This is a genomic window from Legionella rubrilucens (genome assembly GCF_001468125.1).
GTDB lineage: Bacteria > Pseudomonadota > Gammaproteobacteria > Legionellales > Legionellaceae > Legionella_C > Legionella_C rubrilucens.
On the sequence record NZ_LNYT01000020.1, the window covers coordinates 1 to 57,671 of the forward strand.

The following is a 57,671-nucleotide window of genomic DNA, read 5'->3' on the forward strand; positions in this document are numbered from 1 at the left end:
AGCTATGAATCGCTTCATGATCGAATTCGGCGATAGAGTTACCCGATAACAGGACGGCTAGTTACACAGAATTCCGGACAGACTCATTCACTGAATACTTCCGCTGGAATATTGCCTTTATGCGTTAAAATAAGCTTTTCCAAAATGGTTCTGACCGTTCTTTTGTCAACAACAAATTCTGAAACGATTGGATGAAACAACGCAAGATCAACTTCCATCATTCGTTTAGCAATCCCTTTCATTTGAAAAATCTCATCTTTTGAAGGAGCTGGGATTGCCTTTATCATTTCTGAAAGTTTTTGCCATCTGTCTTTACCATTTGCATCTTGCTTAAGCCATGCACTACCATAACTAGCAAGTAGATTCCAGTAACTGGCAAGTACACTCCGGAATCGATGAGGTACTCCAAATTCACGATATAAGCCTAGTAAATTCCCTGGGTTTGCAGCCTTTAGCGCTTCTTTTGCATTCACTCCATCTACAGCTGTATCATTTCCTTTGTAGTAGTCAATATTTATAATTCTCGCACCAAATTTTCCGGCAATCATTTGTAAAGCAAGAAATTTTGTAAAGTTCTGAAAATCGGTAGAACCCGCATTTATTATTAAGTCTGCCTTACCATTCACTAAACCTGCCACAACGTCGGGTAACTCATCATATCTTGCATTGTAGGCTTTAGCCCGTTTAGAAAGTAATCGTTTATCTATAGTTGCTGCAGCTTTTTCAGCCAAAGGCGGATAAATTTCTACAAGTACCGCACTTGTTTGGCTTCTGTTACTTACTATTTCAAGTGTAATCTGACCTTCTCCACTACCCATTTCATAGATTAAAACGGGTTCATTTTTTCCCCTGGTTGCAATTATTTCTTCAACTATTGTATTAATAACTCTACCAAATAGTGCTTTATTTGGACTTGTCTCACCTCCCCAATCATAAGCTAATGCCATCGTTTCAATTTGTTCAGGACTCATTTTTGGAGATGGAATGTAGTTTAGGATTTCCGTGATGAGTTGCTGCATTAATTTAACACAATCAGCCTGCTGATCTAATTTATCAGCATCATTTAACTGTTGAATAAGTTGTTGTAATTTTTGTTTATTTTCTAACAAATGATCAGCTAATTCGGCGCTCTGGCCATCTGGCGGTTGTTGTACATTCATACACTTGAATAGTTAATATAACCTTTCAAAAGTGTGGGTCTTTGGAGAGTTATTGTCAAATTTGGGGGCACAGCTTAAGTGGCATTCTTTTTTGAGCTGCCTGCTCCCATACCTTACTTTTTTTTCATTTCCTCCTAAGACAGCCGGACCAAACGAATCATCAATTACAATCAGCGAATGGTGCCGTTTTAATGGAAATCCCATCATTTTATGGTCTTGTTTTTTTAGGGGGGAGAGGTGACTATTTAGTCAGCCCAAGAATAGAATCGAAATCATCAATGAGCTCTTGCATCGCCACAAAGGCTGTTGCCATATTTTGTGAAGAGAGGCTCTGGGTTCTGTAATCCATCTCATGTGATACGGATTGTTTCGGCGCAATCAGATCTTCGATAATACGTTTTAATGCCCCTCGCTTCATATGAATAGGGGAATAGGGAGTGTAGAAAAATTTCATGTTGATGCCAGTTGAAAACAAGGTTGGCATGGAGAGATAGGCCTTGCAGGACCCTTTGGCATTGGTCGATAAGGTAAAATGGGGAGGTGGTAATTCAAAACCATAGATAGCTCGAATAAAATAGCGATACAAGGTGTTGTTCAATTTATTAAAATCAGTCTCCACTTCAGAGCGTAATTGGTTATCGAGGTGTTCGCGGTCTGATGCCGACATAGCTTGGAAACTATGCCAAAGGGAATATAAAGGAATAGGGGAGATTTCAAAAATCAATTTTCGATTACCAGCGTTGTAAGGCCAGGTTTCCATAAAATCAATTAAACGTTGCCCATATTGATGTAGTACTGAAGTCGAATTGCTATCCATTATGGCCTCCAGGCCAACAAAATAAGGATCAATTTGCATTTTTCTATAAGCGTCTTGCATGGGTTGGCTAATGTAGGTCAAATAATATTGGGTCATCTTCTGGATGTATTCTGGACTTCTAGTTAAAGCAAGGCCAAGGGGGGGAGCGGCATCGATGATGTTTTGGCCCCCGAGTTCAAAAAAATTGAGAAGCAATTGACAATACGAGATAAACGTTTTTTCAGCATAATCTGCAAAATCGATTTTACCTGGGTTTTTGTTGTGCCTATTATACGCCAGTATGTAGGCTGAACGGGTTCCTCCTGGGCTGATTACTCCCGTTAATCCTTCAGGAAAATGAGACCTCACGCGGTTTGCAAAGTCAGTCTCATCTGTTTTGTTACTCATTACTCAGCTCCTCGGGACTACTGGCTCAATATTACAACTATAATAATGATAAACCATCTGTGCAATTTGTGGAGAATTATGAATGATATGAGAGTGGTAATGGCCTCAACAAAGGGATTTCTATGATACATGTGGTCATGGGTTTTGTTATTAACCAAAAAGGCCACATACTGATTGAGCAGCGAGGTGAGTATCAGTATGAAAGTGTTGCCTGGGAACTACCAGGAGGTAAAGTAGAACCTGGGGAAACGGCTCTGGTTGCTTTACGGCGCGAATTTGAAGAAGAGCTTAGTATTGAAATCGTTCAGGCAAAACCCTTGCTCCAAATTCCTTATGATTCTCAAGACAGAAAAATGTTACTTGATATTTGGCTGATTGAGCAATTTAGCGGCCAAATCACCGGTCTGGAAGGCCAATCGTTGCGTTGGGTAAATAAGGATGAGTTTATTGCTTTTTTTGGCCTGGCAAAAACTGATAATGAAACAGACAAGATACTGGATGACCTTTTAAAAAACCGGACGCGGTGTATACAGGATAAAAATTTTTAATCAATATTTCCACGCTAAATAACAGAATGAATAACGTATATGGTTGATGCGGATGAAAGCGAGACAGTTAAATTATTCATCGATTCCGATGTGGGCGTCGATGATGCGCTCGCTATTATTTGGTTGGCCATGCAGAAAAACATCCGAATTCTTGGTATTACCACTGTATCAGGCAATAACACAGTGGAAGATGCAACCCACAATGCGTTGACTGTCCTTGATGTTATTAACAGACCCGACATCACTGTGACGATGGGGGCCAGTAGACCATTATTCTTTGCGCCGATTCGCTTTGGCCAATTAATTATGGGACCAGATGGACTCTGGGGTTTCCAAAAAAAACATAATTTGGATAATTTATCCACCGATGCCCCAGCTGCTATTGCTGAGGCAGCTAGAATATATCCCGGCATGATGGTGATAGGGCTTGGCCCGGCGACCAATATAGCTCAGGCTGTACAACGTTTCCCTGAAGAAATGGCTAATGTCAAAATCATAATGATGGTAAATCTCCCTACCCAAAAAATGCGTGGTGCTATTCAAGGGGCTGGATTTAATGCTTATGTTGACCCCCATGCGATAGATGTATTACTTAATCACGGATGTGATTTCACGATTCTTGGTCCTGGAGTTATTGATGAAATCAATGTAGATCCTTTTGACTATATTAAAAACATTGCAAAAAAAACCGATCCGGTTAACCAGTTTATTCTATCCTTCCTAAAACCTTATTTTGATGCTGAAACCCTGGGACAAAGGCAACCGGTTATAATTTATGATTTAGTTTTGGCAATTATTGCAGCAAAAAAAGAAACTATAAAAAAAACGGTTTCTGGATTTGGAAAAATCTCGTTAAATGATGATTTTACGGCCGGAGAAATCAGTGTAAAAATTGATCCGCAAGGGAAGATTTTTCTAAGCTATTCGAAACAATATTTATCGGAATTGGCCGATTTGACATTGACTAAACAAGATTTTAATTTAATACAAACCATGCAAAAATTATTGGATAAGATACCTGATAATATTCGAGTAATATTAGAAGTTGATGTTGCACAAATCAAAAAGGTAATTGAAGAGGGATTTGGTCATTGAAAGACTGATTCTTTCCTGAAAATAGATTCACTGAAACGGTAATGGGTGTTGTAGGTGTTATGATTAAATCCGCTAATTCTGCAAGTCTAATAAGGCATATCGTGCAGCAACAATAGCAGCTTCTACAGTTAATGTAATCTTGTAAAGGACTTTACCTATCCATAAAAAATTATCAGGTTTGTTATCAAATGGACATGACTCATCAAAAAAAGAAAATGCACAACCGGTTCCTTCTGCATTAATCAATGACATCAGTGACTTGCTAAAAAAATACATCAAGTCACGGGCTTATGAAAAAGGACAGGATTATGAACTGACTTTTGTCAGTAAGCATTTCCGGGACGAAGCCCTTACCTGGCAAAAAGTGGATATTGCCCATCAATTGACCCAACAATTACCCTCGATACGCCACTATGATGAGCTTAAGCAAGCTTTGGTAACGGCGTTTAACACGAATACAGACGCAGAAAAGAAGGCAAAAAAAAGTTATGTAATCACCGGAAGCAGCTTAAGCCGTGTGCTGACGGACATTCAAACCCTGATTCAGGACGCTGAGCATTCCCCCAGTCCAGCCATAAAAAAAGAGGGATAGATTGCTGTAAACCTCAGTATAGGCCGCTGCCGCGGCCTGGGATAGTCAGGAATTGGGTGTAGGATGCTTGGTACTCTGCATTTCCATTGGAGAAAGAGGCGGGTTTACGGGGCCAGATAAATGCTTGAACAAGGACAGGCTAACCAGGTTAGAGTGAGTCACGTCCTCTGTTTTTTCATTCTTTGTTTCGGGATCGCAGGGAGTACGGGCTTCTTTCTGAAAGCCGCGTCTACACTTTAATTATCCTTCTATTAATAACCACACTATTGAAAATCTAAAAACTTTTTTTGGGGGATTCAGCAGTGCAACCTTAGTTGAAACTTATTTTTATGTAGGTTAATTGTTAAATAGTTATACACCCGTGAGCCGCATAAACCTGATCATGACTAAGTATTTGATTCCAGGGTAAGAGCGATCAAAATGACTCATCATTCTTGATGAGCATATTATTTAAAGATCCTGATTTTCTAGGACTGCAAATATCCTCCTTTTATTTCCTGCAGAATCATACAGTATTTTGTATTTATTATCATTTGCAATTTTATGGACCTGCACCAAAGTAGGTTCTGAGGTCATCGTTTCTCCAGATGAGGATAAAACAAAGTTCATAACCTATGTGTATAAGAATGAAGTATGCGGATTGATTTAAATCGAGGATGAGGTATGGCTCGGAACAGTCTCCAAGCCATACCAAATGAAAAATTACTTCATACTGAGTTCCAAGTCGGGTTTATCCCTCAATGCATCTTTTAACCACTGTAACGTGTTTTGAGTTTCAGTGGATACACCCGGCCGTTTGGATTTGAAAAAGATATTACGATGAACCCCTATGAGTTCAGCTTTATTTTTGATGTTCTTTTCCTTTGTACTTTGTGAAGCTGGAGCCTCCTCCGCTTCCCAGGTTTGGATGATGGCTAAAATATCCTGGGCGCTGCTGTCTGCAGCAGCAGTTAACATGCGATTTTTTAATTCGTTTAAACTGGTTATCTTTTCAGACGCATCATATAAATACCAATGGGTCTTTGATAAACGCTCAATTTCCGATTGCAGTCTTTGTGCCACCTGATTTTTCAATACCGTTTCTGTAATGGTTTTTTGTACTGCCTGGTGCAGGAGCGCTACTTTTTCCAGTGGAGCAAAAACGCAGGAGAAAGGTTGGCTGCCATCTTTAGAATCGGTTGGGTCGACATTTCGAAACTGAAATCCAGCTTCTTTTTTAAGCTCGCTCTGGATCAGTTTAAACGCCTCTGAGTTCTTCGGAAAGCGGATGGCAACGGCTTTATTGTTGAAACTGTCACTGGCCATACGGACAATCAGATTATTATTACCTAACTCCCGTTTAAGTGTATCCTCGTAGGTAAAAAGGGTTTTGCCATCAATAACGGCTGTTTCCTGGTAATAATTGTCCAGACACATCACCATCCTGAATTCAGGCCATACGTCGGCATCCGCCTCGCTGCGTTCATCCCTGACAATATCGGCTGTATCAAAATCCAGCGTTTCGGTGGACAATTGATGGATAATTCCCTTTTGGTCCCGATAAAAACCACCGTCAGGATGATCCGTGATTTGGGTGTCAAAAGGAAGCTCATTGGCTTTTGCTATAACCGGTGGAACAATACCGGTAGTCAGATTTCGTTTGGTGTGGTCATCAGGAGGAGCAAGCCTTGAGTTGGTGTCACCCATAATGACGGACAGGTTGCTTTTAGTTTGGGTTAATACAGAACAGTATTGCTTTTCCATATGGTGTGGAAAAGGGCTGTAGAGTCCCCAGATATTATGTACATCGATAGAAAGATTCGAGTGGGTATCCGTAAACGCCATGGTGCGTATTCTGGATTCCTTATTTACCGCCGTATGTTGTAAGGTTAAGCGCGCTTTGTTGTAACAACTGATGATGCCACAATCATCAACAATGATTTCCCACTCTTTTCCTAAATTTTTTTCCAAAAAAGCGACAATCGATTTATCCGCCTCTTGCAATAAGATAACGTCAACGTGATGTTTCTTGATGCTGTTAGCCAATCCTGAAGCAATGTGTTGATAGCGATCCAGCATATGCCCCTCTGGAATCTCCATTCCAAGTGGGTGAACACCTGAGCAACCCTCATTACCCAGAATATTCAGGGAGACAAGGGTTAACGGCTTCTCTTTTTCCCCAAGGGGTACTTTTGTCAGAACAGGTAGATGGTCGGAACGGGCTAAATCAGATTTATGCTCAACTTCTTGAAAGGTTGGGAAGAGAGGGTGTTTTCTGGTCATACAAACATTCCATAATCATTAATGAGGAACCCAGTATATCCAAAACACCGCGAAAATGTCTATAAAATAAACTACTTGTCTGCGTGTGTGCCATTTTAAGAGGCTGTATTAACTGACAAGACCAATAACCAATCACCCGATAAACCGTGCAGTCGGTACGATTTCTTTCATTAGGTCGTTTCCGGTTACCCGCAGAACACGAGATATCGCCAGAGGCCGCTGCCGCGGCCTGGGATACTCAGGAATTGGGCGTAGGTTGCTTGGCACCCTGCATTTCCATGGGAGAAAGAGGCGGGTTTACAGGGCCAGTTAAATGCTTGAATAAGGACAGGCTAACCAGGTTGGAGTGAGTCACGTCTTCTGTTTTTTCATTTTTTGTTTCGGGATCGCGGAGAGTACGTTTTAAGAAAAAAGTGATCTGATCGCTTTGTTGAATAATCTCCCAGGCTTTGGAGTCCTGTCGCAAATCATGTCCAAATTCGGGGTAGTCGGTTAAAAAGCGATCCATGAATGAGTGGATCAGCATTTTGTCGTTAGGCGAACGCAATTCTTGCTGAATCAAATACGTCGCGATGGCGACAGGCAGCTTTGCATCGGTTTTAATTGAAATGTGCAGCCGTTTAATGGCGTAAAGGAAGGCAATGAATCCTGCAGTATCAAGTAAATAACTTATCTCCTTAAGGACGGTTGCAAGGAGTTCAAAGTGTTTCCGAGGATCAGTAAGCGAGGCATGCGCCATCGAATCCATCAATTTATCCAAATCATGCCCCGTAATTGCATTGGCGGCGTGATAACGTAGGATAAGAGCGACCAGATTGGCTGGATACACGTGTTGCCATACATCGGCTTTCACTAAAACAGAAAGAATTACTTCCTTGTTTTCCAGGGCAAACGAAGGGCTAACAAGCAATTGATTGAATTCAATGATAGCCTGCTCCACATTGGCTGCGACTGCCTGCAGTACGACATTCAAATCCGATTTTATTTTTTTGGTAACCACGTGATAGCGGTTGAGATACCAGGCTGTAATCACCGGATTTTCCTTTTTGGCCAGCTCAAATAACTCAAGCGATAATTGACTGAAATGGTGTTGTTCCCACTCAACCATTGCTGCAAAAGCCACAGCAGGTAGCTGGGTGCTTAACTCCTTCAGTAGGGCCTTCCCGGCTGGCTGATTGCTTTGTCTTGCCAGATGAATCAGGGTGCTGATAGCCTGGCTTTGTTCTCTCCCTGTTTTTTCCAATATATCCAGTTTGATTTTGATAAGGGTTAGCTCATTCACGGTTTGCTCGACACTGGACTCATCGCTGTGTTTTGAATTTTCGTTTTGGTATTCGGCCAGCTGCAAATAGAATCGTGCTTTTTGCCGTTGCGTGGTGTTAGAAAAATAAGAGGCCAACGCTTTCGCCAAGGCTGTTGAACAAGGTATTTCACTGTGGGTCGAGAGGAGTGAATCGATTTCCTGGGCCGCCACCGAGTGGCTTGAACGCATGGCCTGGTCTAAGTATTTTATTCCCAGTTCAAGGTAATATTTTATTTCAAGCGCGTGGCCCGGTGGGGAGTCCTCACTCACGACGCGTTGTTTTGCGAGACCATAATACACGGCCCATTTTCCCGCTTCAGTCAATAAAACAGGATGGGATTTTTTTAAAAGTTCTTCCATTTTGTGTTGAAATGTCCCTTCGCTTAAAAAGAAACGTTGGTAGAACTCAATAAAATGTTGAGGATGCTGCCGGCTAAAATTGACTAAACTGAACGTGTTTGGCGTCAGGTCCAATTTTTCCACCGGAATGTTGCTTTGCTTTAACAAATGAAGGTAGATGAGCCCAGATTGAGAAGTGGAAAGCCTTAAGCCGCTTAATAACAAGAAAAGAAAGAGCACATCAAGCGAGGAGGATTCGGAGAGTTCTTGTTTGCTGTTATTGTTCGATTCGTTTTTACTTCCCTCAAAGAAATAATGACCGTGATTATATAAAAATTGGGTGATCTGTGCGGCCCCATCCCGGTATTCCATGGAGTCATAGGGCGGTTGAGCCGTTGGATAATCAAAAAAGACATCAATAAGGGCCGAGAGTAATCGATGAAAGTGCAGAAACTGATTGGCTTTTTTTGAGTGAGCCGCCTGGGCTGAAATGGATTGCAATCTTTTGGCGGTTTGTTCCATCTCCTGATGGCTTTGTTTAAGCAGCGATTGATTTGTGGTTAACAAACCAAAAAGTTGAGGCGTCTTTTCCTTGTCAAGGTGTTTCATTTGCTGATTAAGCAAATGAAGCTGCGTTTGAACGCGGCGCTGTAAGGCATTAAACTCTTCTGCAACCGTATCCAGCGTTGCAGTGTTTAGGTATTCCGTGACGGCCCCCGAGCTTAGCCCTTCTTCTTCAGCAAGTATCCCCATATCCGAAGCCGTTAATTTATCGAAGTCCCTGAAAAGGGAGCGAAGTTGCTGGGTCATGTGACCAGAAGACCGGTTTAAAGCTTCCCGAAGAGTATAGTCAAGAGCAGTCGGTGAATAATCATCGATATGAGTTAATAGCCATAACAGCTGCAATGCTAATGGGATTAATTCTTTAACTTTCTCCGGATAGTTTTTATCATTACTTTTACTGAATTCCGGGTAATTAAAAAGATTATCCACTACATTACCCCAGTACGTTGGTCCGGAATCGCTGTCAAGCCATATCCATAAATAATCATTGTGAACGCCGATGACAGTTCCAAGTCCTTTTGGGGTATTGATGCGCTCTAAAAAATGGGTGCCAAACTGTTTGGTTGCCTCAGGAGAGGTATTGATGGTTATTTCTTTTTCTAACTTGGTTTTTAAACAAATGCTGGAAAGAGTCTGCTCCGATTTTAACTGCACGATAGTACCTCAAGGTTGATTGAATCATCTGGGTTAACGTCAGGCAGGATTGTATTTACTTTTCAATTGCATGTATATATTTAATCATTTTGTGTCTGATGGACTCTTTGTGTGTATAAAATGGCATCTTATGCTGCCGTATTTCGGGTAAGAGAGCCGAAGAATTGCTCGAATAATGGCCATTTTTTGTTCCTGTCGAGCACGATTGCAACCGCGAAGGGAAGTTGGTTGGCTTTCCATGATTTGAATCAATGGATTAACAAGACCGGGCATGGAGCACATGATCCTCCAATTCCTGTCATGAACCCTTCGCATTAAGGCTGCTTCCTTAAGGATAAGTCACCGTCATCGGATCATCAATCGCGATAGTCACCGGTTGTGTCCATGTCGGGCCCGGAGACGTATAAGTGACCCCTGGTGTCGGATTATTTCCCGGGCCGCCCGGATTGTATAAGGGTAAATAAGGGGGCGTCGCTGGAATAATGACGGCAGTGATTAAGCGCATGGCCGCCTCATCCCCTTTTAAAATGATGTCGAGGTAATTATCGCGATCCGCCACGTAGGCATCATTTAAGGGGAGATCATATTTACCTAAATCCGCAAGACCGACTACCTGAATGATGCCGGCTGAAAAAACATAAGGGATATTGGCTTGCGTGATGAACTGTGATACGCCGCCGTCCACTACCTCAATTTGAAAAAAAGTTTCAAAGTCGGTTGGTAGGATGGCTGAAACGCCGTCAGGAGAAATGCCGGCCGTGGTATAGATGCGTAATCGGTATTCTGCATCGGGTCCGTACAATGCCGTGCCGCCATTCGGGAGATTGCTTTGAAAGGCAACCGGCGCATCTTGCCCGACATCGTTCATGATGCTTAGTTTGGCGCCAATTAATTTAGGACCTCCGCCGGGCTGATAAGGATTGCCACTCGATTTACTCAAGCCTACTGCACTCACCGGGCCGTTGGGACCGACCAGTTTCAAGGTAGTCCCATTATCCACGATGGTAACCTGTGTCGGGTAAACAGCCCCGGGTGTTCCAGGCGAGAGTCGGTTGCCGAATTTGCCAAAAATGACGACACAACTGCGCTTGTTGTATAAGAAATTAGGCGTGATCGACGCCACCTCCGGCTGGACTATTTCACCGGTATTCAACGTCAGGCGAAAATCCGTCGGGCGCACGGTGCTCGGCAGCACGGGCCAACTGAAACAAATCGGCATGGCATCGGCATGATTGGTTGGATAACCAAAGCCAAAGGCGACATCGGTCGGTGTTTGTGCGGTGGTGTAGGCGGCAAAAGGCGCACCGGGGGTTGTAATCGTCATCCAGGCCCCGCCGGCGGCGACAACGCCCGATTCATTGCCTGGGACCCCCTCAATGCCTTCAAACCCGTAATTGGCAGATAATATTTCTGGCTGATTGCCCCACAAGTCCGCATTAATTAATTTATCTTCCAACAGGGATTGGTAAGCCAGGGAGGGCGGGGGGATCACGTTAACCCGCAATAAATCATTGGCATTGGTTACCCCGGCGCAGCTCACGCCATCGTTCCAGCAGGCCATTAACACATTGGGGGCGCGGGCACCGCTGATGACATCGCCCACGCGCAAACCGTTGGCTGAAACCGTAAGGGTCAAGGTGCAACTGGCATTCGGCGCCAAGGTAAACCTTGAACCGCATCCAGTCGCATTGATGCTGGTATGGGGCGGCAGAGAGACAATGGTCGCATTGATGGCTGTGAGCGGGTTGGGATTGGTGATCTGATATTTCGCATGCACCGGAAAGCCGATAGGCACTTCTCGGGGTAATAGCGTGTTGGGTTGGGGTTTAATCAAAAAAGCAAGATTTTGCTGCTCGTTAGTGAATGCCATCCGCGCATGGCCATGAGCATGGATGAAGGTCAAAAGCAGAAGAATCGGTAATACAACACGATGGAAAGGGTTCAAAAGAGTCATTATCGGTAACCTTTTTTATATAGACCAGCTGATCTGTGCCAAAACGGTATTCATGTGCAAATGCGATTGGCTTAAATGATTGGATACGCGGGTTTGCCGTATCGCACCATCGCCAAGGCCAACCTGTCCCAAGTCAGAAAAAAGATACCCGACACCCACGCTGACATGAGGGGTCAGCAAGGTATCAATACCTAATCCAAGGGCATAACTTAAAGACGAACGGTGATGGTTGGCGTAAGTCGGTGTTACCGTGAGATACCCTGGGACGGTTGTATAAAAATGCTCAGCGCGATTAAATCCCGCGCCAATGCCGGCGATCAGATAGGGATAAAATCGTTGTCCCCATTGGTGCTGCAATTTCGCATCGATTAATAACTGCGACAGTTCAATGGTGTATTCGTAGTTGGCAGTGTAGAGTGGCGGGAAAATGCCTTGTTGCAAGGTGCCCCTCACCGCCATGCTGCTGAATTGATGGTAGCTTAAGCCCATGATGAGGCTGTTTAATGGATTAAGCAGGAATCGGCGGCCCAGTGAAATACCGTATCGCGTGGAAGAGGCATCCCTCTCGGGTAAGTAATTAAAGGTGCTGTACCCCAGTGGGAAATGAACGGACTGGCTTAATTGCTTTGTTTTCGCAGCGCCTGCATCCAATCCCAGAACAAAACGTTTATCCCGGAGAGTGTCGACGTCGCTACAGTATGATCCTTGCATTAACAAGCAGCAGAATGAAAATAAAATAAACTGTCGTTTCAATCCATATCCTTATAAATTGCAATGCTTATGAACCGTCAGTTTATACAAAAATGAGTTGAAGGAATAGCCATGAAAGGGGTTGAATCCCGGCAGCGAGAAATGGCGTTCGGCTGAATTCATAGCTGCTAATCGGAATGACCCCTGATACTTCTCATGCAGTAATATCATTAAAATGATAAACAAGCCCCAGGTTAAACTGGCTTGTGGTTGGGTGATTGAAGATTAAGCTCCCTTCCACCAGGCCTCGTCGATTGATGACGGGATCGGTAAAGGATTGGTAGATATTGATTACCCATTCTCCTCGAAGGCTTAGGTTTTTCGAGAGGGTCGTGTTGAGGCCCAAGCCTGTTTGAAAGCCGTTTAAGTCGTGCTCATTGTTAAAAGTCGTAACAACACCGGTCGCTAACAAGGCACGCCCTTCGCCACTCACCTTCAATGCGCCGTTAACATATCCTGCACGTGCATAGGCAAGTGTCTTATTGTTGATTTTAATTCCTGGTAAAACGGCAAGGCCGGCATGCCGCTTATTGCGTACATTAAACGAGGCGAAGGTAAGCCCTTCCAAATTGACCGGGTTATCATCAAAAATCTCTGCTTTAGCCTCATTATCAGAAAAATTTAAAAACCCCTCGACACCAAGATAGAAGGGGGAAGGGAAATGAATGGCAAAACCGGCGAACAGACCTCCGGCTACGGCTATATCGGTCAGGTGGGTTTGGCCAAAGCGATTGACTAATCCTGTCGCGAAGCGAATATCAGTCAACTTGATATTGTACTTGGAATAATCTCCGGAGAGATTCGCGCCCATGTAAAAATCCTTTGAATAATGAAGGTCTGGGTCTGAAGAGGCGTTATTTGCGCCAGCCAAAACGCTTGCTGCATGCGCAATCCCAAAGAGTAAGAGTCCAAGTTTTTTCATAAAATCCTTTTTAATACGATAGGCACCAGCCAAGCCAGCATGACGTATTATACTAAAGTTATTTCGAGCGATTAACAATCAGGCGTTTATGGAGATTTTGCTACCTATAGGTACAAAATAGTTGTGATGTGTGCTAATTATTAAATAATCTGTCTTTTTTGCTGCTTGTCACGCCTGGTTTTTGGCACGTCTTGGCGGTTGTAACCCCTACAGTAAAATAATCAGAATAAATCCCGCAACTTTCTGCTGCAAATCAGGATAAAATCCTGTACAATATGTGACAATTTTTTATCCATTTCAATTTTAGAAGAGTGCTATGGCTGATTTAAACCTTTACAGAAACATTGGTATCTTCGCTCACGTCGATGCTGGAAAAACCACGACTACCGAACGTATTCTCAAACTGACCGGTAGAATCCATAAAATGGGTGAGGTTCACGAGGGTGAATCAACAACCGACTTTATGGAGCAGGAAGCCGAGCGTGGTATTACCATCCAGTCCGCAGCGGTCAGTTGCTTCTGGAAAGGCACCCGCTTCAATATTATCGATACCCCGGGCCACGTTGACTTCACGGTTGAAGTGTATCGTTCACTGAAGGTACTCGATGGCGGTATCGGTGTATTCTGCGGTTCCGGCGGTGTTGAGCCTCAGTCAGAAACCAACTGGCGCTATGCGAACAATTCAAAAGTTGCCCGTTTGATTTTCGTCAACAAACTGGACCGTATCGGTGCAAACTTTCTGAAAGTCACCGAACAGATTAAAAAAGTCCTCGGTGCCAAGCCTTTAATCATGACATTGCCTATCGGTATTGAAGACAACTTCGTCGGTGTGGTCGACTTATTAACCCGTAAAGCCTACGTCTGGGATGAAACGGGCCAGCCAGAAAATTACAGCGTGACCGATGTGCCAGCCGACATGCAGGACGATGTTGAAGATTACCGTGCGCAATTGATTGAAACTGCGCTGGAGATGGACGACGAGTTGCTGATGGGTTATCTGGAGGGAGTCGAACCTTCGATAGAAGAAATCAAGCGTTGTATCCGTATTGGTACGCGTGAATTGGCCTTCTTCCCAACCTATTGCGGTTCAGCCTTTAAAAACAAAGGGATGCAGCTGCTGCTGGATGCAGTCGTTGACTATTTACCCGCTCCGCATGAAGTGAATCCCCAGCCTTTGACCAATGCTGAAGGCGAGCCAAACGGTGAGTTTGCTCTCGTTTCACCCGACGAACCTTTCCGCGCCCTGGCATTTAAAATCATGGATGACCGTTTCGGTGCCTTGACGTTCGTCCGTATTTATTCAGGAAAACTGAATAAAGGGGACACTATTCTTAACTCCTTTACCGGTAAGACAGAACGTGTCGGTCGTATGGTTGAGATGCAGGCCAATGAGCGTAATGAATTGCAAAGTGCGGAAGCAGGCGACATTATCGCTATCGTCGGTATGAAAAACGTTCGTACCGGACACACGCTTTGCGATCCGAATCACGAGTGTACACTGGAGGCGATGGTTTTCCCTGAGCCGGTTATTTCCATTGCCGTTGCGCCAAAAGACAAGGGTTCAACCGAAAAAATGAGTATTGCCATTGGTAAGATGGTTGCCGAAGATCCCACCTTCCGAGTCGAGACTGATGAAGATTCAGGTGAAACCATTCTTCGTGGTATGGGTGAGTTACACCTCGATATTAAAGTGGATATTTTAAAGCGTACTTACGACGTGGAATTGATTGTCGGTCAGCCCCAGGTGGCTTACCGTGAAACAATCACCAAATCCATTCAGGACAGTTATACCCATAAGAAACAATCCGGTGGTGCTGGTCAATACGGTAAGATTGATTACACGATTGAACCCGGCGAGCCGAACAGTGGATTCACTTTCCTTACTTCTGTTGTGGGTGGAAATGTGCCCAAAGAATTCTTCCCAGCCATTGAGAAGGGTTTTCGCTCCATGATGGACACCGGACCTTTAGCCGGTTTCCCTGTACTGGATGTGGTCATTAACCTCACTGATGGTGCTTACCATGCTGTCGACTCGTCAGCTATTGCATTTGAAATTGCGGCCAAAGGCGCGTTTCGTCAATCGATGCCAAAAGCGGGCCCACAGTTGCTGGAACCCATCATGAAGGTTGACGTTTACAGCACAGAAGAAGATGTGGGTAACGTGATTGGTGATTTGAACCGTCGTCGCGGTATGATTTCCGGTCAGGAACCAAGTGCTGCTGGTGTCCGCATCAAAGCCGATGTTCCCCTTTCAGAAATGTTTGGTTACATCAGCACCCTGCGTACCCTCACTTCCGGTCGTGGCCAATTCTCCATGGAATTCTCTCACTACGCGCCTTGCCCAACCAGCGTGGCTGAAGCAGTGATTGCCAAAGAGAAAGAAAAGAAAGCCGCATTGGCCAAATAAGCCTGCCGTTTGTTCTTAAAAGCCCTGTTCAGTTTATGCTGGCAGGGCTTTTTCATTTAACGGGTCATCCCATTAACAACGTCTATTGATTACCGTTTTTTCATCATCCTGATTGATCAGGCGATCAGATCGAAACGATCCGCATTCATCACTTTAGTCCAGGCGGCAATAAAGTCGCGCACAAATTTTTCCTTGTTATCGTCCTGTGCATAGACTTCCGCATAGGCACGGAGAATGGAATTGGAACCAAAAACCAGATCCACTCGCGTAGCTGTCCACTTCACAGTGCCTGTTTTACGCTCGCGAATCTCATATAAATGAGGTCCTGCGGGTTTCCAGATGTAGGCCATATCGGTCAAATTAACAAAAAAATCAGTGGTCAGAACCCCTTCGCGTTCGGTCAGAACACCGTGCCTGGTATTGTTATAATTCGTCCCTAACACCCGCATCCCGCCAATCAGTACCGTCATTTCAGGGGCCGTCAGGCCAAGGAGTTGGGTTTGATTGAGTAGACGCTCTTCGGGACGAGCCGGTGATTCATCCTTAAGCCAATTACGATAACCATCATGAAGGGGCTCCAGTGCAGCAAAAGACTCCACGTCCGTCATGGCGTCAGTGGCATCGCCGCGACCCGGAGCAAAAGGAACGGTAATATCAAAACCAGCCGCCCGGGCTGCCTGTTCAATCCCGACATTGCCAGCCAGAACAATCACATCAGCCACACTCGCACCGGTTTCTGCGGCAATTCTTTCAAGGATCTTAAGAACTTTTGCCAGGCGGGACGGTTCATTTCCTTCCCAGTCTTTTTGCGGCGCCAGGCGAATGCGTGCGCCGTTCGCGCCTCCCCTCTTATCGGAGCCTCGGAATGTTCGGGCACTGTCCCAGGCTGTAGAAACCATTTCGCCGATACTTAAAGCACTGGCCCTGATTTTTTCTTTAACGGCGGCAACATCATAATTTTTGTTACCTGCCGGAACAGGATCCTGCCAAATCAATTCCTCATCGGGCACATAAGGTCCGATGTAGCGTGCCTTTGGCCCCATGTCTCTATGGGTCAGTTTGAACCAGGCGCGCGCAAATACTTCTGAAAAATAAGCCGGATCCTTGTAAAATCGTTCGGCGATTTGACGATAAATGGGATCTTTCTTCATGGCCATGTCAGCATCGGTCATGATCGGATTGTGGCGGATGCCTGGGTCTGCCACATCGACGGGTTTGTCTTCTTCTTTAATGTTGATCGGCTCCCATTGCCAGGCGCCGGCAGGGCTTTTTTTCAGTTCCCAGTCATAGGTCAGGAGGAGATAAAAATAACCGTTATCCCATTGGGTGGGATGAGTTGTCCAGGCTCCTTCAAGACCACTGGTCACAGCATAACGACCGAGGCCGCCAAGCCAGCCAAGACCTTGATCGTCGATATTGGCGGCTTCAGGAGCAGGTCCTAAATGTTTGGGATCACCATTGCCATGGCATTTTCCCACCGTATGGCCACCTGCCGTTAACGCGACGGTCTCTTCGTCATTCATCGCCATGCGTTTGAAGGTTATACGGACATCCTGAGCGGTCCGCAGTGGATCGGGCTGCCCGCCAACCCCTTCAGGATTGACATAAATCAGCCCCATTTGCACTGCGGCCAGTGCATTTTCCAACGATTCGCGGTTGTCGTCAGCATAACGTTCAGTGCCCAGCCATTCTTTTTCTGAACCCCAATAAATGTACTTTTCGGGATGCCAGATGTCTTCACGGCCGAAACCAAAACCAAAGGTTTTAAGTCCCATGGATTCATAAGCGACGGTGCCGGCAAAGACGATCAAATCCGCCCAACTCAGCTTATTGCCGTATTTCCTTTTAATTGGCCATAATAATCGCCGCGCTTTATCCAGGTTCACGTTATCCGGCCAGGAGTTCAATGGTGCAAAACGCTGAGCGCCAGTACCCGCACCGCCTCGACCATCGGCGGTTCGATAGGAGCCGGCAGCATGCCAGGACATGCGAATCATAAGACCGCCATAATGACCCCAATCAGCAGGCCACCAGGTCTGACTGTCCGTCATCAATGCGATCAAATCCTTCTTGAGTTCCTCAAAATTCAGCTTTCTGACTTCCTCTCGGTAGTTAAAGTTTTCTCCCAGGGGATTGGTTTGCGTATCCTGGTGGTGCAGGATGTCGAAATTTAAATTGTCTGGCCACCAGTCGAAGCTTAAGTGGCCTGTCGACAAGGCACCATGCAAAGCAGGGCATTTTGAGGTGGTACTGATGTTTGTTGTATCCATAGGTATCTGCCGGTAATCCATTAATAATGTCATTGTTTTTAACTATATACTGAGAGGTCTTAGTGAAGCAATTCAGAGGTGGGAAGTCTTCACTGCACTGTCAATCAGCCGGGTTTTTTTGATGTGATGGTTTTGCTGGCAGGGGCTTCAGTCGATGGATTGTATTCGTAATCAGCAAAAGGGTCGTCCTCTTCCAGGGCTGTTTCAACAATGCCTTCCGCAAAAGGAATATTCATCTGGCTGTCTGTCCATGCTTCATGAGTATAGCTTGTGTATTTGCCAAGTTGCCTGTTGGAGGATGGGCAACGGTCAGTCGACGTTCTTATCCCTGTCTTTTTCAAACCACTTTCCAGCTCATTGATAATCTCTATCCATTGTGCTGCACGGATGTCCAGGTTAGGATTTCGATAAATGACAATTTCCCGGCCAATCATGTTTTTATTGTTGTACTTGTGCACGCGGTTTGCGTGAGCTGCAGTCATGATTTTTAATACCCCCAACCCATGGCGATTGGCTATCTCGGCAACGACAGGAAAGGCTTTTGAGAGATCGTCTTTGTGTATGGACACATTAAATTTCCAGTCGGATTCAAGTGGTTTAACGGGGGGATGGCAACGCTCATACTGTACCCAGCGTGTATCTCGTTCCATGGACTGAAACAGTTTAAGTTTGAAGTTGAGCTTATCGTATTTTTCATAGGTGTCGCATTCCATCTCTTCCTTCGACTCTTTAACATAGTAATTCATCACAATGTCTCGAAGGCTGCTGGGTTTAAAGAAAGAGTAGGTCATCTCAACGATACCGGAGAGTGCATTGGACATTCTATCCGACAAGGAAGAGGCAGTGTTATTGTTATCCATGGAAACGCTTTTTTCAGCGTTATTAAGAGCCGTCACTGCATCCAGAGCATTTTGTGAAAGAGGGTAGTCTCTGCTCAATAATTTCAGAGGCGCAAATAACTCGCTTTTCCATGAACTCCAATAATCCAATGCCAGCTTCTTATCCTGATTGAAAAGTCTGAAAAGATAGTTCAGGTAAATTTCCCTCAACATCAACAGATTTCGTTTTTGAATAATTTCTTTATCGGAATAAGGGGTGGACCCTGTCAACAGGCTGATGTCATTGAGCAAAGGTTGTAAATGACTGAGAATGGTTTTCACCGGCTTATTATTTAAATCAACTACTTCTTTCGGGTTTTCCCCGCGAATTTTGATTTCTTGCTCGACTAAACTGACAACTTTTTGCAATGACGCTGGATTCACGTCAATCGCTCTAAGCGGCGGCGTATTGTCTTTATGGTAGAAATAACATTGTCCATCCTCGCTAAAAATAAAAGCGCGGTGGACATGGCTTTCAATGGATTCCAGCAAATCAACCGGTTCAATTCCAGCAGATGCTTTAAGCAGGTGGGTAGCCGAATTATAACTTAGGCAGTCAGCCATTATCGGATGTAGAAATTCGAATAGTTTACCCGTGGTCATCATTAAAGAAGCGTCAGAGCCATCAACGTATTCTTTTTCGAAACTATCCAGCAGAGCCACGACCTCTTGCGATTGAACAATCGACCCTGTAAATACTGCAAGAAGAGGATTCGTGATTTGCAAATCGGTAAACGTGTTGATCCACATGTAATACTCATTCACAAACTCTTTGGGAAAACTCGCTTTGAACACTCTTTGAAGAGAGACTGGCGTTGCTATCGCTAATTGACTGCAGGGTTTTTCCAGGGCATACCGGAGGATGGAGCCTTCCTTTCCTTCTTTAAAATACTTTTCATACTCCTCTCGGGGCTTTAATGACAGAAGGCGAAGGTATTCGTGCCTTAGCAGCAGAAGACTCATTAAGTAATGGGGCTTTACGGATGCAAGCGCAGGATTAGACGGATTTATTTGATGTTGCCTGGTTATTGCAAAGAATAATTTTTCAATGTGAGCGAGCTTCTCATCGATAGACCATGATGGGTTATCGCTGATTTCTTTTTTAAAATCCGGGGTTTCGCCCTGATCGATGAAGGCTAATAATGGCAGTTGGTTAATAAATTGAGTGTAAGCACTTTTCAGGATGGGCTCCATCGCTTGATTAAGCTGTTTAACTATGTTTTTTCGTCGTTGGTTGACGTATTTGGTTTCCTGTTCCCTGGAGGGTTCGAAGCGAAATTTCTTTTTATGCCAATCCAAAAAGCCTTCTGGATCGACATCAAAATCCTTGGATTTCTGAAGCGTTTTGCTCATGGTATCGTACGATTGTGCCATGGCTATAATTTTAATGGGCATCGCATGCAAAGGTACCCAACTTATTTTATCCATGTGATCAAAGTGTGTGGTTCGTAAGCCTGCCAGAGTGGATATCGTGACCTTTTTTGTGGTTTTAAGCGACTGAACTTCCTCGTACTGGCTTGGCAGATAATCAAAAACATGATCGTATTTGCTCAATTCGCTAAGGGCTGCCAGGGTATAGATCGAGCAGTTGTAGGTGTCTTTTTGCAATTGGGACTGGCATGATTTGATTTCAAAAGATAATCCCCTCTTATTTAATTCTTTGTACAGGAGATCCAGGGCTTCGAAATGCTTGGGATCGGCAGCGGATTCAAAACAGAATATCCGGTAACTGCCGGAACGATCCCTTTCAACATCAAAGCCTATCGTGTGTCTACCATTTTTGTGGTAATACACATATTGTTTGCGTTCGCCCGGCGCCAGTTCGGATAGAATCCTGGCAAATTTCCTTGCAGTCGCTTCGGAGGCATAACTTGCACAACGGATGGCTATCAGTATTCCAGAGCGTCCCATTTTCTTTTGCCGGCGATTTTTAGCATTTAAAATCGGCAGGATATCGCTACTGTCCAGGGTGGCATTGAGATTCTGATATAATTTTTCAAGATCATGAAGCTTGACATAGTCGCGTGAAACAAAGTCTTTTTCCTCATAGGTTGCGATAGTCTTTTTCGTCTTCTGTTCGTGAAAATAGTCCGCTAACCGCTCATGGATTTTATGAATCAGCGTATCGGAGAGTTCCTGGGCATTAGCAGACTCCATTATTTTTTGTAATTGATACCTGAGAAATGAATTGAATTGTAACCAGTAAGCCAATTGGGTGACATCGTTGTTCATTATTAACCCGGCTAATTCAGCCTCGGGTTTTCCATTAAAGAGGGGTTTTTGTGCGTGGCAGGCAAGAATCAGTTGCGCGAGTTGAACCGTCGATCGCGGGTTAAAGACAGGCGTTGAACCAATGGCCTCTTCTTTTCCTGAACTCATAAGCATCATCAGCAGAAAATGACTGCATCAAGTATAGCAGGTGATCACGTCCAGAATGCCAAAAAAGAGGATTTTTTACGGATGCCTTGTTTTGAACGGTGTGTTGCTTTCCCTCCGGGGAGCGACCTTTAGGCCGTCTTTTATTATGGACTTGAAAACCGTACTATTTATTATGGCTTCTTACCCATGATGGCTATAAAAATTAATATCTATTCAAAGAAAGTTAAAAAATTTGTATTCGCCGGCATCGCCCTGGCTACCGTCCTGGTCATAGGGACAGTAGGCTATTGGTTCATCGGTCATGGAAACTATTCGGTGGTGGATTGTTTTTATATGACGTTCATTACCATAGCCACCATCGGTTACGGTGAAGTGATTGATTTGGATAATAACGCAGTGGGGCGGTTATTCACTGTTTTTGTCGCTCTTTCGGGAATAGGGGTTGCCACCTACATTATTACCAATCTGACTGCATTTATGGTGGATGTTGAAATTTCCGAAGTACTCATGAGAAAAAAAATGAATAAGCAAATTAAAAAACTCAAAAATCATTACATCGTGTGCGGGGTTGAAGGGGTGGGCTTTCACATCATTAAAGAGTTAGCCGAAACAAAGCGCACGAGCGTCATCATTGATGTCAATAGAGCACACATTGACAAATTAGTGGATGTTTTTCATGACCAGTTATTCATGGTGGGCGATGCCAGTGACAGTGATGTCTTAATGGCCTGCGGCATTAACGAGGCCTTGGGCCTTTTTGCCATTACGGGGGATGATAATGAAAACCTCGTTATCAGTCTGACGGCTAAACAGCTTAACCCTCACCTTCGGGTGGTGGCCAACTGCCATGATCTTAAGAATGCCGAGAAAATGAAAATGGCAGGTGCTGATGCGGTAGTGTCTCCCAGTTATATCGGCGGTATGCGCATGGCATCGGAAATGATCCGTTCTACAGCAGTGTCTTTTTTAGATACCATGCTCAGGGACAGAGAAAAAAATTTACGCGTTGAAGAATTCACCGTACCCGAGGCCTGGTTTGGCCACGCCATTGAAAGGTTGAATTTCAAACAATACCCCAGCTTACTGCTATTAGCCGTTAAAACAGAAGGGACCTGGATTTATAACCCCTCGCCTGCTTATGTGCTGAACGCCGGGGATACGTTGATTTTTATGATCACGCCGGAGGAGAGAGGGGAGTTGGAGGCGGTTTTAAAAACGGATTCGAACCATTAGCAAGGTGATTATGGAGTATGAACTGAATTTAAAATCAATCCCGTTGTTCAAGGGACCCTCTCTTTATTGTGTTACGTCTTAACCTCTTTAAGAAACCCGTTAAAGATAATGTTTGAGTTTTCCCTCCCATCCGTATACAATTGCACTGAAAATATTCATATTGAACAATCCCATTCAATCCCCATTTGCTCTCTACAGGACATCCCATGAGTTTTGCATCCTTAGGCTTAATTGAGCCTTTAACCAATGCCGTGAAGGTATTAGGCTATGACCAACCCTCCGCCATTCAGGCTAAAGCCATCCCTGAAATTTTGCTAGGAAACGATCTTTTAGCTTCCGCCCAGACAGGAACCGGTAAAACGGCCAGTTTTGTGTTACCCATTCTGCAAAAAACCAGCGTCAAATCGCGTGCCAGAAGTAACCGTACCAAAGTATTGATTTTAACACCCACCCGCGAATTGGCGGCGCAGGTTCATGAGAGCATTGTGCAATATGGCGCCAATCTGTCGTTGCGTTCTGCGGTAGTCTTTGGCGGAGTAAAAATCAATCCTCAGATGATGCGTTTGCGTGCAGGCGTTGAGCTTCTGGTGGCGACGCCCGGCCGCTTGCTGGACTTGCATCAGCAAAACGCCATTCACTTTGATGAAGTGGACACCCTGGTGCTCGATGAAGCCGACCGTATGCTGGATATGGGCTTTATTCACGATATCAAGCGAATCATTAAATTATTACCGGAAAAACGTCAGAATCTGCTCTTTTCAGCTACCTTTTCCGATGAAATTCGCAAGCTGGTCAAAGGCATTCTCAATCGCCCGGTGGAAATTGAAGTGGCTCCGAGAAACGTCACGGCAGATGCCGTGAAGCAGGTCGTTCATCCGGTGGATAAAGGGCGAAAAAGCGAGTTATTAGGCCATTTGATTCATAGTAAAAAGTGGGGGCAAACCATTGTATTTACCCGCACCAAACATGGCGCCAATAAATTGGTCAAGCAATTGCAGGCCTCCAACATTCATGCCCAGGCGATTCACGGTAATAAATCACAAGCCCAACGCACCAAAGTGCTGGCAGAATTCAAATCCGGTGAATTACACATCCTGGTAGCCACTGACATTGCGGCCCGCGGTCTGGACATCGACCAACTGCCCTGTGTGGTGAATTATGATTTACCGCAAGTGGCGGAAGATTATGTGCACCGTATCGGCAGAACAGGGCGAGCCGGTGCGTCGGGATTGGCGGTGTCTTTAGTCAGCGCCGATGAGATTAATCAACTCCAGGCTATCCAAAAATTAATTCAATGCAAACTGCAGCGTAAAGAGGTAGAAGGTTTTGAGCCAGAGCATCATTTACCCAACGAGGTGATCGCCAGGCCGCCCGTAAAAAAGCCTAATGCCCTCAAGCATCAAACCTTGGATGCCGGCGGCAGGCAGCCGCACTACCGTCAAGGTAAATCCCGAGCAGGGGCCAGGACCAGGGCTTGAATTGAATGGCTGTGAGCATTCATTGAGGTAGAGGTTTTATTTATCCTTTTTTAGGCAGGGCTAAAAACAACGAGCCGGCATGATTGATCGCATTGGCTTCCGCGCCGGCCTGGTCGCCTTCGCCTTTATAAACATCGACATGAGCACCCACAATAGCCCCTCCTGTATCCTGTGCCACACACCAGGAGGTTTTATTGTTGCAATGGTAAATAAAACTCATTCCCACCGGGATAACCTTGTGGTCTGTGGCACAGGAAGCATGAGGCGTCAGCGTAATGTTTTCAGAACCATAAGGGCCGCCTGCTTCTTTGGCAAAAAAGACATAGCTTTGGTCGCGGTTTCGCAAATTGTCGGCCTGATGAGGATTAAGGCTATCGAGGTATCGGCGAATCTGCTTTTCCGACGCGGCGCTTTGTTTGATTTTTTGTGACACATTACAGCGTAATTTCGCCTCATCATGGCATTTGGGATCCCTGGCGCAACGCTCGATGGTCTCCAAATTGCCGCCACAGGTGGGATCCTGAGCGCATTGGACGATGCGGCCAAGCATGGTACGCGGCCTGCCGTTGGCACCGGCGTAATTCACATGAAGGAATTGGCCATCGAGCACCAGGGAGCCAGAGCCTTCAACCATTAAAAAAGCCGGATCATTGGGATCTTTGACGTAGCCAATGATGTACTTTTTGTCCAGAGCGCCATGTTCAATTTCTTCTCGGTCGGGCACCACCGAATAGGTGCCGTTTTTATGTTTAAGACAAAATCCACGCGCCATGTTGGTCAGAGGATCGACGCCGCACAAGGGGCCTTTTAAGTGCAATCGTTTACTTTCCAGCACGGCATTGACTACACCCGGATTACCGTAGACTGGGTATAAAAAGGCACCACCCCGTTGACTGCGTGCTTCAATGGCCGCGGGCGCGTAGTAAGCGGTGAATTGGAACTCACCCTGCTTAAATCCGGCATGGTTTTCAGGCCAGCCTTCACTTTTATACCAGTCAAATTCCATTTTAAGCGCCGAAACATAGGTTTTAAAGTTGCCATGGGCCGCTTTTGCCAGCGCGAGCATTTTTTGATTGGTACGAAGGCACCAATCCTGTCGGTTAAGCTGCCGGCCGGCAATGGTTATTCTTTGGAATTCACCGCGGCTTTTTTGGCAGTTTTTAATCTGGTGATTCAAGGCGCTGATCACTTCATCCATATTGCCCACAAGGTTTGCGAAGGGGAGTTGCGAGGGGGGAATTTTATGGAATTTAAAGCGCAGAACACCGGGTTCCCTGGCCGCCATTTTTTGCCGGGTGGTGTAATCTGCAAACCGTCTGATATCCAGGCAGCGCTGGATGGCATCGGCTGGGAGTGCGGCGTCGGCGAGTAAGCTGAATGTCATCAAGGCAAGAAAAAAAACGGTTCGATGCATGGTGTCCTTTCGTCGGTTATTATTGGGTGTTGCCCAATCATTGACTTTGCGATGGGGCGATTATACCGGCTATTGCCGGGCCATTAAAGGAAAATAAAGCCAGCGGTTTAACCACTGCCTGAATGCAGGCAGTGGTTAAGTCTGCAATTAAAAACTGACGATCCACCGGGATGAAGGATTGATGGATTGCGGGTTGTTGGGGTTGCCAGCCGTGTAATGCTGACTCATCAGGCGGCTGGCTTTGCTATCAAATTGACTGCCCTGGATATGACTTTGCAGGCACTGAGCCACGCTCTTGCTGGGGCCTTGAGCACAAAAAGCCTTATCAAAATCATAATAGTTATTCATGGTACTGCTGTCAGCGCTTTTGCCTGTGAAGTTATACGTGACATAGTCCCTGATAAACCAGGGACTGTTTTTACTGTTTCTGCCGAATGTCATGGTTTTAAAAGAAGAGGCATTGCCATGATCCGTTCCTAACCCGGCTGAGTAGATGACCGGAATAATGGTGGTTTTGCCGGCATGGGTTATCTTAAAGGCGTGGATTTCATCAAAATGGGTATGCGCAGCCAGCATGCCGACAACAACATCCGGGTAGGCCTTAAGGGTGGATTTAAACGAATTCAAATAGCGGGTTTCCCATTGTTGCGGCGGTACATGCATAGCCAATACGATATTTTCATGGTTTGCCTGACTTGTTTTAATCTGGTCCGCTAACCAGGCGAGTTCGGCGGCGTCACCGTCGCGGGAAGGGGAGAACCCCGGCCTTGAAACAAACAAAACACTGTTTAACGACAACAGCTTAAGGTGATCGCCAAGGTACGCGCTGTAATACCCTTTGTCGGTATTTTCACCCGCCACGCAAGGGGTACCCTGAAAGGGGCATTTGACACCAGTGGAAAGGAATCCATCGTCCATGCCGTTAATGGCACCAAATAATTGGTAAGCAGACTGAGCCCCGCTCTGGAAAGGGCCGTAATCGCGCTGTGGCGAATCATTATTGCCAAAGACATAGAATAAGGGGGTCGGATTTAATTTTTCATAGTATTTTTCAAAGACCAGTTTCATGTCCGCCGTTGTGGTTTTTTGATGGTAGGCGTTATGGGCCGGTAAATCACCTAATAAAATAACCGCCTGGGCTTTGGCCGGATTGGCATCCATGTAGCCGCCGATTTTGGACATCAGCGTGCCATAACTTCGTTGATCCAATTCCTGAGAAACACCATGGGCTGGATTGATTGCGGAGGATTGGTGCAATTTAACATCGACGTGAGGGTCGGAAATGATCACAAGCCCCACTTCATCAGGCGTAGAGTGCACCATGCCGGATGCCAAAAGCAGGATGGTTGCTGTTGCACAACCCCCCCAATATTTTTTTAACCCATTCACTGTAATCGCTCCGTTAATCACAACGGTCGCAATAGTAACAAATTTGACCATAAATGGCCAATATTGATACAAATTTTACGGTTTTATTACAATTGTCGGGCGGGGCATCGACCGTCTTTCAGGTTATGCCTGAGCAGGCGGTTGTCAATAGCGGTTAATCGTTCATCCGGTAAAAATTCCATACTGAACCACCAGGATTGCGGTTTTTGAATGTCAGGCATTAAATGCATTTCAAATGGATACTGACCAGATTCATCGCCTTCCCGTGAACCTCTTTTTTCTAATAATCATCAGCTTGAAAAGCGGTGAGGATAACGCAAAGTAAGAACAGCATCCTGCCCCTCTTGTTGGTATAAACGCCGGCGTGCGATAATCAGCCGACGCACTCTTTTTTTCTGTAACTCATGCACGCATTAAACATGATTCTGGCCAGTGCTTCGCCAAGACGCCGTCATCTCCTGGAAGCTCACGGCTTCCGTGCGCGGGTCATGCCTGCTGACATAGAAGAAATACCGCAGCCGAATGAAGCGGCGAAAGCCTACGTGACTCGCCTGGCGAAAGAGAAGGCCGAGGCTGTTTTATCGCGGATAGCAATCCATGAAGCCGATCTGATTCTGGCGGCGGATACGACGGTGGCTTATCAGAACCATATTCTGGAAAAGCCCCGTGATGCAAACGATGCTTATACCATGCTGCAGAGGCTAAGCGGTAAAACGCACGAGGTTCATACGGGCTATGCCCTTGTTTTTCTACCCGCCAAACGCTGGATCGTTGACTGCGTAACCACCACCATTACATTTCATACCCTGACTGAAGAGCAAATACATCAGTACATTGATTCTGGTGATCCCTTCGATAAGGCAGGCGCGTATGGAATACAGACTGTGCGCGATACCTTCGTGAAAGAAATAAAAGGCTCTTATTACAATGTCATGGGGCTGCCCATCGAGGACATTCTGCAAAAAATGCCCTAGCCGCTCCCCAGAGTGTAATCGAATTGAAAATCAACTACCCAACGCCTCGATGACAGCCTGTTTCTGTTCCCCGCTTAAGGTGGTCAGTGGCAGTGTGGCCTGTCCTAATACGGAATACAACCGGTGCGAAACATCGGTTAATGCCAGCAGGTGATTGCTTATCGTCCCCGTATCGGCGCGTGTGATGGGGCCTGTCAGAGAAGAGCGCGGCGATTGAGTATGTTCTAAATTGGCCAGGGTGCCTTGCATTAAATTCAAAACGGCTCCCACCGCCACTGTCTCATTGATTCCCGCGTCTTTCAGGCAGGACAGGGCCTGGCTGAACAGCGTAACAAGGTAGTTTGAGGCGAAAACCCCGGCGGCATGATAAAGCGGCTTTTTGGTTTTATCGATGGCAAAGACAATGGCGCCTAAGGCTTGCAATGGCTCAGTAAGCCGCTCCACGGCAGGCAAATCCCCTTCCACTGCACAGTAAGTGCCGCCAAATTCCTGCACGCTGAGGGCGGGTTGGGCGAAGCTGCGCAAGGGGTGAATACTGGCAGTATAACAACCGTTTACCCGCACGGCATCGAGGGCATCACTGGTTAATGCGCCGCTGCAATGGACGACAATGCTGCCGGGTTTTAAGTCGCTTTGGCTTAAAGCGGCACAGGCTGTGGCAATACAGGAATCAGGGGTGGTGATGAAGGTTATGTCCGCCGGAGGCAGTTCTTCGATTGCAGGGCACCATTTTCCCTGACCAATGAATTGCAACGCCGCCCTGGCACTGGTTTCAGTTTGATTGCAGACAAAGCCTATCTTAATCCCTTGTTCTCTGGATAACAGCCAGGCCAGGGTTTGTCCCACACGGCCTGCTCCTATGATGTTGATTACCGCCATTTAAATCTCCGCATGGATGTTGCCAAATTGTATCTATTTTTTGCAGGTGAACTCAACGTGTTGAGATGATTTAGGTGTTGACGTGTGCAATAAAAATACATAATATGGTTTGAGTTCACAATTTTAAGCTCACATGGTTAATTTAAATACATGCAGAATGATGATGCGCAGCCTGGACACTGTCGTCGAGGTTGGTGCGGTCTTTTTGTGAAAAAGCGTTAAACAAGCAGTCCTCTCCAATACCGGTGTCCAGGTGGGTCGCGGTTCTTCCCAAAGCATCAGCGCTTAATTTCGTCTCGAAAATGCCAGTTCCTGCTCCAGGCGTGCTGAGCTTTTCTTGAGACACCAAGTGAGGTGACACCATGAAAGGAAAATTAAACTATCGATTTTCAGACACTGACAAGGGGTACGACTCTGCCATTGAAGAGGGCAGCGAGGAATACATAGCCCAGGGTCTAACCCCGTTTGGCTATACGGCCTACAGCCGTTTTTTTGGTTCGGAAAAAGTAGTCCGATTTGTGGTTAAACAGCCTAAACCGGTTTACTGGCGGGGCGATAAGGACGAATTGCATGACGAGAGACTGGTTACCAAATATTTATCCCGTTACGAGGCGGAGTTAGACAAGTGGAATCAGATTCACCCTGAGCATCCCGCTACACTGGCCGTCAATCAGGGTATCCGATTGATATTGCCCTTTCTGCCGGGAAAAACGCTGACTTCAATTTTGTATCAGTTTCCTTCCTATCTCAGTAAAGTAGGGGATCAGGTGGCCTATTGTAAAATTGCTCTGGCTGTTTTCAAGGAGGTCAGGCGTGTCCATGAACTGGGCTTTTATCATGGTGATTTTAAGTGCGATAATCTGTTAATCAATGAAAGTCATGAGGGAGTATATCGTGCTTATTTCATAGATTGTGATGGCCTGGCTTTAAGAAGCAGCTTAGGCGGTACCTGCCCTCCGGAGTGGCAGATCCTTAATCACCTTCTTGACCATTCAGGCGTGATTAAAAAACAGGAGGAGTCTGTTTTTCAGGATTATGTTCGATTAAAGACGATCGATCTTGCTCTTGCCACGACGAAAGTCATGGACAGCGAACTGGCAGCCATCCGGGATGAGCTCTCCCAAAATGGGCCCACCCTCCTTAACGTCAGAAGCACGGTTTCCGAGGGGTATTATTATTTTATTTATGGATTGCTGGAGGATGGAAAATGGGGATTTACACCGCTTGACAGGGAGATTGTCGATTCCGCCAAAATCACGTCGTTTTCCGGCAAACTGCAAGGCCCTGCGGCTAAAGCAATCGTTACCCAGATTGAGAAGCAGAAAGGGCATAGCAGCCTGGCGCTGGATTTGGCTATCCGACAGCTGGAATCGGCGATAGACGAGCTGGAACTCAATTTAAGCTTTGACCAGATAAGGCTGGCTTAACCGCGATAAAGCCTGCTCAACAACAGGGCAGGTTTAAGCCCATGCTGTCCGCAGGGCCCATGTCCGTCCCTTATTTTCGCCTATCGGGCGACGGGATGGTAGCCAGAGGATCACTTTTATTCTTATGCTCATCCACCGGTATAAAAAATCCGTAAGAATACCTTGACTCCCCGGTCGAGGGGTGTGTTTGGTCCAATGACAAAGAGGACTCTTCAGATGAGCCATCGTTTATCAGACACTCGTCATCGAGGTAATGACTGTCCCTGGTCAAAGACAAGAAGGATTGATCCGCCAGATAACCTGATTCGGGTGCTGTCTGTTTCTGCTCAGCAGGCTTATTGTTTGCAACAGCCTGGGATTTTAAAGATCGGCCAAAGTTCGATATCGTATTGCTAAAAACAGCAATGGGGGACGTCTTGGTAATGTCTCCCGAGTCAATGATGGATTCGGTTTTGTATTGGATGAGTTGACCTGTCTCGGGATACCGGGAATGATCTTCATAAACCAAAGCCTGATTCTGGGCAAGATGATGAAAAAAAGTAATTTCAGACGCCATTTCCTCATTGGTGGGTGTGTAATGCCCGCTTTCATTACTGAACAGGCATAATCGCCCCTGATCAAAAATCAGATGGCCGGCAGACAAGACCTTCTTGCCATTACTCAGATAGGAATGATGACCGACCTCCCCCTCTTTCGCCGCTAACAGGTGACCATCCAGAGTGCGCACATAAAGATAACGCCCATGAAGTGCTTTGGTCTTATCGTTGCAGTAACTGAAAACGCCGTGTTGGCATTCGAGTTTAAATAACAGTTGGGCAATAAAGGGTTGAAAATAGAGGGATTGCCAGCCAAGGCGTTGCAATGTCCGTTCGCTTTTTCGCTCTCTACGAAAGGCATTTTTTAATTTAATGCCTTGATGACTGCTGATAGGCATATTGAATAAAGATTGGTTAATATTGAATCATCTTAACCAGACTTTATTAAAAAAAAATTAAAGCATACACTCTTGCTAACAATTTTACAGTTTATTTTCAAAAAAACGCGTCAGGTCATGTTCTCATTGAGCAGTGACAAAACCTTTTCAGGCGGACGTCCAATCACCGCTTTGCCATGGTAGGTCACAATCGGGCGTTGCATCAGGACAGGCGCTTTGTGCATGGCGAGTAGTAGTTTTTCTTTATCGCTGAGGGACAAGCCCCATTCTTTAAAAATGGTTTCCCCACTGCGAACGAAATCTTTAAGCTCAAAATGAGCGCTTAGCTCGCGCAATTGATCAAGGCTTAATGGTTTTTTTAAGTACTCGATTATTACCGGTTTCAGGCCTTTGTCATGCAGCAGTTTTAATGTTTCCCGGGACTTGGAGCATCGGGGATTATGATAGATCGTGATCGTTTCCATGACATCGCTTTGTAGAAGATTTAAAAAATCATAACATGGTTGCTTCGTTTCAAAAAATAGGGTCTATACTTAACTGGTCAATAGTTGTGCATCCCCGAGTCTCCCGAATAGAACCATGCGCGCCTTTCTCGCTTTTTGGAGTGTTGTATTTATGGTAAAGAAAGCATTAACTCATATAGCCTTGATTCCAGATGGTAACGGCCGTTGGGCCAGTATTCGTCAATTGCCGCGAGAATATGGACATGACGCGGGTTACAGGACGGCGCTTAGCATAATACGGCATTGCGTAACAATGAAAATTCCTTATGTCAGTCTCTTCGTGCTGAGTTATTACAACATCAATAAACGCCCGCCCAACGAGTTAAATAATGTGTACAGGCATCTTTGCAGTCTTTTTAAAGACAGCGAGATTGATCTGTTTCATCGCTTAAACTGCGTTTTCAGGCCTGTTGGCGATTTTTCCTGCCTTGCAGATTGCCCCGAGCTGATTGACGCCATCGACTACACTCTTCGCAAAACCCGAAACAATACCGGGACCATCATCAATGTGGCGGTGGCTTACGCCGGGAGTACTGATATTGCTGACAGTATTTATGAGCTTTATCGTCGTAATGGCAATCACTTACCCGAAAAAAGGGAGGATTTAATGAGGGGAATCACTCAATATTCCCATCTGAATTCACCGCCGGTGGATTTATGCATTCGTTTGGGAGGAGAAAAACGGTTAAGCGACTTTTGTCTCTGGCATCTGTTACAGGCGGAACTGGAATTTTTAGACACACTCTGGCCTGATTTTACCACGGACCAGCTGGATGCCTGTATTAAAAATTATTACCGCCGCGATCGCCGTTTCGGTGAGGCGTCATCAGCCAGAATCATCCGAAAGCTTGCCAAAGAGCGGCGGCCTCAGTCAAATCGATGCTCAAACATCAGGAGCGATAAGTAGAGCTTGGCGCTTCAGTGCCATACTCCGGCAAGGGATCACGCTCAAGCGAGGCGGGGGTTAATACGCTGACGCAGAGCTTTACCTCGTCACGGAATTGATTGTTGACATCGCCATTGAGGTAATTTAATTGGTCAACGCCGGCCCATCCTTTTACGGATTGCATAAAATCTTCGCGTTCATCCAGCTCAATAAAGACCTGCCGATCCGGGTCAATGAGGTAAGCATCCTCTTCATCCCGATAAATAAGGTAAGCATGATCGATGTCCTCGGATTCAAGACTCACCATCATTAATTCACCGGGTTTTAATTTTCTGATTTCTTCAAAAAAAGCAGTAGGATCTTTGGAACGTTTGTCGTCACTGCCATGACGGCTGTGCACGAATTGTTCAATTGGATCATGACCATCCTGGCAGGATGGGATTTCCTTGGGTTCAGCCCCTTCAAGCAATACCCGTGCGCCTTCAATGGCACACCATTGGCAATTGCCGGTGTTTTTAGGCACACCATTCGCATCTATGGGGTTAATTTTTTTAAGTTTTTGTAATAACTCGTCTTTCATAGCGGCCTCACTCCAATGTCCTTTTTAAGTATAGGCTTAAAAAAGCACTGATTATGATGTGAGGGGGAGAAAGATGAGCAACGCGTTATTCAATAAGGAGGAATTAAGAGACAATGCCCAGTTGTACAACTGGGCACTTCAGGTTTAATTGTGCGCGTTTTTAAGGTAATGTGCTTCGCTAAGGTCGTCTTCTCTTGATGGGTTCGTATTCCCATAAACCGGACTTTTGGTGCTTTTCATTAACTCTGACAATGTAGGGGAAGAAGGATTGGGATTGATCTCATCCGTCCCAAGATTCTGGGTTTTCTGGGGTGTTGGTTTGACTGATACCTGTTCACCGTCTGTTTTATCCGTGAACACAGGAGCCAGTGGATTAACCGATGGTTGTACAGCATCTGACTTTGTCTCTCCGGGTTTATCAGAGTCTGGAAAGTCCAGTTTGTACTTATTATCATCCTGTTTATTGTGATTAACGGCCAGATAAATCAATGCAGCGGTAATCGCCAGGGCAAGCAGTACGCCTACACCAACAGGGAGTATGGTGGACATGATGGTGCCGAACATCACGGCGGGCAGCAGAGTACTGACACCGGTTAATGTAGCGAAGGCTACCAATGAAACCACGGCCAGGATGGGGACGTATTTGAATCCAATGACGTTGCGATCACTGTTCGCAAGCCAGGCTGCTTTTTCTTCAACCGTATTCGACATTTCCTTAAGCCCATCTATCTGATAGTCGTTCAAGCCTTCTCGGAAGACGTCCCATGGGTGATTGGCAAATTGATACTCATCAGCCCCCGCCATATAAATTTTCTTTTTTCGTCTCGCGACTACATCGGCAATGATAACAACCAGGGGGATGACAATGGCCATAACCGGCAGTACGAATAAGGCGGTTGGCACAAAAAAACCCGCAATAAGCGCGGTAACAAAAAATAAAATAGCGGCAGGAAAGGCCAGGGGAGCTACCGCGGCGATACCCCAGGCAATGCCTTGTGCCGCCGGTTTATTGGATTCAATCATGCTGTGTTGTTGCCGCTGATGCCCGAGCATGAAATAAGGCAGGTTGCTTTTAGCCCCTAGCAGATCATTAAGAATGCCATATCCCATGGCCATTAAAAAAACCATCCCACCGGCAAAAAAAGCGCTGGCAATGACGGTTAATACCAAGGGTGCGGCAAAAAAGCTTAAAGCGGCAAAGCCTAAAATGGCGAGGATGGAGAGAATGGAAACAATAATTCCAATTTCAGAGAACCTCTCAATCCACTTTTGTCAATCTGTCCTATCATGATTTTCTTCGCAAAACTATGGAGTGAAGCTATTCTATTGAGGAATAGTTAAGGAATCCTTAAGAAAGCATTCATATTGATTAAAAATCAATCATTTTGTGGAAAATGTTAAGTGTGCTAGTGAACAGCATAAGGACAACGATAATGAGTTATGCCTGCCCTTTTGGCCCCAGACTCCAGGTGTACTGGGAGAGGCGATATGATTTTTTTCATCGCTTTGATGAGGGCATTCAGTTCGATGCCGAAGGGTTGCATACGGTGATGCCAGAACAGGCTGCCCTGGCTCAGGCACAGCTGTTTCATGGGGCTGATTGTGTTCTCGATGGCTTTTGCGGCGTTGGCGGGGCAGCGATTGCCCTGGCGCGTCTGGGCAAAAAAGTCATTGCCGTCGAGCTGGATGCCCATCGACTTAATATGGCCAGGCATAACGCCCGAATTTATGGAGTCGATGAGGCAATTACCTTTGTGCACGGGGATTTTTTTGAAGTGGCGCGCCAATACAGCGCGGATGCCCTGCTGGTTGATCCACCCTGGGGATGGCCCAGGTACCGTCCAGTGGATCGCTTTTTGTTAGAGCATTTTGAGCCGCACGGCAAAAAAGTACTTGATTTTGCCTTGTCCCGCTGTAATCAGGTCATTTTGCGGGCCCCTGTCCATTTTGATACGACCGAATTGGAGCTCTTTGGTGTCAATTACCAGTCTTACGATAACCTCCTGCACGAACGGGTGATTTCAAAATCGATCCTTCTCTATCAAAAGTCATTAAAAGGGTAAAGGCCCAATTCAGAAACCGTATTTTTTCAACGACTCGTCCCTGTCGGCTGAAGGGGTGCTATCCAGCACGGTGTTGGCGTTGGCAAGCACGGACTCGACCTTAAGGCTTGAAATGGGCGCTGCCGCGACTACTTTTTTGCGTTCGGCCATATCGGCGAGATAAACCTTGATGGGCATCTTTTTAAGGCGCCATTCCGCTTCGGTATCGCCGAAAGCGAGGTCATAAATGTGTTGGTCGACGTGATTGTAAATTAACATATGAGTCACTTCTTTGGCGTCGGGCGCCTGACTTTCAAAGAGGATCTGGCTTTCTGTCAGTGCCGCCCACTCATCGCTGCTGCTGATTGCTTTTCTGCTTTCAAAACCAAGCAGATCATGAAGCAGGCCTAAGTTGTCTTTGACAGCACAGGCGCTAAAGACAGTTTGTAAGTCAGATTCGTTGATAATGCCGACGGTGCCCAGGGCATAGGCTACAAACTGTTCACAATTCATCACGGAGTTATGGCTATGCAATTGCATAAGTGCCCTGAAGCGGTCATCCGGGTTGCTTCGCGGTGAAAGGTAGGTCATGAGGGCTGAATAAACCATTTTTAGAGTTTCTTTGCGCTGCTGTATCTCCCCCTGCTGGTTATAGTGGGCGCTGACGTTTGCTTTTTCCGCTTTTTTGAAAAAGCGGTTGTTTAAGGCATTGCTTCTGGCCACACTTAAATTGGGTTCTGTGCGGGGATTGGAGGCCCAAAGATAATGGCCGGTCTGCGTCTGAAGAAAAGTTGACAGGACTCTATCCCGTCCTTGCGGGTAATCATAAACGTTCGAGTAGCCATAATGCTCCTGACGGCCGAAATGATTATTCAATCCGTTTCTTATGCTTACTTTCCACGCGGCTTTGAGTGCACTTTCCCAGTTACTGAAATAATAGCGGCTGCGGTTGTTGGCGGCCATAGAACCCAAGATGGATACCAGGAGGTTCAGATCGCCATATTGTTGCATGATTGCTTTCGGAATTTTGGAATAGGGTTGGTACTGGCCACCCTTGCTGCTGTAGATGAATAACATAATTTCCTCATCCAGGGGATATTGTTCATTTTAAGCGCTGAAAATTAAGGTTTTATGAACCCGGTTTTTTGCGGGGGCCGAGCAGAGGACGCTGCCTGGCACGTTCCGCCCAGGCGTCAATCGCACTGGGACTCAGGAACATCAGATCGCCGTCGATGTCCTGTTGATTTTCTAAAAACAACTGATCAAAAATGGTTTGTTGAAGCGGCATAAACCCCAGCTTGAAATAGAATCGCCCTGATTTGCGGGCAGAATAAAGACAAATACGGCCTTCGCAGCCTAAAATCTGGCTTTGTTCAAAAATGGCCTGAATCAGAATGGTTCCAAGCGAATAATCCCCCTGCATCCTCGATTCAATGGCATTCAGAACGATAACGGACTCTGTACCATACGCACACGCCAAACACTCGGATTGATCGAGGACATTAAAATGCGCATGCGCGGCTACTGTCTGTTCAGGTGTAATAAGAAAATAGTAATGCATATTAGGAAACTGCTGGGAACGGATGTGGTAAAGGGTGAGATTAAGGGGGCTTCCTGTCGCCTGGTGTTTGGGGGCAATAGTGAGCTGGTTGATGGGGGTGTAATCAAAATGGTTTTGGGGAGGTAGGGGAGAGTGGTCATGATGCTTAAGCGGGTGAAGAATGATTTCATACATGTTTTTGGCAAGTGGCTCACACAACTCCAGCCGTCTTGAGCCATCAGTACCCGGCAAACAGGTTAAAATATTCTGGGGTAATTGTTTAACCTGACACGCCAGATGCCGCTCATTCACATGCGAAAAATTCATCCTGGTTAACGCATTACGCATTATTTTTCCCTGACTGCCAAGGGCGCCCATTTCAATTATAGCATTTGCGGTACCAAGACTTTACAAGCAAGTGGGGGCTTTGTTAGCCTGTTTTATTGATCATTGACTGCAACCCGCTTATGAAAATGACCTTTTCGCTGGGCTCTTTTCTTTTCACCCTCTGCATTCAGGCTTTTGCGTTTTCCTGCCATGAGGCTCAGCCCATTATTCAAAAACCAATTCAGTTTGATAAAGAGCGCGTGGCGCTGACGCGCGACTATCAATTGCATCATTACGGCATTGACTCCGAGTCCATCGCCATTGAGCCTAAGATGATTGTGCTGCATTGGACAATGTTGCCGACCATGGACATTGTTTTTCGTCTGTTTAATCCGCCCGCCTTGCCAAAAAATTCGCCGCGGCGTAACGAATTACCGGGCGATTTAAACGTGTCGAGTCATTTTCTGGTGGATAAAGACGGCCGCATTTATCAATTGATGCCTGAAACCTGGATGGCGAGACACAGCATTGGCTTAAACCATTATGCCATTGGCATTGAAAATGTCGGAGGTGTCGATGGGAAGGACGATCTCACTGAAGAACAGGTTCGCGCCAATGCGTTTCTCGTTTGTTACCTCAAAACCAAATACCCTCAAATCAAGAATGTGATTGGCCACAATGAGTATTTAAATTATAAAAATACTCCCTTATGGCTGGAAAAAGATCCTAATTATTTTACTGATAAAACCGACCCGGGTCCCACCTTTGTCAACAGGGTAAAACAACGCATTGCCGCTTCCTAAAGGTAACGATAGCGCAACAGGTAGTGTTTTTGCCATTGCAGCCCGTTGTCTTTTGCGATAACCCGGAGCGATTTGACCTGCTTGGCGGACAGCAGCGGGTCCCTGCCAAAGAGCAAAGCAAATTCCTTGCTGTTTTCGATGAGAGGAGACAGCAGAAAACCAGATTTAGCCATACCGGCAATCAGGCGATAGTGTTTTTTATGGCCATTGGTTAATTCAAGCTCTATGGCCAGTGCTGAGGGCTTGTACAGCCAGGTCAACAGATGCCCCAGCCAATTGGCCTTGATGTCTATCGCCACAAAAACAGGTTGTTTGTTTGAAGGCAGAGTGATGGTTTCACCCAGCATGTGCGTTTCAGTGACAGTGAAGGGCAGCGGTTTTGCGGGTTGGCGCTGTTTTTTTAAAATTAAAAAATCCTTCACTAAAGAAACAGGATAATAGGCAGTGAGTAACCCAGGCCAGGAAGCCCCGTCTTCCAGAGAGGGAAGACGCTCATCAAGAGGCTCTATTTTAAACACAATGGTATCCGGTGCTTTTGCTGCCAGATGACTTGCATTCTTAAGTGCCATGGCTTCTGAAAAAACCGAATAACTTTGAAAAACCGGCCGTGGTGACCACTGTGCCCCGGAGGCAATTAAAAAATTCTGTTCAAATGAATAAATATCGCTTTTTCCTGGCAAAGGGGGGAATTTGACCAGGTTAGCCAGGTAATCCTTGAGTAAATAAAAATCCTTTTCCCGCCAATGCCTGTCGGCAATATCCATTTTCAAGGCGGATAAGACATTGCTGTACGTTACCCTCAAATAGGTTAAGGGAGCATAAGGGGTAAACCCCGTCAGAATATAAAACCAGGCCAATACCGCCAACAGCATCATGGGTAAGAGCCGGGTGGACTGTATGACGGTCGGCAGCAGAAAAGCCGCCATCAGGATGGCGGTGGCGGCGATTAACGAATGGCCGAAATGCCGGACAAATCCTGCCTTAAACGCACAAAATAAAAACAGGCCCAACAGGGCGGTAAGAAAAGCCTTATCAATGCCTTTCAGGTCAGGTTGTTTGACAATGAGCGTCAACAAGGTCATGGCAGTGATCAGGAAGGCGAAGACTTCCCAGCCATTTCCAGGCGAAGCCATGGCTTCGCTGTAGCCCATGGCCAATTCGATTGAACGCCAGAGGTACATGGGCAGGTGGGCAAGGGACTGATTGGCTAGGCACCAAAACACGGCCAGGGCCAGAAGCAATACAATCCAAAGGGTTAGAAGGGTTTTGTGCTGTTTTTTCAGGAATAAATAAAGACTGGTGCTTAAGAGAACGAGCAGGGTAAACAGCAGCAGGGTCCCTTTAACGAGTGTCAATAAAGCCAGGGGGGCGGTTGTCAGCGCCAGCAGGTTTCGCGCGGGAGCATGGTCTTTAAATACCGCTAAACCCAGGAGGAGTGGGTAAGAAAGCAGCAGGGCATCGCGTGAATAAATCATCATCAGGAACAGCAACGCCAGGGCACACCGCCATCGCCAGGCGATGCCGCGCGTTAAGACCATCAATAACAGGCCATAGCTTAGGGCAAGGTAAAGACAACCGCCATACATAAGATAGGCGGTATCCGGGTGATATGCTTTTGTGTAAATGGCCGAATAAGGCCCCAGTGTAAAGACAATGTCCTGCCCAAAAATCAATCCCTGGGATACGGCCTGGTTAAGCGCTAAGGCCCAGGATGCATCAATGGTTAGTCCTGGCATGACCGGTGAAAAGGGGATAAAAAGCGGTAAAAGCAGGAGCAGCAACAAAGCGTTAAAGCCCCAGAGGAGCCATGGTTTGTGAACTGCGGGTGAATCCATATCCTGTCCTGTAATAGCCGTTGCAGGCCTTATTATGCCAGAGATTGTCTAAAATGCTCGCTGTGAAATGCGCTTAAAGGATGGTTGCAACAGCGTTACAAATTGATTATAAATCGCTGCCCACGTTAAACTATTGCCCCTGTAAATGGAAGGATTTCGTCATGCCAAAATTCACTGAAGCCTTGTTGGCTGCAACCTACAAGAACGGCAAACCCAGCGGTGCACTGACGGAAGTGCATGCCAAAGCGGAACATCACCGCTTTAAAAAAGACTATCTTTTTAAAGACAAGGCGATACCGAAGGCAGTGTATGCTTCTCGCCTGATTCAACATTATTTAATTATCCAAAGCCTGGAAATGCATCTTCAAGCGCTGTCTACAGAAAAAGAATCAGCCCTTAGTGCCTTTTTTATTTTATCTTACTTAAACGAACTATGGCGAACGCCGGCCATTGAAAGGGATTTGCAGCAATTGGGTATTAATCCAAAAGAAATAAGGGCGAGTGAGGTTGCTCCTGCAACAACGAAGTACCTCGAAAAAATTAACAATGCGTCGCCGCAGGCACTACTGACTCATTTTCTGGTGCATGTCGCGGGGTTTATGCATGGCGGTAATATCATTCTCAACAAATACATTAAACCCAGTAATGAATTGACCGATTATCAAATCTCAAGCCATCAATATGATTTCTCCGCTGCCTTCCCCCGCTTGCCGGAAAAAAGCCGTTCAACCCTGGGACTGTACCAGGATATGATGACGCATCTTGACACGAAACTGGTGTTTTCATCGCATGACTATGACGAGGTTGTCAAGGAGGCCCTGTGTGTTTACGAAGCCATGACCGGGATTTATGACGACTTATGTGAGATGCATGCCCGTCAACCGCTTGTTTCAACCTCGTCAATTGCCAAGGTCGGCGTCAGTTTAATTGTTGTCGCCTGGGTATTAAAATGGCTCTTTGATCTATTCAATCCAGTCGCCAATAGCCTGCCGGCAGTCACTCCTTAATGGTTGTTTCCTCTGCGGTGGCTTTTGCAGGCCACCCTGTCTTTCCTTTGCTGAAGTCAAATTCCGCTTTAAAAGGTAGTTTTTACTGGTTTACGAAACACCCAATCTCTCACATCATAGCGCCACTTGAGATTAACACAGGCAGGCAGGGTTCAAGAGGAACGTTGCAGGCATAAAAACTAATCTCAGGTGCTAACTGCCTGGCAGCAATGGAATAGTGCCAGGCTTCACCAACTACGAAGGAGTAATTTTATGGAAAAAAACAACGAGCGAGTCCTGGCTTATTCAATGGCTAAACCATTGTCCGAAAAAGAAATGATGGACGTGGCTGGCGGTGCAGCTAACTACACCACAAGACACACCTTTCGCGTGACAGGAGGTACAGGGCCCTCTGCTGATGTGGCCTATGATGTAAGCGTCGATTGGTAACTAACAACACGGGGTCGTAAGGGGCCCCGTGTAAAAAGCGACAGGGATTTTACATGAAGTTTTTAATCTTGACGGAGCCTGACGACAGTCACGCGATGTGTGTTAAATTGGCATTGGAAAAAACGGGGCATGATGTTCGATTGCTCTTTACGGCAGATTTACCCACCAAACAGAAGAACTCGGTTTACATTGATAATGTCAGTTATGAGTGGAAAAGCACGGATGCCGAGCTATGCGTACGCGATAATTATTATGATGTCGTTTGGTGGCGCCGTGCGCGCAAACCTTTTTTGCCAAGGGAGGCTGTGCATCCTGACGATTACCATTTTGTGTTACGTGAAAATATTCTTTTCCATGAATCCATTACCAATAATCTGGCACCCAAAGCCTGGTGGGTTAACAGTAAGGAAGCGGCACTGAGAGCCAACTCCAAACTTCTCCAGTTGAAATGGGCTGTGCAGTGCGGGTTAACCATTCCATCCACCCTGTGCTCGAATGATCCTAGGGATATAAGGTATTTCCTGTTAAAACATGAGGACCAGGGCGTCATCTACAAACCGCTTTGTTCCAATGTCTGGTTTGAGGAAAGGGCGCTTAAAATTGCTTATACCACCAAAGTGGCTTTTCTGGATTTACCCAGTAATAAATTGCTGCAACTGGCGCCAGGGCTCTTTCAGAAAGAGGTCAAAAAGAAATACGAATTGCGCGTGACTTGTTTTGGCGATTACCTGGTCGCGGCCAAATTAAACTCTCAGCAGCATGATGAAGGACGCGTTGACTGGCGTGCCATTCCTGACGGCCGATTAACCATCGAACCGTATTCATTGCCAACCGAGATCGAAAACAAAATCAGGCATTTTATGAAAAAAATGGGACTGGTATTTGGTTGCATTGATTTAATTGTTTCTACCGATGACCAGTATGTTTTCCTCGAAGTGAATGAGCAGGGGCAGTTTTTATGGATCGAAGACGTAAATCCTGCATTTCCCATGCTGGATCTTTTTGTCCAATTTCTGACGAATCAGTCCGTTCATTTTGTCCCAGCCAGTCAAACGCCCAGGCATTGGGTTAACGATTATGAGCGGGAGGCGAGCGAGTGGATGGACCGAAACATCAGGCAACATGTCGAACTCAATACATTAAAAATAAACCAGGGGCAACGACAACATGCTTAAATCATTAAGTATTTTTTGTATTCTTTTTCCGATGGTCTTATCAGCTAAAACGACAATCGATTTGTTTGGCGACGAGGGAAGCCAGGCTGAGCGTGTATTGAAGCAATACAGTGGGCCAATAATGGCCCTGGAGGAATCCTTGCATGAGTTGCTGGTAACTGATCAATTGCAAGCGCACCCCGAGAAGCTTAACGAGGTGGGAGAGCGAAAAAGAGTATTGGTTAACAAGATAAAAAAGGATTACGGTTATGCCTATGTAGATGTATCGACAGTCAACTATTCGAGCGATTCTGTCTATATCACCATTGAAGTGATTCGCAAAGAGCAGCCTCATCGTCTTAAGTTTATTGATGATCACAGGCCCGTGACGCACAGAGCCACCAAAGACCTCATCCATGACATGGAGAGGTACAATGAGCTTGGTACAACTTTATTTTTAAATGATCAATTAAATCCCGAAAAACTGGATTGCCCCTTCTATCACTGTACCTGGGGGTTTGAGCATCCAAAATTAAAACCGTTCCATGCTCAATTTCAACAGGGGGTCAGTGCACAGAAATCATTGATCCTCGAAACACTTCATGCCGATCCGGATCCGGAAAGACGTGCGGCGGCTGTGTTTTTAGTCGGGCATTTTGATAATCCTCAGGAAATTATTGATTTGTTGGTACCGCATGTCCTCGATAATGACAGCGGCATCCGTAATAATGCCATGCGTGTGATAGGGACGACATTGACTAAATACAAGACGGCACATGTCAACATCGATCCTTTCCTTCATTTGTTATCCTCGCCTTATGATACGGATAGAAACAAATCCTTGTTGGTGCTGTTGCAGGTTTGTGATGCCAATCGACAAAAAATGATTCAGGAAGGCAAAGAGTCCCTGTTGGCTCTGTTGGCATTAAAACAACCTAACAATCATGAGCCGGCCTATCAGATTTTGAAAAAAATCAGCGGTAAAAATTACAGTGATACCGATCTGAAATCATGGAAAGCCTGGGCTGATTCTGTTCAGGCCACGAATTAATAACCATTGAGTGTGCCCCAATGAGTCAATTATTCAGGCAGGAAGTCTTTGATTTCAAAAAAACTAAAAATCTTGGTCCGGTCTTCATTAATATTCCTTTTAATGTTTATGTCCTGTCATTTGGTATGGCGTTCATTTTAAGCCTGATGATCCTGTTCCTGTATTTTGCCGAGTATTCAGAAAAATACATGGTGAATGGCTATCTGGATTACTCCAAAGGGCTTATTCAGATTTACTCCGGCAAAAGCGGACTGATAGTCAAGGGACAGGTGAAAAGTCATCAACATGTCAATCAAGGGGATGTTTTATTTAAAATAGACACCTCTTATTCGGATGCGCCCAGTCAAAATAAAATACTGAGCCGTCTTAACCGTCAAACACGGCGGCTTAGTCAAGACATCATGCGGATTAAAAATGAACTATTGGTTCTCAAGCCCCTGCTGGCAAAAAAATACATTTCAGTTGACGTGTATAACAACAAAAAAGACCGCCTTAACGAGTTAAGAAATAAGAAAAATCAGTTGGAAATTGAACGCATTGAGCATCAAAAACGAAATGCTTACCTTATTCGGGCACCGATTAACGGCAGGTTGACCGTTATTCATTATCAGGCGGGGCAGCAGATCAGTCCTTCTGACGAGTTGGTAAAAATTATTCCAGACAACACCGATCTCATTGCTGAAATTCAGGTCCCTGTCAAACACGCCGGGTTTATGGCCAGAAATGATCCGATTACGCTTCGTTACGATGCTTATCCTTATGAGCGGTTTGGTACTTACCCGGCGATCATTAAAGACATTGATCCGGTGATTAGTCTCGATAAGACAGGGCCGCATCCACTGGAAACACGTGAGCCCTATTACAAGGTGCAGGCTAAGCTGGGCAGTCAGTTTGTGACGGTCTATGGTCGGAAAAAGGGTTTGCAGCAGGGGATGACCTTTTCTGCTGTGATGACAGGCACACGTAGAAAAGTCTGGCAATGGATTTGGGAACCCATTGACCATTTTATGGGGAGTTAAGTGATGAATTCAAAGCAGCTCAATTTTAAGTGGCAACTGCGTACTGCGCTTCCTGTCATTTTTCAGGATGAAACCGCGGAATGCGGTCATGCCTGTGTGGCGATGGTCAGCAATTATCACGGCCATGAATTGAATCTACCTGCGTTAAGGGCACTATCAAAACCGTCCAGCCGGGGTACCACCTTACTGGATATTACGCGGTTACTGACCAGGCTCGGGTTTAGAACCCGAGCTTTACGTGTCCCTCTGGAAGAACTCCATTTCATTCAGTGTCCTGCGATTCTGCATTGGGATTTAAATCATTTCGTTGTATTAAAACAGGTTAAAAAAGGGCATGTGATTATTCATGATCCGGTGAGTGGTGTGAAAAAATGCAAGATGGAGGAGCTATCAAAATCCTTTACCGGCATCGCCCTGGAAATTGAAAAAGAGGCCGACTTTAAGACCATAAGAAACAATCAATCGTTGACGCTTACCCATCTGGCGTCCTCCATTCATGGTGTAAAAAAATTCATTACGCTCCTTCTTTTCTTTTCGGCGTTCATTGAACTATTCAATCTGATTAATCCCCTGTTTATGCAATTTGTAACTGACAACATCATCAGTACCCACAATGCCCACAATTTGTATTTCATTGCCTTCGGGTTTGCGCTATTGGTTTTTATGCAAACAGTGGCTGAATACATTCGCGGTCATGTGGTGATTTATGTCGGTAATCACCTGACCGAGCAGTTTTCCTCCAATATTGTGCGGCATATTCTCAAATTGCCGTTGGATTTTTTTGAAAAAAGACACAAGGGCGATGTCCAGTCCCGTTTTCAATCGATTGAAGACATTCAACAAAAGATCAGTACCGATTTTATCAATACACTTTTTGATGGTTTAATGATCGCAATTAATCTGACTGTCATGGTATTTTACAGTATTCAGTTGACTGGCATTGTGCTGGTTGCCTTAGCGTTGTATGTCCTTTTCCGCCAGACCAGTTATCATTTTTTAAAAAAACAAACCGAAACGTCGATTGCGCAGCATGCCAAAGCCTCATCTGCTTTTCTCGAAACTCTCCATGGGATTTTACCAATCAAAGCGTTTTTAAAAGAACAGACCCAATTCAACACCTGGCGAAACGCATTCATTGCCTCGTTGAATGCGGATATCCGGATTGCGCGTGTGAATCTCATTTACCGTATTCTCAACCAGTTTCTGTTTCATATCGAACATATTATTGTTGTCTGCGCAGGCGCATCATTGGTATTGGCCAACCAGTTTTCATTAGGCATGCTCATGGCTTTTCTGGCTTACCGGTTGTCTCTGGTGAATAAAGCGTCCACGTTTATTCAGAGTTGGTTTGATTACAGACTCATCGCTCTCCAACTCCATCGTTTAAGCGACATTGTCTTTCAGGAGCCTGAAGAAATAAGTCGGGGAAAAGGCGAGCTTGAACACATCAAAGGTTCACTCCGCATGCAGGAGGTCAGTTTTCGATATAATCCGGAAGGAGAGGATGTGATAAGCCATCTTAATTTAGACATTAAAGCCGGAGAAAAAGTGGTCATTACCGGCGCCTCCGGTTGCGGCAAATCCACTTTCTTAAAAGTGGCCATGGGCCTTTTAAACAAAACGCAGGGCGAAATTTTTATTGATGGCAAACCCCTGCATGAGTTCGGTATCCATAATTTAAGGCAAATTTCTGCGTCAGTCATGCAGGATGATGTGTTACTCAGTGGTTCGATACTCAATAATATTGCTTTTTTTGATGAAGCCATGGATTTGGAGCGCGTGCATGAATCGGCTAAGCTCGCTTGTATTCACGAAGAGATTGAAGAGTTTCCCATGGGTTATGAGACGTTGGTCGGCGACATGGGCTCTACGCTTTCCGGTGGACAAAAGCAGAGAATACTCCTGGCGAGGGCCTTGTACAAACAACCCAAGATTCTCTTTCTTGATGAGGCCACCAGCCATCTGGACATTGAAAACGAAAGAAGAATAAACCAGTCGCTTAATCAACTTGCTATAACCCAGGTTGTGATCGCTCATCGGCCAGAAACGATTAAAATGGCAGACAGGGTGATCCATTTGCAAGGTAAAAAGTCGTTACAGCCATTTTTTCCTCTTGAAGTAAAAGAATGGCAGCCAGGCTGAAATGACCATCAGCAGGATGGCGAGAGGGTAGCCGACGTACCATTCAAGCTCCGGGATATGCTTAAAGTTCATGCCATAAATGCTGGCGATAAGCGTTGGGGGGAGAAAAAGTACAGCCGCCACGGTAAAACTCTTAATGATGTTATTCTGTTCAAGTGTAATCATACCCAGTGTGGCATCGTGCAAAAAGTTAAATTTGGTTGAGAGAAAGGCAGAGTAATCGCTTAAGGAGCTCACGTCTTTGCCAATGGTTGCCAGGATTGATTTCATGTTACCTGACAGCTTGACGTTGTCAGCCTGACTTAAAAAGGAAATCAACCGAGTAAAGGACATCAGGCTTTCCCGGGCTTTGGCACCTAAATCCCCATAAGCGCCGATCATGGCGATAATCTTTTTATAACTGATGTCTTTGGCGGTGCCGATTCGCTCCGTTTGCCGGAAAATCAGCGCGGATGTTTTATCCAATTCGTGGCTGATTTTTTCAAGAATGTCAGCGAGCCGATCAACGGCTGCCTCAAGAAGACCAATCAGCAAGCCTGCGGAGGTGGGTTTGCTGTATTGCAGCAGGCGTGATTTGAATAAACTGAATGCATGGAGTTCAGTGTAGCGAAGGGTCATTAAAATTCGATCGCTTAAAATGAACGTGACCACGTCAGTCTGTACTTCCGGGGATTCTGATTTGGCAACCATCGTGGCTGTCATGAACAGGGTGCCATTTTCGGCATAAAGACGGCTCGACACCTCGATTTCTTCAACTTCGGTTTTGGTTGGGATATTAATGTTAAAAAAACCTTCGAGAAGCGTTTCCTCTTCGACGGTTAAATCCAATAAATCAAGCCATACCGCTTGTTGAAGGCGGTGAGGATTACTCAGGTTTAATGTTTCTGCTTGTAGTCCTGATTCAGTATTAAAATGGATAATGACCATTTCTGTTTTTTTTTAAGAAAGGATGGAAATAGCATACGTTTATCTTGGGCTGTACACAAACCCTTTGCACAGGAGAAAGTATGGGTGTTATGGCCTAAAGACCAATGACTCTGTTTTTTTCTGAAAACAGTTTAAACTCTGAGTTTTGCAAGGAATCGTTGATGTATGCAAGGATTGTGAGCTTATTGATGTTCACCCACATTGCTCTGGCTACTCCCTGGATGACGGGCCCATTGTTAGCGCCTTCAGGGAAGACTATTCCTCCTGGCCATTTCAATATCGAGCCTTATGGCTTTTATACGGTTTATCCTCAGGATTTCAAAAATATTGAGGTCATGCCGATTATCAGTGCCGGCATTAATGATTTTATGGATTTGCAGACTTCCCTGCCGATTGATTACAGTTGGGCGCGTGGTCAACGCAGCGGTGGAATTGGTGATTACAGTCTGGGGCTGGGTTTTCAGTTAATAAGGCAACAGGAAAACCCCAGGTGGCCGGATGCCCGCCTGATCATCCAGCAGGTCTTTCCCACCGGCCGCTTTGAGAATCTCCACCCAGATAAGCGAGGCACCGATCAAACCGGCTCAGGTTCGTATCAAACTTCGCTGGCCTTAACGCTGCAGCGGTTATTCACGTTACCCAATGAACATTATCTGCGTACGCGGCTTAATTTGACAGTGACTTTGCCAAGCGATGTCACGGTGCATGGACTCAACGTGTTTGGCGGCAGTGTCGGCACATCGGGAACGGTGACGCCGGGAGATAATTATGCAGCCGATCTTGCTTTTGAATACTCGCTAAGCCAACATTGGGTGGCTGTGTTTGAAACCCTGTACAACAACAGTTCTTCGTCCAATTTTAACGGCAACCCGGGTTTCACGCCAGGCGCGTCAGTCGGCGGCCCCGGCGGCAATAATGCGTCCCTGGCCCCTGCGCTTGAATATAATTTTAATGCCAATGTCGGCCTTATTGGCGGCGTATGGTTCTCAGTCACAGGTCCGCACGCGGCTAAATTTGCAGCCTACACCGTAGCGGTTAACTGGTTTATTTAATAATAATGAGGTCATGATGAAAAATTTGACGTGCATTCTGCTTATCCTGGGCAGTGCTGCCGCCTTCGCGGCGCCTTGCGACACCAAGCGTGATTTATTGCTTGATAACAGCGAAACCAAAGTCTGGCGATCAACCCTTTGCCCTAACCAGCAGTTACCTTATCACACGCATGAGCATGCCAGAGTCGCTATTCCTGCAGAGAATGGTATGCTTAAAGTAATCTATCAATCCGGTAAAACCGAGGTGATTCAGCTTAGAAAAAATCAACCGATTTTTCTGGATAAAGCGCAAGGGAAAGAAGCTCACCAGGATGTCAATATCACTCAGAAAATTCTGCACATTACGGTAATCGAGCTCAGTAAGGATTAATCGAGTTCATCGGACAAGGTGCTTTACCATCGCCTTGTCCGATGAATGGCTCTGCCTGACAGCAATCATTAATGCCGGTTGCAGTTGCCGTGCATTGCAGGCATGAGCTATAATTTAGATGTGTTTATATTTTAGTCAATTGCGAGGCTAAAATGGACATTTATCAGAAGACCGCCCTCGTCAGCCGCTATTTTCAATTGCAGCAAAAGTTTCACAGTTATTTTATTCTGGAAAATACGCATCCAGCCGATGAAGAAAACATTGAAATCAGTTTAAAAGAAACGATTAATGATATTAAACAGTACATTAAACCCCAGGAAATCCATTCATTAATTAATCTGACCTTTGATAAGTTATTTCTAGCCAATCCCATTGAAAAATCGCGTTTTCTGGAGTTTGAAGCCAATGCAGAGCAATTGATTACCCTGCTGGCTAATCAGGAGAAAGAAAACACGCATTCAAAGGCTTTCTGGGTCACTGTTTTATGTGGGCTGCTGATCGTGACCCTGCCGTTTATAGGCTTGATTTACAACGGTTGGGTGAAGCATTTTTCGCAAAAACAGATTTTGCAGCAAGGGAGCCTGGCTCGTAAACCCCCAACACCTTTTCAGCCCAGGAAGCAGGCTTCCAAGGCCGAGGAAAAGAAGAACGCTGCGACTTCGCCGGAATCAGAATGGCAAACACTGCAGCAGGTGCAGCAACTCCATTTAAAGGTCATGATTCACAACATGACAAAAGCCCGTAATATCCTCTTGCATCAGGATCCGTTTCAACTCGATGATGAGGAACTGGATTTTACTTACAAATCCCATGAAGAAGCCTGCAAAGTGTTGAGTAAAACCCCGCCTAACCGCTACACATTCGAAAGTTTAACTGGCGGCAGTTTGATTGAAGATTTTGAAAAAGCCATCGACAAATTGAACAAGGATAATCTGACGTCGGGGATGACTAAAAATGTCATGCCCTTTTCTTCCCGCGCAAAACATTAACATCCGAGCTGCAACGTATTATAGTTAGTGACTTTCACCAACAAGGAACTGGTTTGAAATCAGGCAAATTACCCGATTATGCCGTCAGAATAATCAGCAGCTTGTTCATTGGATTGATGGTTGGGCAAGCCATGGCGGCTTTACCCACTCACGACATGCAGGTCTGGGCTAACCTCACTGCCAACGGCCCGTTGAGTTCAAAAACGCCAAAAATCAAATACTGGCTCGAGGCGCAGCCGCGTTTTGGCGAGGATGTGTCAAGGTTGTCGCAAGTGTTGTTGCGGCCAGGCCTGGGGTATGCCTTGACGCCAACCACCAGCATCTGGGCAGGCTATGCCTGGATTTATACCACCTTGCCTTTCGCAAGTCCGTCATTTGATGAAAACCGCACCTGGCAGCAACTGTTATGGAGCCGAAAGTTCAATACCGTTCGTCTAGTCAGCCGTACACGGCTGGAGCAACGCTTCATTCAACAGAATATTCATGTCGCCTGGCGTTTGCGGCAGTTTTTTAAAGCGGAAATTCCTTTGCCGAAACAACCGGCATTCACGGGGATTGTGAGCAATGAAGTGTTTATCCACCTCAATGATTTTAATCGTAACAACAACCAGGGTTTTGATCAGAACCGTTTTTTTGTGGGTGTCGGTAAAGAACTCACTCGTCATGTGAAAGCCGAGGCGGGCTATCTTAATCAGACAATAAGGCGTGTGAATTCTGCCGATTACAGCGGCAATTACCTGTCCCTGAATGTATTATGTAATTTTTAGGCTGATCTCATGGTCAGGCGGAGACAGCAATCCGGATAAGCACAATGAGTAACAATTATTTTGAAAGCCCTTTCAAAGGCATCCCTTTAAGCGAACAAGTCACCAACCCCAATATCCTTGTTGGCCGTTACAGTTATTATTCAGGCTATTACCATGGTCATTCTTTTGATGACTGTGCCCGTTATTTAATGCCGGATGAGGACAATGTCGACAAGCTCATTATTGGCAGCTTCTGTTCTATTGGCACGGGTGTCTCGTTTATGATGGCGGGTAATCAGGGGCATCGGATGGAATGGATCAGTACCTTTCCTTTTTTCTACACCGAGGAGTCTGTGTTTGCCGAAGCCCTGGATGGGTATCGTCCTGCCGGCGATACGGAGGTTGGCCATGACGTGTGGATCGGTGCGGAAGCCATGATTATGCCGGGGATTCAAATCGGCCATGGCGCAATCATAGGCAGCCGTGCTGTTGTAACACGACATGTTGAACCGTACAGCATCGTCGCTGGCAATCCGGCGCGTCTTATCCGTAAACGGTTTAATGACCACGACATTCAGCGATTGCTGGAAATGGCCTGGTGGGATTGGCCGACTCACCGCTTGTCGGAGGCAATGAAATGGTTATGTGCCAGCGACATCGAGGCGCTTTATACTTTCTGGCAATCGTGGCGCACTTGAAATGTCAAACGAATGGTGTTAAAAACCTGACCATGACTTTGGATGCATTTTTGGTGAAATTTTTGTCAAAATGCGGTAGAATGGCATTCCTTCTCACTGGATGTCCATGACAATGACGTTAAACGGTTTAGTGTTTCTCTTTATGGTTATCAATGGCTTAATACATACCGACGTGCACACGGTTAAGCTCGGTGATACGCCGGTTAAAATCGTAAAACAGCAGGGCAAGGGAAAAACCTTTGTGCATTTGCATGAGAATGAAACCACGGCACTCATGGCTGCTCAATATTATGTCAACAAAGAAGGCGGTACCCTCATCACATTGAAACACTCCGGCCAGCGCAATATTGTTTTCCATCTGCACAAGGTGAAATATGAATTTGACCCTAACCGTATTTTCACAGAAACGGGCATTAAAAAAACCTTGCAGCAATACGGGCACTATTCGTTGGCAGCCCACCAGGAAGTGAGCCGGTTTGCTTCGGCGATAAAACACTTAATCCCCAAAGGCAAAGTGATTGCCGTCCATAACAACAGGGACTATTCCATTCGTGAATATTTTCCAAAACATCCGTTGGCCGGGGATGCCAAAGCCATTAATTACCATCCCAACAGCAATTACCGCAATTTTTATTTTGTCACGCAGCCGCGGGAATTTGAACGGTTGAAGAAACTTCAATTCAATGTGGCTCTGCAGTCGCCCAAAGCCCAGGATGATGGGTCGCTGTCGTATTATCTGGGTACAAAAAATTACATTAATATCGAATCCGGTTACGGCCAGTTGAGCGCACAGCTTAAAATGCTTTATCATGCCTGACGGCTTGGCATAGCCCTCTTTTCAAGATAGGATTAAACTTTTGCACAGGGTAGGACGAATGGAGCAGCTTGACGAGAAAGTGACATCGACACAGACAACGATACAGCAGCAGATAGTGCAACTCAGTGCGCATCTGAATGAGCGTATCCTCGGGCAAAAAGCCTTGGTCTCACGGTTGCTGATAGCCCTGCTGGCGGATGGCCATCTGCTGGTCGAAGGCGCTCCCGGACTGGCTAAAACCCGGGCGGTCAAAGAATTATCTGCGTTGATTGAAGGCAGCTTTCATCGTATCCAGTTTACACCGGATTTACTGCCCGGCGACTTAACCGGTACCGATGTGTTCCATCCGGAAAATGGCTCGTTTGTGTTTCAACCGGGTCCCATTTTTCATCATCTCATCCTCGCCGATGAAATTAACCGTGCCCCCGCCAAGGTGCAATCGGCCTTGCTGGAAGCGATGGCAGAACGCCAGGTCACCATCGGCGGCAAAACCTATCCTTTACCGGAATTGTTTTTGGTGATGGCGACTCAGAACCCGATTGAGCAGGAGGGGACTTACCCCTTGCCTGAAGCCCAACTCGATCGGTTTTTGATGTACGTTAAAATCGGTTATCCGGATGCTGAAGTTGAGCATGATATTTTGTCATTAGCCCGTAAAGAAGCCCTCGGGGTGGATGGCGGCCAGCATAAATCAATAGAACCCTTGACCCAGCGCGCCTTGTTTGAAGCACGCAGGCACGTGTTAAAAGTCCATACCAGCAGCGCACTTGAACATTATCTGGTGCAATTGGTGGTTGCTACCCGAAACCCTGCTTCCTACAGTGACGAGTTGACCCGCTGGCTTCGATTTGGTGCAAGCCCCAGAGCGACGATTGCGCTTGATCGCTGCGCCAAAGCGCATGCCTGGCTTGCCGGACGTGATTACGTGACGCCTGAAGACATCCATGTCATTGCCCATGACGTGTTGCGTCATCGAATTCTGCTGAGTTTTGAAGCGGAGGCCGAAGGTGTCAACAGTGATGATTTCATTGATGTTTTATTGCGTCTGGTGGCAGTCCCTTAGGAGGTTCAATGACCGACGGCGTTATTGCTCCCCTTAATGAACTGATCGATTTAAGGCGGTATGCACGCAAAATTCATTATAAACCCGGCCACAGTACCGTGAGTGCAGGCAGCCATTTGTCCAGACTGCGCGGCCGCGGCATGGATTTTTCGGAAGTAAGAAATTATCAGGCCGGCGATGAAATACGCCACATGGAATGGCGGGTAACCGCCCGCACAGGTCGTCCCCACATTAAAATTTATCAGGAAGAGCGTGAGCGTCCGGTGGTTATCCTGTCGGATTTTAATCCCTCCATGTATTTTGGTACCCGCGTGGCGTTTAAATCCGTGCTGGCCGCCCGTTTAGCCGCTTTAATTGCCTGGACTGCAGTCAGGCAGGGTGACCGAGTCGGTGGTCTGGTTTATTCGGCCAGTCGACATGATGAATTCATGCCGCGCAGCCGTGAAGCGGGGATTCTACCCTGGCTTGCTTCCCTGAGCGACTACACGAGCCAACGGATTAGCACCGCAAAAGAAGAACCGCGCCTGTTGAGCGACGCCTTGCTGCGTCTGCGGCGGGTGACTCGGCCGGGCAGCATTTTAGTGTTAATCAGCGATTTTTATCATGTGGATGCCGACAGCGAAAAGCACTTGAGTCGGCTGCGTGCTCATAATGATATTTTAATCTATCACATCTGCGATGCGCTGGAGTTAAATCCGCCAAAGCCGGATGTGTATGCGATCACCAACGGTGGAGAGGAAATTTTAGTCGATACCCGCATCCATCGTGTCAGTGAGGACTACCGTCACTATTGCCAGCAGCGATTATTGAATCTGCAAGCGCTGTGCAAACGCCTGCAGATTCAATGCGTGACTGTCACGGCGGAGCAGGACCTGGCCCAGGTGGTGAGACAGACTTTCCCACGGAGGTCACGTGACTGAGCCGCAACCGCTTAGCCAATTGCGCGATATCCATTTACCGGATCCGGTGAGCTGGTGGCCTCTGGCGCCAGGGTGGTATCTTTTAATGGGGGTAGCCCTTATCGGCTTGATGGTATTGACCGGGGTTATTTACCGGTACTATGCCAATGGCCGGGCCAAACGGCAGGCGTTAAAATTGCTGGCGGTCTATCAGCAGGATTATTTACGTGAAGGCGACAGCCAGTCAGCCAGCGCCAAAGTGTCTGAGCTGTTACGCCGTGTGGCGCTGGTTTATTTTCCGCGCGAACAGGTAGCCAGTCTCAAAGGCGAAGAATGGCTCGCTTTTTTAAACCGGACGGGGAAAAACATCAATTTCAATGCCGTGCGTGACTGTTTACTGGAATTACCCTATCAAATGCAGGGCGATGTGAATGTCAAACCCTTGCTTTCACGTGCAAAAGCCTGGATACAACAAAGGGGAGCGCCATGTTCCAGTTAGCCCAGCCCTTAATCCTTCTGTTGTTACCGCTGCCGATTCTGATTTGGTTCGTTGTGCCCCGGGCTGTTTTAGCGTTGCCTGCGGCCCTGCAGGTGCCTTTTTATGATGCCATGTATTCCATTGTGCAACAGGAAAAACGCTTGCTTGCCAGTCAGGTGCGTTCGGGGTTGTTTTTAGCCATCTGGATTTTGCTGGTGGGTGCGGCGGCCGGCCCGCGGTGGGTCGGGAATCCTCTCCCCTTGGAAAGGGAAGGACGTAACATCATGATGGTCCTTGATATTTCCGGCAGTATGGAATTAATGGACATGATACTGGATGGCCGGCCAGTGAACCGCTTGACCGTGGTGAAGCGCAGCGCGGAACAATTCATCAGCGAACGGGCGGGGGATAAAATTGGTCTGATTTTGTTTGGTACCCGTGCCTACCTGCAAACGCCATTAACCTATGATCTCCACAGTGTATTGATGCGTATCGAAGATGCCACCATTGGTCTTGCAGGGAAAACCACCTCCATTGGCGATGCCCTGGGATTGGCTGTCAAACGCCTGCAGAATGTCCCGCCTCAGGGACGGGTGATCATTTTATTAACGGATGGCGCCAACACCTCCGGCATGCTGTTGCCGCTAAAAGCCGCCGAGTTAGCGGCTGCCGATCACATCAAAGTCTACACCATTGGTCTTGGTTCCGAAGGCAATGTGCAGTCATTGAATAATGTGTTTTTAGGCATGGGCACAGGATCTGATCTGGATGAAGACACCCTTAAGAAAATTGCCGAAGTAACCGGAGGTCATTATTTTCGCGCCACCGATCCTCAATCGCTGCAGTCTATTTATGAAAAAATCAATCAATTGGAAACCATTTCCCAGGATGAGGTGAGCATAAGGCCCGAGCAGGATTATTATCCCTGGCTGCTCGCTATCGCCCTGGCCTTGTTTTTATACTGGTTTGCCGAGCAGGCGGGAATGTTCCGGTTTATCAGGAGGAGTAGCCCCCTGAAGGAGACTCACCATGCTGGCTGATCTGCATTTTTTGCGGCCCTGGTGGCTGCTGGCTCTAGCGCCGCTCTTGATACTCGCCGCTCAATTGTGGCGCAGTAACGCCCGACTGGATGCCTGGTCTTCCGTGTGTGATCGCCATTTGTTATCCCATTTAATTGTGTCAAAAGGAGACAACAAACGGCATGTCGCCATCCTGTCTCTTTTTTTAAGCGCTTTATGCCTTATCATCAGTCTGGCCGGCCCTGCTTTTCAAAAGTTGCCTGTGCCATCCTATCACCGCATACAGCCCCGCGTTCTGGTTTTAGATATGTCGGATGCCATGCTGGAACGGGATTTGACTCCGGACAGGCTAACGCGTGCCAAATTTAAATTGCATGATTTGTTTTCACGGACTGACATCGGCCAAACCGGGTTAGTGGTGTATACCGGTGAACCCTTTATCGTGTCACCCTTGACGGACGATGCTCAGACCATCGACTCCCTCCTGTCCTCCTTAACGCCGGATATTATGCCGGTAGGGGGGCAAAAGCTGGATACTGCCTTGCAGCAGGCTGGGCAGTTGATAACGCAGGCAGGATTTAATCAGGGCCAGATTCTGGTCTTGACAGCCGAGTCGCCGAGTAGCGAAGCCATTAAAGAAGCAGCCAACCTCGCCAAACAATCTGTTTTTACTTCGGTCATGCCGGTTGTTGGCGGGAATGCGTCCATTAATCCCCTTTTTCAGGAACTGGCAAATGCAGGCAAGGGACTTGTTATTCCTTTTAGCGACAATGCCAGTGACTTGGAGCATTGGCTGAATGCTTCCTCAGGAGGCCAGCAATACAATCTGGATGAACAAAACTTAATCCCGGTCTGGCGTGATGACGGGCGCTGGTTTTTAATTCCGGCCTTGCTCTTTTTATTGCCGGTATTCAGACGGGGTTGGTTACAAAGGATAGAATCATGAGAGCTGGGCTATTTTCGATCCTGTTGTTGAGCAGTGCCATGGTTCATGCGTTCAGTTGGCAGGATTTGTGGGCGACGGATGACCAGCAGGCCCAGACGCTGATGAACAAGGGGCAATACAAAAAAGCTCAGGAACGCTTTCAACAACTCGACTGGCAGGCGGCTGCGGCTTACCGTGCCGGTGATTATGAAGCGGCGGCTCAACAGTTCGGCGCTTTGGAAACCCAACAGGGTTATTATAATCAAGGCAATGCCTTAGCGCATATGGGGCGATATGAGGAGGCTATTAAAGCGTACGATGAAGCCTTGAGAATCAATCCCGGTGACGAAGATGCTTTGCATAATCGTCAGGTTGTCGAAGACTTGTTGAAAAAGGATAAGGAAAAGCAGCAAAACCAGCAGGCCAATAATCAGCAGAATCAGGAGCAGCAGGGTAATAACCAGCAAAATCAGCAGAATCAGGAGCAGCAGGGTAATAACCAGCAAAATCAGCAGAATCAGGATCAACAGGGCAACAATCAGCAGGACCAGCAGAATCAGGATCAACAGGGCAACAATCAGCAGGCTAAGCAGAATCAGGATCAACAGGGTAACAATCAGCAGGCTAAGCAGAATCAGGATCAACAGGGTAACAATCAGCAGGATCAGCAAAATCAGGATCAGCAGGGCAACAATCAGCCGATGAAACAGGATAAGTCTCAGCAAACGCAGCCTGCCCGCCAAGCGCAGCAGGATAAAAATAAACAGGCGGATGACACGCTTAAACAAGCAGAAATTAACAAGCAACAATCAGCAGAAAATCGCGAGAAGCAACAGGCGAAAGAGCAAATGTTAAATTTGATTCCCGATGATCCGGGTGGGCTGATGCGGGAAAAATTCCTGCGGGATCATTTAAAAAGAAAACGAGGGTGGTATCAATGAGACGAGGTTTGATTCTTATCAGCTTAACCTTCTGGCTGGGACTCACGCAGGCTGCAGTGACCCTTCAGGTGGATGCTCAAAAAGTGCATATGGGGCAACCCTTCCGGTTAACCTTAACCCTGGATGACGAGGCCGGCCTACCTGACTTAACCCCGTTACGCAAGGATTTTACCGTTGTGGGAACCGAGCGCAGCATTAATTACACGGTCATCAATGGTCAGGCGCGCTCAGTGAACCAATGGATAATTCTGCTCATGCCGAAACGCACCGGCATGCTGACCATCCCGTCCATTCGCGTGGGGCAGGAGCAGACCACGGCAACCAGTGTGGACGTGACGGAAAACAAACCCGATGAAACGCAGTCCATGGATGAGCCTAAGGACATCATGTTGCTTACCGAGGTAAGCGATGAACACCCTT

Annotated in this window: 51 protein-coding genes (1 of these 51 running past the window's edge); 30 read left to right on the plus strand and 21 right to left on the minus strand. The window is 46.3% G+C overall.

Annotation, left to right across the window (positions count from 1 at the left end; genetic code table 11):
- Positions 1-83 precede the first annotated feature (83 nt).
- Positions 84-1,160: a hypothetical protein gene (locus Lrub_RS07780; RefSeq protein WP_058531627.1), complete on the minus strand. Its 1,077-nt coding sequence runs from the start codon at positions 1,158-1,160 to the stop codon at positions 84-86.
- Positions 1,161-1,401: 241 nt separating this feature from the next.
- Complete coding sequence (locus Lrub_RS07785; RefSeq protein ID WP_058531628.1) at positions 1,402-2,364, minus strand: hypothetical protein; 963 nt, start codon at positions 2,362-2,364, stop codon at positions 1,402-1,404.
- A gap of 122 nt (positions 2,365-2,486) precedes the next feature.
- Here Lrub_RS07785 and Lrub_RS07790 point away from each other — a divergent pair, with 122 nt between their 5' ends.
- The 3 genes from Lrub_RS07790 to Lrub_RS07800 all read left to right on the plus strand — a co-directional run bounded on the left by Lrub_RS07790 (position 2,487) and on the right by Lrub_RS07800 (position 4,599).
- A complete protein-coding gene (locus Lrub_RS07790) occupies positions 2,487-2,912 on the plus strand; it encodes an NUDIX domain-containing protein (protein ID WP_058531629.1) in 426 nt (141 codons plus the stop codon).
- Positions 2,913-2,951: 39 nt separating this feature from the next.
- On the plus strand, positions 2,952-4,007 hold the full coding sequence (locus tag Lrub_RS07795) for a nucleoside hydrolase (protein ID WP_058531630.1): 1,056 nt from the start codon (positions 2,952-2,954) through the stop codon (positions 4,005-4,007).
- Positions 4,008-4,185: 178 nt separating this feature from the next.
- Complete coding sequence (locus tag Lrub_RS07800) at positions 4,186-4,599, plus strand: hypothetical protein (protein ID WP_058531631.1); 414 nt, start codon at positions 4,186-4,188, stop codon at positions 4,597-4,599.
- Positions 4,600-5,301: 702 nt separating this feature from the next.
- On the opposite strand, the gene Lrub_RS07805 is transcribed toward Lrub_RS07800, so the two are convergent.
- The 5 genes from Lrub_RS07805 to Lrub_RS07825 all read right to left on the minus strand — a co-directional run bounded on the left by Lrub_RS07805 (position 5,302) and on the right by Lrub_RS07825 (position 13,347).
- Positions 5,302-6,861 carry an exonuclease/endonuclease/phosphatase family protein gene (locus tag Lrub_RS07805; RefSeq protein ID WP_058531632.1) on the minus strand — a complete coding sequence of 520 codons (1,560 nt, stop codon included), beginning with the start codon at positions 6,859-6,861 and terminating at the stop codon, positions 5,302-5,304.
- 238 nt (positions 6,862-7,099) lie between these two features.
- Positions 7,100-9,721 (minus strand): hypothetical protein, encoded by a 2,622-nt coding sequence (locus tag Lrub_RS07810; protein WP_058531633.1) that lies wholly within the window; start codon positions 9,719-9,721, stop codon positions 7,100-7,102.
- A gap of 328 nt (positions 9,722-10,049) precedes the next feature.
- Positions 10,050-11,675 carry a hypothetical protein gene (locus Lrub_RS07815; RefSeq protein WP_058531634.1) on the minus strand — a complete coding sequence of 542 codons (1,626 nt, stop codon included), beginning with the start codon at positions 11,673-11,675 and terminating at the stop codon, positions 10,050-10,052.
- Between the two features lie 15 nt (positions 11,676-11,690).
- Positions 11,691-12,386 (minus strand): outer membrane protein, encoded by a 696-nt coding sequence (locus Lrub_RS07820; protein WP_133134128.1) that lies wholly within the window; start codon positions 12,384-12,386, stop codon positions 11,691-11,693.
- 193 nt (positions 12,387-12,579) lie between these two features.
- Entirely contained in the window at positions 12,580-13,347 is a 768-nt protein-coding gene (locus Lrub_RS07825; protein ID WP_058531636.1) for an outer membrane protein, read from the minus strand.
- A gap of 316 nt (positions 13,348-13,663) precedes the next feature.
- Here Lrub_RS07825 and fusA point away from each other — a divergent pair, with 316 nt between their 5' ends.
- Positions 13,664-15,754 carry an elongation factor G gene (gene fusA, locus Lrub_RS07830; RefSeq protein ID WP_058531637.1) on the plus strand — a complete coding sequence of 697 codons (2,091 nt, stop codon included), beginning with the start codon at positions 13,664-13,666 and terminating at the stop codon, positions 15,752-15,754.
- Between the two features lie 116 nt (positions 15,755-15,870).
- Here the strand turns inward: fusA and katG are convergent, their stop codons facing one another.
- Positions 15,871-18,024, minus strand: a complete 2,154-nt coding sequence (katG, locus tag Lrub_RS07835) for a catalase/peroxidase HPI (protein WP_058532250.1) — start codon at positions 18,022-18,024, stop codon at positions 15,871-15,873.
- 104 nt (positions 18,025-18,128) lie between these two features.
- Positions 18,129-21,281, minus strand: a complete 3,153-nt coding sequence (locus tag Lrub_RS07840; protein ID WP_058531638.1) for a YopJ family acetyltransferase — start codon at positions 21,279-21,281, stop codon at positions 18,129-18,131.
- Positions 21,282-21,467: 186 nt separating this feature from the next.
- Here Lrub_RS07840 and Lrub_RS07845 point away from each other — a divergent pair, with 186 nt between their 5' ends.
- Entirely contained in the window at positions 21,468-22,514 is a 1,047-nt protein-coding gene (locus Lrub_RS07845) for a potassium channel family protein (protein WP_202813750.1), read from the plus strand.
- Positions 22,515-22,720: 206 nt separating this feature from the next.
- Positions 22,721-23,992, plus strand: coding sequence for a DEAD/DEAH box helicase (locus tag Lrub_RS07850; protein WP_058531639.1), 1,272 nt, complete (start codon positions 22,721-22,723; stop codon positions 23,990-23,992).
- A gap of 40 nt (positions 23,993-24,032) precedes the next feature.
- Here Lrub_RS07850 and Lrub_RS07855 read toward each other — a convergent pair whose 3' ends face one another.
- From Lrub_RS07855 to Lrub_RS15195, 3 genes are all read right to left on the minus strand, one after another.
- Positions 24,033-25,406 (minus strand): MltA domain-containing protein, encoded by a 1,374-nt coding sequence (locus Lrub_RS07855; RefSeq protein WP_058531640.1) that lies wholly within the window; start codon positions 25,404-25,406, stop codon positions 24,033-24,035.
- Positions 25,407-25,553: 147 nt separating this feature from the next.
- Complete coding sequence (locus tag Lrub_RS07860) at positions 25,554-26,846, minus strand: metallophosphoesterase family protein (RefSeq protein ID WP_082651475.1); 1,293 nt, start codon at positions 26,844-26,846, stop codon at positions 25,554-25,556.
- Between the two features lie 35 nt (positions 26,847-26,881).
- Positions 26,882-27,016, minus strand: a complete 135-nt coding sequence (locus Lrub_RS15195) for a hypothetical protein (protein ID WP_272946953.1) — start codon at positions 27,014-27,016, stop codon at positions 26,882-26,884.
- Positions 27,017-27,199: 183 nt separating this feature from the next.
- On the opposite strand from Lrub_RS15195, the gene Lrub_RS07865 reads away from it, so the two are divergent.
- Complete coding sequence (locus tag Lrub_RS07865; RefSeq protein WP_058531641.1) at positions 27,200-27,769, plus strand: Maf family protein; 570 nt, start codon at positions 27,200-27,202, stop codon at positions 27,767-27,769.
- A gap of 30 nt (positions 27,770-27,799) precedes the next feature.
- Here the strand turns inward: Lrub_RS07865 and Lrub_RS07870 are convergent, their stop codons facing one another.
- Complete coding sequence (locus Lrub_RS07870) at positions 27,800-28,648, minus strand: Rossmann-like and DUF2520 domain-containing protein (RefSeq protein WP_058531642.1); 849 nt, start codon at positions 28,646-28,648, stop codon at positions 27,800-27,802.
- Between the two features lie 362 nt (positions 28,649-29,010).
- Between Lrub_RS07870 and Lrub_RS15300 the strand changes: the two genes are divergently transcribed.
- A complete protein-coding gene (locus Lrub_RS15300; RefSeq protein ID WP_058531643.1) occupies positions 29,011-30,075 on the plus strand; it encodes a BUD32 family EKC/KEOPS complex subunit in 1,065 nt (354 codons plus the stop codon).
- 70 nt (positions 30,076-30,145) lie between these two features.
- Here the strand turns inward: Lrub_RS15300 and Lrub_RS07880 are convergent, their stop codons facing one another.
- Positions 30,146-31,009: a hypothetical protein gene (locus Lrub_RS07880; protein WP_058531644.1), complete on the minus strand. Its 864-nt coding sequence runs from the start codon at positions 31,007-31,009 to the stop codon at positions 30,146-30,148.
- Between the two features lie 110 nt (positions 31,010-31,119).
- Complete coding sequence (gene arsC / locus Lrub_RS07885) at positions 31,120-31,473, minus strand: arsenate reductase (glutaredoxin) (RefSeq protein WP_058531645.1); 354 nt, start codon at positions 31,471-31,473, stop codon at positions 31,120-31,122.
- 151 nt (positions 31,474-31,624) lie between these two features.
- On the opposite strand from arsC, the gene uppS reads away from it, so the two are divergent.
- On the plus strand, positions 31,625-32,419 hold the full coding sequence (uppS, locus tag Lrub_RS07890) for a polyprenyl diphosphate synthase (RefSeq protein ID WP_162263134.1): 795 nt from the start codon (positions 31,625-31,627) through the stop codon (positions 32,417-32,419).
- Here uppS and Lrub_RS07895 read toward each other — a convergent pair.
- A complete protein-coding gene (locus Lrub_RS07895) occupies positions 32,403-32,978 on the minus strand; it encodes a hypothetical protein (protein ID WP_058531647.1) in 576 nt (191 codons plus the stop codon). The two genes, uppS and Lrub_RS07895, sit on opposite strands and share 17 nt — an antisense overlap.
- A gap of 144 nt (positions 32,979-33,122) precedes the next feature.
- On the minus strand, positions 33,123-34,148 hold the full coding sequence (locus Lrub_RS07900; RefSeq protein WP_133134127.1) for an ABC transporter ATP-binding protein: 1,026 nt from the start codon (positions 34,146-34,148) through the stop codon (positions 33,123-33,125).
- Between the two features lie 263 nt (positions 34,149-34,411).
- Between Lrub_RS07900 and Lrub_RS07910 the strand changes: the two genes are divergently transcribed.
- On the plus strand, positions 34,412-35,041 hold the full coding sequence (locus tag Lrub_RS07910) for a methyltransferase domain-containing protein (RefSeq protein WP_058531650.1): 630 nt from the start codon (positions 34,412-34,414) through the stop codon (positions 35,039-35,041).
- 9 nt (positions 35,042-35,050) lie between these two features.
- Here Lrub_RS07910 and Lrub_RS07915 read toward each other — a convergent pair whose 3' ends face one another.
- Positions 35,051-36,097, minus strand: coding sequence for a hypothetical protein (locus Lrub_RS07915; protein ID WP_058531651.1), 1,047 nt, complete (start codon positions 36,095-36,097; stop codon positions 35,051-35,053).
- Between the two features lie 52 nt (positions 36,098-36,149).
- Positions 36,150-36,938 (minus strand): hypothetical protein, encoded by a 789-nt coding sequence (locus tag Lrub_RS07920; protein WP_058531652.1) that lies wholly within the window; start codon positions 36,936-36,938, stop codon positions 36,150-36,152.
- Positions 36,939-37,033: 95 nt separating this feature from the next.
- On the opposite strand from Lrub_RS07920, the gene Lrub_RS07925 reads away from it, so the two are divergent.
- Positions 37,034-37,690, plus strand: coding sequence for an N-acetylmuramoyl-L-alanine amidase (locus Lrub_RS07925; RefSeq protein WP_420324351.1), 657 nt, complete (start codon positions 37,034-37,036; stop codon positions 37,688-37,690).
- Here Lrub_RS07925 and Lrub_RS07930 read toward each other — a convergent pair.
- Entirely contained in the window at positions 37,687-39,525 is a 1,839-nt protein-coding gene (locus Lrub_RS07930) for a hypothetical protein (RefSeq protein ID WP_058531654.1), read from the minus strand. The two genes, Lrub_RS07925 and Lrub_RS07930, sit on opposite strands and share 4 nt — an antisense overlap.
- 161 nt (positions 39,526-39,686) lie before the next feature.
- Here Lrub_RS07930 and Lrub_RS07935 point away from each other — a divergent pair, with 161 nt between their 5' ends.
- The 6 genes from Lrub_RS07935 to Lrub_RS07955 all read left to right on the plus strand — a co-directional run bounded on the left by Lrub_RS07935 (position 39,687) and on the right by Lrub_RS07955 (position 46,327).
- The gene (locus Lrub_RS07935; protein WP_058532253.1) at positions 39,687-40,532 is read left to right on the plus strand and encodes a biliverdin-producing heme oxygenase; all 846 of its coding nucleotides are present in this window, start codon (positions 39,687-39,689) and stop codon (positions 40,530-40,532) included.
- A 252-nt stretch (positions 40,533-40,784) separates the two neighbouring features.
- Positions 40,785-40,961, plus strand: coding sequence for a hypothetical protein (locus Lrub_RS14770; protein WP_156413035.1), 177 nt, complete (start codon positions 40,785-40,787; stop codon positions 40,959-40,961).
- 53 nt (positions 40,962-41,014) lie between these two features.
- A complete protein-coding gene (locus tag Lrub_RS07940) occupies positions 41,015-42,136 on the plus strand; it encodes an MvdC/MvdD family ATP grasp protein (RefSeq protein WP_058531655.1) in 1,122 nt (373 codons plus the stop codon).
- Between the two features lie 31 nt (positions 42,137-42,167).
- The gene (locus Lrub_RS07945) at positions 42,168-43,166 is read left to right on the plus strand and encodes a HEAT repeat domain-containing protein (RefSeq protein WP_133134125.1); all 999 of its coding nucleotides are present in this window, start codon (positions 42,168-42,170) and stop codon (positions 43,164-43,166) included.
- Between the two features lie 20 nt (positions 43,167-43,186).
- Positions 43,187-44,185, plus strand: a complete 999-nt coding sequence (locus tag Lrub_RS07950; protein ID WP_058531657.1) for an HlyD family secretion protein — start codon at positions 43,187-43,189, stop codon at positions 44,183-44,185.
- A 3-nt stretch (positions 44,186-44,188) separates the two neighbouring features.
- Positions 44,189-46,327, plus strand: a complete 2,139-nt coding sequence (locus tag Lrub_RS07955) for a peptidase domain-containing ABC transporter (RefSeq protein ID WP_058531658.1) — start codon at positions 44,189-44,191, stop codon at positions 46,325-46,327.
- On the opposite strand, the gene corA is transcribed toward Lrub_RS07955, so the two are convergent.
- Positions 46,280-47,254, minus strand: coding sequence for a magnesium/cobalt transporter CorA (corA, locus tag Lrub_RS07960; protein WP_058531659.1), 975 nt, complete (start codon positions 47,252-47,254; stop codon positions 46,280-46,282). The two genes, Lrub_RS07955 and corA, sit on opposite strands and share 48 nt — an antisense overlap.
- Positions 47,255-47,415: 161 nt before the next feature.
- Here corA and Lrub_RS07965 point away from each other — a divergent pair, with 161 nt between their 5' ends.
- The 13 genes from Lrub_RS07965 to Lrub_RS08025 all read left to right on the plus strand — a co-directional run.
- The gene (locus tag Lrub_RS07965; RefSeq protein WP_082651498.1) at positions 47,416-48,306 is read left to right on the plus strand and encodes a hypothetical protein; all 891 of its coding nucleotides are present in this window, start codon (positions 47,416-47,418) and stop codon (positions 48,304-48,306) included.
- 13 nt (positions 48,307-48,319) lie between these two features.
- Complete coding sequence (locus tag Lrub_RS07970) at positions 48,320-48,676, plus strand: cupin domain-containing protein (protein ID WP_133134124.1); 357 nt, start codon at positions 48,320-48,322, stop codon at positions 48,674-48,676.
- A gap of 152 nt (positions 48,677-48,828) precedes the next feature.
- Positions 48,829-49,665: a hypothetical protein gene (locus tag Lrub_RS07975; protein WP_058531661.1), complete on the plus strand. Its 837-nt coding sequence runs from the start codon at positions 48,829-48,831 to the stop codon at positions 49,663-49,665.
- Between the two features lie 53 nt (positions 49,666-49,718).
- On the plus strand, positions 49,719-50,432 hold the full coding sequence (locus tag Lrub_RS07980; RefSeq protein ID WP_058531662.1) for a DUF2490 domain-containing protein: 714 nt from the start codon (positions 49,719-49,721) through the stop codon (positions 50,430-50,432).
- Between the two features lie 44 nt (positions 50,433-50,476).
- Entirely contained in the window at positions 50,477-51,109 is a 633-nt protein-coding gene (gene catB / locus Lrub_RS07985) for a type B chloramphenicol O-acetyltransferase (protein WP_058531663.1), read from the plus strand.
- Positions 51,110-51,251: 142 nt separating this feature from the next.
- Entirely contained in the window at positions 51,252-51,926 is a 675-nt protein-coding gene (locus tag Lrub_RS07990; protein ID WP_058532255.1) for a hypothetical protein, read from the plus strand.
- A 58-nt stretch (positions 51,927-51,984) separates the two neighbouring features.
- The gene (locus Lrub_RS07995; RefSeq protein WP_058531664.1) at positions 51,985-52,989 is read left to right on the plus strand and encodes an AAA family ATPase; all 1,005 of its coding nucleotides are present in this window, start codon (positions 51,985-51,987) and stop codon (positions 52,987-52,989) included.
- 8 nt (positions 52,990-52,997) lie between these two features.
- Positions 52,998-53,909, plus strand: a complete 912-nt coding sequence (locus Lrub_RS08000) for a DUF58 domain-containing protein (RefSeq protein WP_058531665.1) — start codon at positions 52,998-53,000, stop codon at positions 53,907-53,909.
- The gene (locus Lrub_RS08005; protein WP_058531666.1) at positions 53,902-54,387 is read left to right on the plus strand and encodes a DUF4381 domain-containing protein; all 486 of its coding nucleotides are present in this window, start codon (positions 53,902-53,904) and stop codon (positions 54,385-54,387) included. The genes Lrub_RS08000 and Lrub_RS08005 overlap by 8 nt, the downstream gene beginning before the upstream one ends.
- Complete coding sequence (locus tag Lrub_RS08010; RefSeq protein WP_058531667.1) at positions 54,375-55,406, plus strand: VWA domain-containing protein; 1,032 nt, start codon at positions 54,375-54,377, stop codon at positions 55,404-55,406. The genes Lrub_RS08005 and Lrub_RS08010 overlap by 13 nt, the downstream gene beginning before the upstream one ends.
- On the plus strand, positions 55,396-56,331 hold the full coding sequence (locus Lrub_RS08015) for a vWA domain-containing protein (protein WP_058531668.1): 936 nt from the start codon (positions 55,396-55,398) through the stop codon (positions 56,329-56,331). Before Lrub_RS08010 ends, Lrub_RS08015 begins: the two co-directional genes overlap by 11 nt.
- A complete protein-coding gene (locus Lrub_RS08020; RefSeq protein WP_058531669.1) occupies positions 56,328-57,251 on the plus strand; it encodes a tetratricopeptide repeat protein in 924 nt (307 codons plus the stop codon). Before Lrub_RS08015 ends, Lrub_RS08020 begins: the two co-directional genes overlap by 4 nt.
- Positions 57,248-57,671: the 5' end (the start) of a BatD family protein gene (locus Lrub_RS08025; RefSeq protein WP_065235740.1), read on the plus strand. It continues 1,208 nt past the right edge of the window; 424 of the gene's 1,632 nt are visible here — the first part of the coding sequence; it begins with the start codon at positions 57,248-57,250; its stop codon lies off the right edge, out of view. Before Lrub_RS08020 ends, Lrub_RS08025 begins: the two co-directional genes overlap by 4 nt.

What these genes read in the sequence shown, in the direction of transcription:
- Lrub_RS07780 (WP_058531627.1), bottom strand. Translation starts at nt 1,160, where the DNA reads ATGAATGTACAACAACCGCCAGATGGCCAGAGCGCCGAATTAGCTGAT.
- Lrub_RS07785 (WP_058531628.1), bottom strand. Translation starts at nt 2,364, where the DNA reads ATGAGTAACAAAACAGATGAGACTGACTTTGCAAACCGCGTGAGGTCT.
- Lrub_RS07790 (WP_058531629.1), top strand. Translation starts at nt 2,487, where the DNA reads ATGATACATGTGGTCATGGGTTTTGTTATTAACCAAAAAGGCCACATA.
- Lrub_RS07795 (WP_058531630.1), top strand. Translation starts at nt 2,952, where the DNA reads ATGGTTGATGCGGATGAAAGCGAGACAGTTAAATTATTCATCGATTCC.
- Lrub_RS07805 (WP_058531632.1), bottom strand. Translation starts at nt 6,861, where the DNA reads ATGACCAGAAAACACCCTCTCTTCCCAACCTTTCAAGAAGTTGAGCAT.
- Lrub_RS07815 (WP_058531634.1), bottom strand. Translation starts at nt 11,675, where the DNA reads ATGACTCTTTTGAACCCTTTCCATCGTGTTGTATTACCGATTCTTCTG.
- Lrub_RS07820 (WP_133134128.1), bottom strand. Translation starts at nt 12,386, where the DNA reads ATGCAAGGATCATACTGTAGCGACGTCGACACTCTCCGGGATAAACGT.
- Lrub_RS07825 (WP_058531636.1), bottom strand. Translation starts at nt 13,347, where the DNA reads ATGAAAAAACTTGGACTCTTACTCTTTGGGATTGCGCATGCAGCAAGC.
- fusA (WP_058531637.1), top strand. Translation starts at nt 13,664, where the DNA reads ATGGCTGATTTAAACCTTTACAGAAACATTGGTATCTTCGCTCACGTC.
- katG (WP_058532250.1), bottom strand. Translation starts at nt 18,024, where the DNA reads ATGGATACAACAAACATCAGTACCACCTCAAAATGCCCTGCTTTGCAT.
- Lrub_RS07840 (WP_058531638.1), bottom strand. Translation starts at nt 21,281, where the DNA reads ATGAGTTCAGGAAAAGAAGAGGCCATTGGTTCAACGCCTGTCTTTAAC.
- Lrub_RS07845 (WP_202813750.1), top strand. Translation starts at nt 21,468, where the DNA reads ATGATGGCTATAAAAATTAATATCTATTCAAAGAAAGTTAAAAAATTT.
- Lrub_RS07850 (WP_058531639.1), top strand. Translation starts at nt 22,721, where the DNA reads ATGAGTTTTGCATCCTTAGGCTTAATTGAGCCTTTAACCAATGCCGTG.
- Lrub_RS07855 (WP_058531640.1), bottom strand. Translation starts at nt 25,406, where the DNA reads ATGCATCGAACCGTTTTTTTTCTTGCCTTGATGACATTCAGCTTACTC.
- Lrub_RS07860 (WP_082651475.1), bottom strand. Translation starts at nt 26,846, where the DNA reads ATGGTCAAATTTGTTACTATTGCGACCGTTGTGATTAACGGAGCGATT.
- Lrub_RS15195 (WP_272946953.1), bottom strand. Translation starts at nt 27,016, where the DNA reads ATGCCTGACATTCAAAAACCGCAATCCTGGTGGTTCAGTATGGAATTT.
- Lrub_RS07865 (WP_058531641.1), top strand. Translation starts at nt 27,200, where the DNA reads ATGCACGCATTAAACATGATTCTGGCCAGTGCTTCGCCAAGACGCCGT.
- Lrub_RS07870 (WP_058531642.1), bottom strand. Translation starts at nt 28,648, where the DNA reads ATGGCGGTAATCAACATCATAGGAGCAGGCCGTGTGGGACAAACCCTG.
- Lrub_RS15300 (WP_058531643.1), top strand. Translation starts at nt 29,011, where the DNA reads ATGAAAGGAAAATTAAACTATCGATTTTCAGACACTGACAAGGGGTAC.
- Lrub_RS07880 (WP_058531644.1), bottom strand. Translation starts at nt 31,009, where the DNA reads ATGCCTATCAGCAGTCATCAAGGCATTAAATTAAAAAATGCCTTTCGT.
- arsC (WP_058531645.1), bottom strand. Translation starts at nt 31,473, where the DNA reads ATGGAAACGATCACGATCTATCATAATCCCCGATGCTCCAAGTCCCGG.
- uppS (WP_162263134.1), top strand. Translation starts at nt 31,625, where the DNA reads ATGGTAAAGAAAGCATTAACTCATATAGCCTTGATTCCAGATGGTAAC.
- Lrub_RS07895 (WP_058531647.1), bottom strand. Translation starts at nt 32,978, where the DNA reads ATGAAAGACGAGTTATTACAAAAACTTAAAAAAATTAACCCCATAGAT.
- Lrub_RS07910 (WP_058531650.1), top strand. Translation starts at nt 34,412, where the DNA reads ATGAGTTATGCCTGCCCTTTTGGCCCCAGACTCCAGGTGTACTGGGAG.
- Lrub_RS07915 (WP_058531651.1), bottom strand. Translation starts at nt 36,097, where the DNA reads ATGTTATTCATCTACAGCAGCAAGGGTGGCCAGTACCAACCCTATTCC.
- Lrub_RS07920 (WP_058531652.1), bottom strand. Translation starts at nt 36,938, where the DNA reads ATGGGCGCCCTTGGCAGTCAGGGAAAAATAATGCGTAATGCGTTAACC.
- Lrub_RS07925 (WP_420324351.1), top strand. Translation starts at nt 37,034, where the DNA reads ATGACCTTTTCGCTGGGCTCTTTTCTTTTCACCCTCTGCATTCAGGCT.
- Lrub_RS07930 (WP_058531654.1), bottom strand. Translation starts at nt 39,525, where the DNA reads ATGGATTCACCCGCAGTTCACAAACCATGGCTCCTCTGGGGCTTTAAC.
- Lrub_RS07935 (WP_058532253.1), top strand. Translation starts at nt 39,687, where the DNA reads ATGCCAAAATTCACTGAAGCCTTGTTGGCTGCAACCTACAAGAACGGC.
- Lrub_RS14770 (WP_156413035.1), top strand. Translation starts at nt 40,785, where the DNA reads ATGGAAAAAAACAACGAGCGAGTCCTGGCTTATTCAATGGCTAAACCA.
- Lrub_RS07940 (WP_058531655.1), top strand. Translation starts at nt 41,015, where the DNA reads ATGAAGTTTTTAATCTTGACGGAGCCTGACGACAGTCACGCGATGTGT.
- Lrub_RS07945 (WP_133134125.1), top strand. Translation starts at nt 42,168, where the DNA reads ATGGTCTTATCAGCTAAAACGACAATCGATTTGTTTGGCGACGAGGGA.
- Lrub_RS07950 (WP_058531657.1), top strand. Translation starts at nt 43,187, where the DNA reads ATGAGTCAATTATTCAGGCAGGAAGTCTTTGATTTCAAAAAAACTAAA.
- Lrub_RS07955 (WP_058531658.1), top strand. Translation starts at nt 44,189, where the DNA reads ATGAATTCAAAGCAGCTCAATTTTAAGTGGCAACTGCGTACTGCGCTT.
- corA (WP_058531659.1), bottom strand. Translation starts at nt 47,254, where the DNA reads ATGGTCATTATCCATTTTAATACTGAATCAGGACTACAAGCAGAAACA.
- Lrub_RS07965 (WP_082651498.1), top strand. Translation starts at nt 47,416, where the DNA reads ATGTATGCAAGGATTGTGAGCTTATTGATGTTCACCCACATTGCTCTG.
- Lrub_RS07970 (WP_133134124.1), top strand. Translation starts at nt 48,320, where the DNA reads ATGATGAAAAATTTGACGTGCATTCTGCTTATCCTGGGCAGTGCTGCC.
- Lrub_RS07975 (WP_058531661.1), top strand. Translation starts at nt 48,829, where the DNA reads ATGGACATTTATCAGAAGACCGCCCTCGTCAGCCGCTATTTTCAATTG.
- catB (WP_058531663.1), top strand. Translation starts at nt 50,477, where the DNA reads ATGAGTAACAATTATTTTGAAAGCCCTTTCAAAGGCATCCCTTTAAGC.
- Lrub_RS07990 (WP_058532255.1), top strand. Translation starts at nt 51,252, where the DNA reads ATGGTTATCAATGGCTTAATACATACCGACGTGCACACGGTTAAGCTC.
- Lrub_RS07995 (WP_058531664.1), top strand. Translation starts at nt 51,985, where the DNA reads ATGGAGCAGCTTGACGAGAAAGTGACATCGACACAGACAACGATACAG.
- Lrub_RS08000 (WP_058531665.1), top strand. Translation starts at nt 52,998, where the DNA reads ATGACCGACGGCGTTATTGCTCCCCTTAATGAACTGATCGATTTAAGG.
- Lrub_RS08010 (WP_058531667.1), top strand. Translation starts at nt 54,375, where the DNA reads ATGTTCCAGTTAGCCCAGCCCTTAATCCTTCTGTTGTTACCGCTGCCG.
- Lrub_RS08015 (WP_058531668.1), top strand. Translation starts at nt 55,396, where the DNA reads ATGCTGGCTGATCTGCATTTTTTGCGGCCCTGGTGGCTGCTGGCTCTA.
- Lrub_RS08020 (WP_058531669.1), top strand. Translation starts at nt 56,328, where the DNA reads ATGAGAGCTGGGCTATTTTCGATCCTGTTGTTGAGCAGTGCCATGGTT.